The organism is Kitasatospora atroaurantiaca (assembly GCF_007828955.1).
Taxonomy (GTDB): domain Bacteria; phylum Actinomycetota; class Actinomycetes; order Streptomycetales; family Streptomycetaceae; genus Kitasatospora; species Kitasatospora atroaurantiaca.
The window spans coordinates 168992-225172 of sequence record NZ_VIVR01000001.1 but is presented as its reverse complement, the minus strand read 5'-3'; the positions used below and the strand labels follow the sequence as shown (position 1 = coordinate 225172).

The window sequence follows — 56181 nt, the reverse complement described above, 5'->3', positions numbered from 1 at the left end:
GTGGATCGACTTGCCGGAGCCGAGTGTCACCAGCACAGCGTCGGCGCCGCGCGCGGCGGCGGTGATGTCGTCGACGCGGGTGGCATCGCCCTGGACGACGGTGAGCCGCGGGTCGGCCGCAGGCATCCTGGCCGGATTCCGGACCAGCGCGGTCACCTCGTGTCCGGCGGCCAGCGCCTGGCCGACGAGCAGGCGGCCGGTCGGGCCGGTCGCGCCGAGGACGAGCAGTCGCATGGGAGCTCTCCGGGGATGCCGTGATCAGGGTAACGTCGTCGCATTCCTCGTAGACAGTACGCCCGGGCGACCACGCCTGCGCGCGCCGTCCGGGCCCTACTGCGCGCCGATGCGGACCAGGGCGAGCGTGATGTTGTCGGGGCCTCCGGCCTCGATCGCCGCCTTCCAGAGCTCGAAGGCGGCTCGGCCGTCCGTGTGCTCGGACAGGACGTCCTCCAGAGCCTCGTCCGGTACCGGGTCGGTGAGCCCGTCGCTGCAGACGAGGTAGCGGGCTCCCGTGGCCGGGGCAGAGCCCGTGACGTGAGCCTCGATGGTGGTGGGGTGCACCGAGCCGCCGAGCGTCTGCGTGACGATGGACGTGGTGCGGTGCCCCGGAGCGGGCGGTGGGCTGTCGTCGACGCTCAGCCGGCGAAGACCGTCCCCGGAGGCGTCGTAGACGCGGCTGTCACCCACGTTGAAGACGAGCACCGTCTCCGGCATCAGGACGACGCCCGCCACCGTGGTGCCCATGGCGGTCAGCTCGGGATCACCTGCGGCGACCGCGTACACCGCCCGGTTGCAGGCGTCCAGGGCGTCCCGGACGGCCGCCTCACTGTCCAGCCCGGGCCCGACCAGCGCGAGCCGGCGGGCGACCAGCGCGCTCGCGATCTCGCCACCGGGGTGCCCGCCGAGCCCGTCGGCCACCGCCACCACACAGGGCGTGCCGAACGGGAACAGCAGCGTCTGGGGATTCTCGGTCACCGTGCCGCACAGCGTCCACGGCCCGACGACCAGGCTGTCCTCATTGTGCTCGCGCACCAAGCCCTCGTGGCTCAACGCGCTCACGGAGATGTAGGGCATCGTGCCCACGTCCTCCCGGAGCCGGACGGATCCCTGCCTCCATTGTGGCCCGCGTACTTCCCCCTCGGCCCGAGCGGAGGACTGCACGCCCAAGTCGTCCGGCAGAAAGGACATTTCGGCCTGAGCGCAGCCCGTCGGCCGGTCGGCCGACGGGCTGCCGCAGGTCACAGTCCGCCGTTGACGAGCGCGCTCGTGACCGCTCCGGAGGGGACGTTCCACTTGGCGAGGATCTTGTCGTACTCGCCGTTGCGGATCAGCTGGTCCAGCGCCTTGGAGAGGACGTAGCGAAGGGCCGTGCTCTCCTTGTTCAGCGTGAGCGCGTACGGCCCGGTCTGGAACTGGCCGCCGGTCACCTGGAACCGGTCACCCCGGCGCGCGGGCGAGGTGTTGTACTCGGCCACCGGGTAGTCGTTCAGGTCGGCGACCGCGACACCGAGGGCGACCTCGGCCAGGGCCTGGTCGTCGGTGTCGAGCCGGTGGATCTGCAGCGGCTTGGACACCTTCCCGCAGGCGGCGATCTGCCGGGTGGCGATCTCGTCCTGGATGGTGCCCCGCTGCAGGGCGATGGTGTGCCCGCAGAGGCTGTCCAGCGAGGAGATGCCCACGGGGTTGCCGTTCCGCACCAGGATCGACGTACCGGTGATGAAGTAGTCGATGAAGTCGACCCCGGGGTTGACCTGCCTGCCGTTGAGGTCGGTGCCTTCCTGGCGCTGGCGGGTGTCGATGATCGCCGACATCGCCAGGTCGACCTGCTTCGCCTGGACGGCCGGGATCAGCTTCTCGAAGGGCATGTCGACGAACTCGATACGCAGGCCGAGGTAGGCCCCGAGCGCGGCGGCGAGGTTGGGGTCGAGACCGTCCGGTACGCCTTCGGTGCCCTTGAAGTCGACGGGCGCGTAGTTGAGATCCGAGCCGATCTTGAGGACTCCGGCGTTGCGGATCGGCTGCGGGAGCTTGCCCCGCAGGTCGGCGGCGGTGCGGGCCGCCGCCGAGGTGCCGCTGCCGCAGCCCGTCAGCAGCAGAGCACCCGCGCTGAGGGCCACGAGGGTGCGTGTGGACATGAGGGTGACGTGCATGGTGCTTCTTCCTGAGGGAGGGAAGGAGAAGAGGGAGCCCGCCACCGGGGCTTGCTGGGGTGCGCAGGGCCTGCGGACCTCGTCCTGTTGCCCTGGAGGCCGTCGCGGGATGGGCGTGCGGCCGAACGGCTGAGGTCCGCCACCGGGGGGCGGAAAGGGAATCCTCCCATCCCCCTCTCCCCGGCCGTGGGCCGGGTCGGGGGAAGAGCCGCTGGTCAGCCCGTACGGCGCTTCTTGCGCAGCCCCGCCACCACGGCGACACCGGCGACGACGAGCAGCAGGGTGACGGCTTTGCCGGGCTTGGTGCTCTCCGGGCTCTTCGCCGCACTGCCGCCGGCACCCGCCTCGGGAGCTCTGCTACTCGTGGGTACGGGAGTTGCGGTCTCCTGCGCGTTGTCGGGGAGCTGCTCGCCGCGCAGCGGCACCCGCCACACGCTGCTGCTCTTCCCCTCGCTCCCGAACAGCAGCGAGCGCCCGTCCGAGGAGAACGTCACCGACTCGCCCTGCCGCTGGAGCGGCGGGTTCGACGGGCCGAGCAGCTGGGGGAGTCCGTCCTTCCAGCGGTAGACGTTGGCCCAGAAGTAGCCGCGCAGGACCAAGCGACTGCCGTCGGGCGAGAACGCCCCGTCGGTGACCCAGGGAACCTCGGCGATCTTGCGGAAGGTGTTGGTGCCGGACTCCGACAGCGTCTCGGGGCCTTGGTAGAGGCCGCCGCCCTTCTCGCGCTTGCTGGCGATGTAGACCCGGCCGGTCACCGGATGGACCATCACGGCCTCCGCGTTGCGCGGCCCGTCCTCGTAGCGGACCCGGTACCGCACGGCGTCCACGGTCTGGTCGCGCAGCTGCTCCGGCTCGTCGAACCGGTAGATCCAGACCTCCGGCCACGCCCCGTCGAAGTTGTCGCCGATGTCCGCGAGGTAGAGCTGCCTGTCCGGACCGAGCGCTATCGCCTCGACATCACGCGGCTTGACCCCCCGCAGGGTGACGGTCGCGACCGTACGGCCCTGCGAGTCCACCGCGTAGACGTACGGGCCGTCGTCGCTGTCGTTGTGCGTCCAGTACACCCCGGGGTGCGCGCTGCTCGCGGCCAGGCCGCTGGACTCGGTGATCCGCGGGTCGCTCATGGTGAACTCCACGCGCGAGCCGTCGGCCGCGGCAGCCGGAAGCGCGGTCGGACCGAGGACGAGCAGGAGGGCCACCAGGAGGCGCGAGCACAGACGCATGCACCCAGCCTGCCATCACCCCCCGGACCCTCGCCCACCGCATGGCGCTGTCGGGTCGCGGTGGGGCGGGTGCCGTCTGATAGTCGGTCATGAGTCTGCCGAAGAGGCAGGTCAGGGTCCCCTTTGTCGGTTGGAGGAAGTGTGCGAGGTCTTCTCAGGGTTGCTGTGGTCGCCATGACGGCCGGGGTGGGCAGCCTGGTGGCGGTTCCCGTGGCGTCGGCGGTGACGGTGGTGGACATCGGCTCGGCGGTCATCGACGCCAAGTTCCCGGGCCGGGTACGGGTGGACGTCAGCTACACCTGCGACGTGATGGACGGTGCCCGCTCGATGAACGTCTCGGTCGAGCAGACCGACCCGGGGGACACGTCGTCCGTCGCGTTCGGCTCCTCGCGGGTGGCGCCGACGGCCATCGTGTGCGACGGGACGGCGAAGATCCAGACGGTCGTCGTCCAGTCGAAGACGGTGAACTGGATCCCGGACGCCGATGCCGTGGTGGTGACGGCCCTGTCGGACATCGGTTCCGTGCCCCCGGCCAACGCCGACGCGAAGAAGCTCCTGCTCAAGGTCGCCGCGGCGCCCGCGACCTGACGGGTCCGCTGCCGGAGGATGCGAGGTCCGGGCCCGTCTCCGGGCCCGGCACGCGTATCAGGCGGCCCAGCCGCGCAGGACGGCGGCGACCGAGGCGGCGGTGGATCCGCGGCGGGTCAGCTCGGTCGCCAGCGCGGTGACGCGGTCCGCGTCGAGCTTGACCGGGACGCCGGAGGCGAGGAGGTAACCGTGCGCCACGGCGACCGCGACCTGGAGGTTCGAGCGCTCCAGCCAGCGGAGCCGGCCGAGCGTGTGGGCGAGGGCCGCCGCCCGGTCGTACGCCTCGCCGTAGACGTCCTCGCCGGCCAGGACGGCGCGGTGGCGCTCGACGGCGGCGATGGGCACGCCGTAGTCCTCGGGTGACGGGTCGTCGTGGCCCGCCCGCAGGGCGACGTCGAGGATCCAGGAGAGGTCGACGTGCAGGATCACGCGGCGTCCTCGATCGAGTCGATCAGACCGCCGTACGTGTCCAGCACCTCCTGCGCCCCTGTCAGGAAGACCTTGCGCACCTGGTCGTTGTCGGCCCGGATGAGCTGCGCGACGTACTCGTTGACGGGCATGTGCCGCGTCTCGGCCGCGTGCCTGGCCATCTCGGCGATGGCCTCGTCCATCCGCAGGTTCACCTGAGTCTTCGCCATATCCCGAAGCTAGCAGGTGATAGCTGCCCGGGTGAAGAGCTGCCGGGCAGGTCCGCCGGGAGGTGAGGCGGCGGGCGCGCCCCTCGGGTAGCCGATCCTGATCGGTTGCCCCGCGCCCCTCACGGCCGGCAGCCCTGCAGCTCCCCGGTGTCGCCCGCGGGGCGTCCGCAGATCCGTTCGATCCGGACGCTGCCGTCGGCCGCCCTGCCCACCCGGATGATGTTGATGCCGTGCCCGGGCTGGGTGTCGGTCGCCAGCGGCCGGGTGTCCCGGAAGTCGATCGTTCCGGTGGCCCGGTTCTTCATGTCGACCGCCCGCAGACCGGCCATCACTGCAGCGAGCCCGCCGTCCTGCGAGGCCCCGGCCTTGGCCGCGCCCGCGTGCAGCGCGGCGGTCGCGTCGTAGGCCAGGGCGACCGCACCGTCCGAGAAGACGTCGTCCTCGTACGGGTTCCCGCCGGCCGGCTGGGGGCTGATCCGCAGCTCCGCGGCGGCCGCGTCCGCCAGGTCCGAGGAACGGGCGGTGACCGCGGGGTCCGTCAACGCCGTGTAGTACAGCGTCGCCTGAGGAGCTATCCAGGTGGCGCCGGTGCGGAACTGGGCCTTCGTCAGGTCGTCACCGGTCAGCACCGTCAGCGGGTGGTTGCAGCCCGCGTCGGCGGCCAGACGCCGCATCAGCTGGTTCACGTCGTCCGCGCGGCCGGCCAGGTAGACCACGGCGAGCCGGTGCCCGGACTGGCAGCTCGCCCGCAGCGCCTCCTCGTAGTCGGGATCGCCGTTGCTGGTCAGGCCGTACTCGAGCGGCCTGCCCCCGGCCAGCTGGAAGCCCGCGTCGAGGAGCATCTGGGTACCGTACTTCGCCTGCTCCACGCTGTACTGGTCGTCGCGACTGGGCCGCCGGGTGAGCACGGCGGCCCAGCGGTCGGAGGCGGGCAGCCCGAGTCCGTCGACGATCCTGCGGAGCGCGGCGGCCTCCTCCTGGTCGGTCGCGGCCAGCCCGAAGTAGTTGACGTGCCGTTTGGCCAGGTCCGTGCCGGAGTTGGTGGTGTCGACGACGGCCAGCCCGGCGCGCTGGAGCAGGCCGATCGCCGTGTCGCTGTCGGTGGTGTCGCGGCCGAGGCCGACCACCCCGGCGATCGAGTGGTCCCGGCTCGCCACACCGACGATCCGCTCGACCATCTCGGTCTGGAAGTACATGTCCTGGCCGCCGTTGGCCACCAGGACCTTGATCTTCAACGGGTCGCCCGCGTTGTTGCGCAGCTGGGCGAGGTGCACCCCGGCGAGCTCCTTGAGGCTGTTGAGCGCCCGTGTCTCCTGCCCGGCGGCGGTGGTGAGCGCCCCCGCGTAGACGACGGTGATGTACTGGACGTCGGGCAGCGCCGAGACGCGGTCGTTCTCCCGGGCGATGGCCTCCTCCAGCGTGCCGAGCGTGATGCCCGCCCCGGCCCGGTGCCCGTCCGTGTCCTGTCCGGGCAGCGTCCCGCTCAGGTGGACGTCGTGGTCCGTACTGAAGGAGACACCGCCGGTCGCCACGCCGACACACTCCCGGGTGCCACCCGGGTCCTGCCGCCGGACCGCGTCGTGGTTCGAGCCCAACAGCCGCCCCTCGCAGTACTGATGGGAGAGCTGCTGGGTGCGCAGCAGCCCGGCGGCGGCCGCGAGGACCAGCACGAGCAGGACCGTCCAGCGAGACCACAGGAACCACAGCGTGCGCCGCACGGGAACGGCGACGAGACCGGTGGTGTTCCCGGCACTCAACTGCAGCCTGCTGAGCCGCACCGGGAGCGTCCAGGCCAGCGCGCGGCCACGACTCGGCGCCTGCCGCACCCGCAGATTGCTCACCCAGGTCTCGTACGGGCTGTTGCGGCGCGGCCCGCCCGAGTGGACGGGCGCCGGCCCCGGACTCTCCGCCTCCAGCCAGGCCGCGACGTCGGCCTGGGCGACGCCGGCCAGCACCAGCAGCGGGTCCTGCTCGCTGCGGCGGCTGCGGACGTCACTGATGGCGCTGAGCACCTTGAGGCCGCCGTTGTCCGCGCCCGCCCTGGGCATGAAGACGACGGGCGGGACCCTGCGCTTTCGGCCCCGCAGGTCCGGCGCCCAGGCGCGGTGCGCGGACCGCAGGTCCTCCAGCAGGGCAAGCGTGCGCAGTTGGAGGTGGAACTGCTGGGCCCGGTCCTTCTCATCCGCCGGTGTGGTGTCCAGCCGAGCCTTGATGATCTCGCCGGCCACCTCCCGGGCGCGCGCCTGGGTGACGTCCCAGGACATCCGGGGCCGCCAGATGGACCAGGCGGCGGCCTGGCGGCCGGAGGCGGCGAGGAAGGTGGTGGTGGCGAACCAGCGGCTGGCCTGCCCCAGCCAGGACAGCGGCGCGGTGTTGCGGCGGACCCAGCCGGTCACCGTCAGCAGCAGGAACGAGGCCATCACCACGCCGAGCACGACCTCCCAGTGCGCCTGGGTCAGCAGCGTGGTCAGGCCGGCCAGCACGAACGCGCCGATCAGCGTGGTCGAGTTGAGCAGCGGCGACAGCGTCTGCTGGAGCTCGCCGCGGGTGGCACGCGGCTCCGACCGCCAGTGCAGGTCCCGCAGGCGGGCCAGGGCGGCTTCCACCAGGTCGTCCAGCGGCTGAGCGGCTGCGTCTCCCGCAGTCCCCACCACGTGCTGGGCGGCGGCCTCGACGGCCGCCACCAGACGTGAGCGGGGGAAGGCGTAGCTGCGGTACCAGGAAGGTCCCCGCCTGGCCCACGGGCCGCGGGCGAGCCCGTCGAGGATGCCGATGGCGTTGTGGTGCGGGTCGCCCCCCTCGGGGGCTGCGACCACGCGATGGGGTAAGTTGCCGCTCTCCTGGGCCTCCTGAACGGCGTTCACCACGTCCTCGACCTCCCGGTCGAGCCCGGCGTCGGCCTCCTCGGCGTACAGCACGACGACCGGCATCGGCAGCCGGGCGCCGCTGAACTGGTCGATCAGGTCCTTGAAGAGCGTGTCGACCTCGTACTTGGCGGTCGTCGGCATACCGCCGAGCCGTGAATCCCCGCGCACCGACCCCTGCACCACACCAGCCCCCCGGAGCAGTCCCCCCGCGCACCGGTGGCCTCACCGGCACCGGTCTGACCATGCGTCAGGCCGCGAGTGTAATCCCCGAGCCACGCCGGTGAACACGGTTCGGCCACAGGTGTGCCCTCGCGTCCGCTGCGGTCGCCGGCGGGGCTTTCGTGGTGCGCCACGCCTGCCGGTCCGGAGCCGGGTCAGTGGGGTGTCAGCGTCCGGTCAGGGTGGAGGTGAATAGTCATGGGTGTGCAGGGGGCCGCGAGAACCAGGCCTCACAGCACAGGAGTTGGCTCGCGGTGTGCTGGGCCGGCTCTGCTGGGAGAGGTGCCCGGAGTGGTTTATCGGGGACCAGGGCTCCGGCCCTGGTCGGGTGCAAGCCCGCGCAGGTTCGAATCCTGCCTTCTCCGCCGTTGCTGCCCACCGAATCGGCCATGGCGCCGCCGGCTGACATCGCAGCGTCGAACACCTGCTCCGGCGGCGCACCGTCAAGGCGACGATCTGAAATCGGGCCACGACCACCCTACGCGGCTGAACGGCCCTTACCCGGCCCGGCCTTGCGGCGGCCCCGTCACCTGCCCGTAGCTCCTTGACCCGAACGGGACGTGCAACTGACCCGCAGGGTGGAGAACTTCTCGTTCCTCGGCTGCATCCGTAGGCCTATGGGAGACCCCCAGGGTGGACGGTGCCGCGGTACGCTGCGCGCCGCCGTTTCGCGAGGAGGTTGTCCGTCCACAGCGGACGATGAAGGGAAAAGGGGAGTACCCACGCCTTTCCACTCTCAACATATAGCGCACCGGGGGGCTTGCGGCAAGACCCGGGTCGTGCCGCAGAATCACCGACCTGAGCAAGAACCTACGGAAACGAGAGTCACGAAATGCGTGTGCTGTTGTCGGGGTATGACTCGCGCGGGGGCATCGAACCGCTGGTGGGACTTGCGGTGCGGTTGCTGGAACTCGGCGCGGAGGTGCGGGTGTGCGCGCCGCCGGACGAGGAGTTCGCGAAGCGGCTGGCCGGGGTCGGCGTGGAGATGGTGCCGACCGGCCAGTCGGTGCGCGAGTTGGTGACCGGGAAGACGCCGCCGTCGGCGGCAGGCGTGCCCCGGCGCGCGGCCGAGTTGGTCGCCGCGTTCTATGACAACGTCACCGAGGCAGCCGAGGGGTGTGATGTGCTGGTGGCGACCGGCCTCGTGCCGGCCGTGGCCGGCGTGAAGTCGGTCGCCGAGAAGCTGGGCATCCGCTACGTGTACGCGAGTTACCAGCCGGTCAGCCTGCCGTCGCCGCACCACCCGCCGATCCCGCGGCCGGGCCGGCCGCTCCCTTCGGATGTGACCGACAATCGGGTGCTGTGGGACCGGGACGCCCAGGACGCGCAGGCGGTGTTCGGCGAGGCGATCAACACCCACCGGGCGTCGATCGGCCTGCCGCCGGTGGACAACGTCCGCGACCACGTCTTCACCGACCACCCGTGGCTGGCCGCGGACCCGGTCCTGGCCCCGTGGCAGCAGCCGGCGGGCCTCGACGTGGTGCAGACCGGCGCGTGGGTCCTGCCGGACGAACGCCCGCTCCCCGCCGAGCTGGTGGCGTTCCTGGACGCCGGCACACCACCGGTGTACGTGGGCTTCGGCAGCATCCCCATGCGCGATCCGGAGGACGTCGCCCGGGTGGCCATCGAGGCGATCCGCGCGCAGGGCCGCCGCGTTCTCGTCTCCCGGGGCTGGGCCGAGCTGGCCCTGATCGACGACCAGGACGACTGCTTCGTCGTCGGCGAGGTCAACCATCAGGCACTGTTCCGCCGGGCGGCGGCCGTCGTGCACCACGGCGGGGCGGGCACCACGACGACGGCCACCTGGGCCGGCGCGCCTCAGGTGGTGGTACCCCAGGGGGCGGACCAGCCGTATTTCGCCGGCCGGGTGGCCGACTTGGGCATCGGCGCGGCACACGACGGTCCGACCCCGACCGTCGAGTCCCTGTCGGCCGCGCTCAGGACGGCCCTGACCCCCGAGACCCGCGCACGAGCGAGGGCCGTGGCCGACACGTTCCGCACCGACGGGGCGACGGTGGCCGCGAAACTGCTGCTCGACGCCGTCAGCTGAGAAAGGCCGTCAGTGTCCGCGTGAACTGAGCTCTACGCACAGGTGAACGGGGTGAAGGGGGGTTTCCAAGGCTGTGCGTCACCGGCGGCGCCGGTGGTGGGGGTGTAGTGCAGTGGTTCGTAGTGGAGGCGGGCGGCCGTCTGGTTGAGGGTGCCGGTCCAGAGGTCGATGCCTTGCCAGGGTTGCCCGTCGAGGTGGGAGATGGTGCGGGGTTGTCCGCCGCAGCTGGTGGCGGAGAGGTCGCGTCGGCCGGTGGGCGGGGGGTTGATGCCGAGGTTGGTGGGGGCGGTCCAGGGGCCGAGGAGGCCGGGCGCGGTGGCGTAACCGGTGCCCGTGCCGGTGCAGTAGCCGCAGTTGGGGTCGCTGTAGGTGGTGATCCAGGTGTCGGTGGCGGCGTCCTGGTAGATGCCGGGGGATTCGACGTGGGTGAGGTTGGCGAGGTTGGTGGTGCCGGTGTTGGTGCCGTCGGAGCCCCAGGCGGTGAGGCGTTCGATCGCGAGGGACATGGTGGGGCCTGCGAGGGTGCAGAGGACGGCGGCTCCTGTCTGGTCGTTGGCGAGCGTGAAGTCGCCGTCGGCTCCGGCGCATTGGTGGAGGGTGGGGCGGTGAGTTGAGCCGTAGGGCGGGCCGGCGGTTGTTCCGCAGGGTCCGGTGGGGCTGTTGCAGCCCATGACGTAATAGGCGGATGTGGCGCCGTCGGCAATGGCCTTGGGGGCGTTGAACCAGAGGATGTAGGCGCCGTCGTCGGCGCCCCAGCCGGTGCGTTGGATCATGCGGGGGTTGAAGCAGCCCTGTCCGGTGGATCCGCACAGCCATCGGTAGTCGTGCCCGGTGTAGGGGTCGATGTCGGTCGGGCTGAACAGCGGGGTGGGAGGGGAGTACGGGCCTTCTCTGCTGTCGGCGCGGGCGGCGCCGAAGCCGCACCAGGGTGTGCCGGAGCGTGACCAGGTGAAGCCGCAGCCGTATGCGGTGCCGTAGAGGTAATAGGCGGAGCCGAATTGGGCGATCATGCCGTCGTGGAGGTCGGCGGTGATGGTGAAGGCGTCCGGGGTGTCGGGGGCGGCTGTGGCGGGGGGTGCAGCGGTTCCGAGGAGGGCGGCCAGGGCGGCGAGTACGACGAGGAGGTGGTGGGCGAGCGTCGTGGTGCGTCCTGACCTGCGCCGGGCCGGATGCGTGGTGCGGGATCCGGTGGGTGGCAGGTGCGGCCGGGCGCCGGGGGCCGCGGCCTCGGAAGGCACCGGGCGGACCTGGGGGGCTCGGGCCTGGTGGGCCGGCGTGGAGGTGCTGCCGGTGGCGGGCATGCGGTGGGGCATCGCTGCCTCCCTGGGAACGCGGGTGGGGACACCGTGATCCGATCAGGGAGTGGGCTCTGTCAGCCGTGATTGAGCCGCTGGAGGGCGCGCCTGAGGCTGGTGTACTCGCCGGGGTCAGGCCTCCTCACGTGCGCGGGCTTCCGGCCGGACATGATCGCGCTCAGAAAGGCGGCGAGGCCGCCGTCGAAGTGAAACCAGTGGTGGTCACGAGCCTGGCTCACCACGATGGTCCACTCGTTCGGGTGGGTGTCCGGGCTGCGGAGCCAGAAGACGTCGTGGCCGTTGTCGGTGCCGCACACCGCGATCAGCATGTCCACCGGTCCTGACAGCGCGCGGGCACGTTCCGTCGACCGGAGATTGATCGGCGAGCGTTCGATTTCTGGCGGGTGGGCGGACTCGGTCACCTCAGACGTGACCGAAGTGCAGCCGTTCACCCCCACGACAAGCATCCGCCTGCCGGCCTCGCCGAACTTGTCCTGGAGGGCGACGGTCAGGTCACATGACGACCGGTCATATAAGGCCGGTGCTCTGGCCTGTGCTCCGATCAGCACGAACGCCACCATCACTCATCAGGGCCGCCACTTCTGATGTCGGCAGCTGCACCGGATCCAACGTCTACCTCACCGGACGCACCAGCACCCCCGGCGGCCGGGTCGAGACCCACTTCAAGTACCCGGGCGGCGGCACCGGCTGCCTCACCTTCATCACCACCGCGATCCTGCTGCTCCTCCTCAGCGCCTCGTGCCACCGCTGACCACCCACATCCGACCCACCGTGCCCAAGGCGGCTTCGGGGCGCCAAAGAGCACCGGCAGGAACACCACGACAAGGAGCAAGGCGTGACAGAGCACTACTGGAAGACAGACCCTGCGGCACCGGCACCCCCCAGCCGGCCGCAGACCCCAGGGGCGGGGCCGCTGCAGCAGGCACTGACTCCGCAGCCCTCGCGTTCACAAGGTCCGAGTACGCGCCGGCTCGCTCGAGCACTGCGTCACTGGCGGCTGCTCCTGGCTGCGGTCGTTCCCTGCCTCGTACTGGCCGGCGTCGGGTGGTGGGCCTGGCCGCAGCAGCCGACAGGCCTTCCGCCGCACATCGCCGCGGGTACGGTCGACGCGGACCTCCTCAGCCCTGACAGCGTCAGCCGACTGGCCGGGACGACGCTGGTCGCCGGCTCCCGGTCGAACCGGCCCCACGCCCCGCTGACGGTGTCGCCGTCGGACTGCGCCGTGGCGGTGGGGCCGACGACCCAGTCGGTCTACGGGCAGGCGTGGACCGCGTTCCTGTCGGCGACCTACCAGGACGCCGGGGACACGGGCGCCTACACCGTGAACCAGGTCATCGGCGTGTTCCCGGACGGCGAGAAGGCCGGTACGGCCTTCCAGACCCTCACCGCCGGTCTCACCAAGTGCCCGTCCTCGACACGCACCGACCAGGCAGGTCGCACCTCGAAGTGGGCCTACACGGCACAGCCTCCCACCCCGGTCGCCGTGGCGTGGACGGCGTCACAGGGCGGCAGCGCGAAGTGGGCCTGCTACCACCAGGCACGTGTGAAGGGCACGAGTCTCGTACAGGTCGCCGTCTGCCAGGCGGGCGACGGCCAGCCGACCACCGCGAAGCTCGCCGACGCGCTCACCGGGAAGGTGAGCGGATGACCGCGCACCCGCACAAGCCGGCCGCTCGCTTCCGGCGAACCGTGCGGCGTTTCGTCCTCCTGGTGCTGGTGGCGGTCCTGGTACCGATCGTCGGCGCGGGGGCGCGGGCGAGCGCGACCACCGGTGCCATGGCTGTCCTGGCACAGTCGGGCACCGTCGCCCCCCTGGTTCCGTTCGGGGGCATCGAGGCCGCCTCAGCGGCCCTCGCTCAGGAGGTCGAGGACTTCAACCGACAGGAAGCCGAGATAGCGCAACAGGCGAAGGACGTGGTCGCCGAGGCGGAGGAGATCACCAAGAATGCCGCCGCCTTGCGCAATGACACCGCGGCGTTCAACACCAAGACCGCTGCCGTGGACCAGAAGACCGGCAGCTTCAACACGCGCGCGGCGGCCCTGTCCGCCAGGATCGACGCCCACAACAGCAAGCCGAACACCTTCCAACTGCCCGCGCAGGCCGCTGCGGCCAACGCCTACGAGGCCGAGGCGAGCGAACTGAGGGCCGAGCAGGCCCAGCTCCAGGCAGAGAAGAGCAGCCTCCAGAACGAGCAGTCCCAACTCGACGCAGAGCGGTCCAAGCTCAGCTCCAGGCAGTCCCAGCTCACCGCCGCCTCCAAGGCACAGGACGCGAAGGCCGGCGCGCTCCGGAGCAAGGAGCAGCAGCTGGAGTCCCGGGGCCAGCAGCTGCTCCAGCAGATAGCCCAGGCCATCCAGAGCCTCGCCGACAATCCGCCGGACCCGGCGGCGACGATGAACCAGGGCGGTGACGCGGCCGGCCCGCCGCAGCAGACCGACCAGTCCGCGAGCCAGGGTGCCGACACTGCCGACAGCCCGTCCAGGCAGCCGCAGGCCTCCGCCCTGAAGGCGTACGCGAAGCAGACCGGCAGCACGGTCGACATGAGGCCGGGCACGGCGTATCTGACGCCTGAAGCCGTCCGGCAGCTCCCCGCCGCACAGGCGGCGCAGCTCGGCAGCCCTTCCACCACCTACGACGGCCTGGTCCGCAAGCCCAACGGGCACTACACGGCACTGCAGGTGCAGGCGCCGGAGGCCACTGCAGCCCCGGGACCGGAGGTCTTCAAGACCGCCCTGTCGCGCCGCGGTCAGGTCGTCGCGTACAAGCCCGGCGTGAAGCTCATCATCGATGAATTCAAGCCTGTCCCGGCGGCGCCGAACTCCTCGGATCCCGGCCCCGGGACCCCGCCGCCCCCTCCTGCAGGCAAAGCCGCCTGCCTGGCCAACAAGCCGTCCCCGAGGAGGGACAGCGGCGGCGGATGGATCGTCAACACCAGCCAGAACGTGGCCCGCCGCAACAAGATCGCGGACCCGACGGGCCCCTCCGGCGCCCGGGCCGCTACGGCGGAGGCCTGTCTGACGAAGAACCTGGGCAAGGGGACCGATGCCCGCGGCGACATCACCGGCTGGCGGGACGCGCAGACGCAGGCTCCCAACGGTGGCCTCGCACGCTGCCACCTGATCGCCAACCTTTTCGGAGGATGGGGCGGGACCCAGGACTGGGCGAACCTCGTTCCGTGCTGGCAACTGGGGATGAACACCAAGGACGTCAGCATGAGGCAGTACGAAATCATGGTCAAGAAGGCGGTGGACGCACTGCCCGAGGGGGAGGCTGCTGCCGTGTACTACGTGGTGACGCCCGTCTACCGGGACGCCAGCAGCACGATCCCGCTGGGTGTCAACATGAGCGCCACGGTTCAGCTGCCCAATGGTGCGTCATGGCCCGTCTTCTACACGACAAGTCTCCTGAACGTCCCCTACAACAACGGACCCAATCTCGGGAACTGAGACCGGTGCCGCATGGAGGTCGGCATGACCCGCACAACCCCACCGAGGCCGGCCGACATCGCGGTGGTCCTCCCGCGGCTGGCCCCGCTGGCCCGGACGGCGACCCGGCTGCACCCGCGCCCGGGATCGCCGTCCCCACAGGAAAGTTCGGTCGGCGGGCCGCTGCTGTGGCCCTCCGCCGAACCCTGGCCGCACTGCGAGGGCACGCACCGGGCGCCGGCCCTGCTGCCGGCGACCTCCCCGGCGGATGTCAGGCTGCTGCGGGAGATCCGGGCGGCTGCCCGGAACCGACCGCAGGGCTCTCGCTCCTACAGTCCGCAGGAACATGCTGTGGTGGATCGGATCAACGCCGGCCGCCCCTGCCCTGAGGGGCCCGTCGCACTGCTGGCCGTGGCCCAGCTGTACGTCCACGAGGTGCCCGACCTGCGCCCGCCCGAAGGTGCGGACCTGCTCCAGGTGCTGTGGTGCGCCTTCGATCACCCGGGGGAGAACATGCCCAGGACCGAGCTGTTCTGGCGGTCCGCCGCCGCGGTCGGCGATGTCCTCACCGCACCTCCGCAGCCGCCCGCGATCCAGTACGACGACTACCTGCCGGAGCCGTGCCTGGTCTTCCCAGAGCAGATCACCGAGTACCCCCGGGCTGTGGAGCTGGACCCGGACCTGCGCGCACAGGTCCAGGCGTGGAGCGCCCGGCAGAAGACCGGCGCGAAGCCGGGCAGCGCCGATTATGGGGCGGAGGACACGTACTACGACCGCGAGTTGTCCGTCGCTCCTGGTTGGAAGGCCGGCGGCTGGGCGCCCTGGAGCTTCACCGATCCCGCACCCCAGGACTGCCGCGTCTGCGGCAGCCGGATGGAGCCGATGCTGACGATTGCCACGAAAGAGCGGCACGTGGACATGCACAGCTGGACCCCGTACGAGGATCAGGCCGCCGTTTCCATGGACACCGACTACCCCGACCCGGCGAGACCGACCATGATCACCATCGGCGACGGCTACAACCAGCAGATCTACGCCTGCCCGGGGGCGCCGAACCACCCGCACACCGCACTGATGCAGTAGTCGGCCGGAGGTCCCGTGCAGGTCAGAACGCCGGACCGGAGGGCCCCGCCACGGATGGCCGGGCCTTGGCCCGGTCCGGCGATCAGCCGTAGATTTTTCCAGGGCACCAGCCAGCCCCGCGGCGCTGGTAAAGACCGTACTGGGCCCGCACCGTGAGCCGCACCTCCACCCGCGACATGTCCTTCAGCAAACGGGGCGGCCAGCGCTCCCACTCCGGTGCCGACGGCCCCACCTACGATCAGCTCTACGAGGAGGCCTGCCGCCGCAACATCCGCGGCCGCTCGTCGATGAACAAGGCGGAACTCAAGCACAAGCTCGAGTGCTGACACCGACGAGCCAAACCCCCGGCCTCACTCGAAGGGCCGAGCGGCTCGGCGCCCGGACGCACGTGGTCAGAGGGGCTGGAGCCGGGTGCGCAGGAGGCAGAATTTGTTGCCTTCCGGGTCGGCCAGGACGTGCCAGCTCTCGGTGCCGGTCTGGCCGACGTCGACGGGCCTGGCGCCGAGAGCGAGCAGCCGCTCCAACTCGGCGTCCTGGTCGCGGTCGGTGGCGTTGACGTCGATGTGCAGTGGGAGCTTCCCGGTCCGCGGGTCGCTGCTGGGGCTGAGGACGAGGGTGGGCTGCGGGCCGCCGAAGCCGGCGTCGGGCAGCCCGATCGCGATGCTTCCGTCGTCCTCCCGGCCGAGTTCGACGTAGCCGAGGACCTTGCTCCAGAAAGCGGCGAGCCGCTCGGGGTCGGCGCAGTCGAGGATCAGCTCACTGATGCGGCATGCCATGGCCGTCAGTGTACGTAGACAAGACGACGGGGCCATAGCCCAAGAGCTGAGGCCTCATCACGGAAAAAAGCCGTTGCAGTACTAAGCCTGGGTTTGCCGGTCGCCGGGGAGATCGCCGCGGTGATCGAGCATGCCGGCGGCGAGCCGGTCGACCTGGTTGGCTTCTCGCTCGGCTCGGTCGTAGCCGCCGGGGTCGCGGCGACGCGCCCCGAGCTGGTGCGCAGCCTGGTCCTGGTCGCGCCGTGGCCGCACCGGGACGAGTACATGCGCAACCTGTTCACCGTCTGGCGCCGTCTGGGGGACTTCGGCAACGCCGAGGCCTTCGGTCGGTTCGCTGCGGTCACCGGCTTCAGCGGGCCTTTCCTGGATGCTCTCGGTACAGGGGGCGTCGACCAGCTGGCCGCCAACATGAGCCTGACCCAGGGCATCCTGCGCCACCTGGAGCCGGACCTGCGGGTGGACATCCGCGAGTTGGCCCCGCAGATCCGGGCCCGGATGGTTGGTCGTCGGCGGTACTCAGGAGACCTGTCGTGCGTTCAGGTTCTCCGGCCGCGGACCGGGTCACTGCGCGGTGTCAGGGGAGGCGTTGAGTGAGGCGTCGAGGAGGTCGAAGGCGTGGGCCGCCTCAGGGGCGAGGGTGGCGGCGATCCGGTCGTTGGGGTGCCCTGCGAGTGTGAGTTCCTGGATGCGCCGGAACAGTAGGCGGTGGGCGGCGGCGAGGAGAGCCGCAGCGGCTCGGGGGGCGATGGCGGGGGTCGCGGCGGGGGAGGCGGCGGCCAGTGCGGCGGCGAGGGCTTCTTCCCGTTGGTCGTGGAGGTCGCGCAGGCGGGCGGTGAGGGTGGGACTGTCGGCGATCATGCGGGCGAAGTCGGGGCCGGCGAAGCCCGCGACGGGGTCGCGTTCGTCGAGCGCAGCGTTGAACTCGCGCCGCAGCGCGGCGACCGCCGACTCGCCGTCGGCCCGGTCGGTGACGGCGCGGGCGAGGCTCGCGGTGAACTCCTCGTGGTGGTCGAGGGCCAGGTCCTCTTTGCGTGGGAAGTAGTTGGTGACCGTCTTCTTGGCCACCCGGGCCGCGGTGGCGATCTCGGCGATGGTGGTCTCTTCGAAGCCGTGCTCGAGGAAGAGCCGGGTGGCGTGGTCGGAGATCAGCTGCCTGGTCTCCTGCTTCTTGGACTCGCGGAGTCCCGGTGTCTCGATACTCATGGGGCAATCTTACATCCGTCGCAAAATTATCCTTGACCTATTCGGTTCGCCGCCCCTAACATTACGTTCGTCGTAAAGTTCGCCTGAGGGAAAGGGATCGTGCATGCGAAAGCTCGACACCGCCGAGCTCGCCGCCGCGCAAGGCACCGGCCCGACCCTCGCCGCCCACCGCCTGCTCCGCGACCTGCCCCGCACGGGCCGCCGCAGGGCAGTCATCCGTACCCGGTGGCACGCGCCGCGCCGCAACTGCTGACAGTCGACCAGCCCGCTTCACACCCGTCGCACGACCACACACCTGCCGAGGGGCCGCCGTGAACGTCTCTGTCTCCACCCTTTCCCTGACCGTCGCCGACGTGGACGCCTCCCGCGACTTCCTCACCACCCACCTCGGTTACCGGGTGGCCATGGCCGACGACGGCTTCGCCTCCCTGACCCGTGACGACGCCGCCGTGGACATCGTGCTGCTCCGCCGGGGCATCGAGGTTCTCCCTGCCGAGCAGCGCGACCAGCAAGCGGCCGGCCTGATCCTGGCGCTGACGGTCACCGGCATCGAGGCGGAAGAAGTACGTCTGCGAGGCGAAGGCGCCCCCATCACCATGCCGCTGCGCGAAGAGCCTTGGGGCGAGCGACTGTTCCAGATGACCGACCCGAACGGAGTCGTCATCCAGCTGGTCGAATGGGCCACACTCAGCCGCCCCGCGGAAGACGAGGAGCCCGCCGTGCACGTGATCACCCCATCGGCGGAGAACGTCACCGTCTCCCCGAACGCGACCATGACCGGCCTTGCCGCCCCCAGCCGGGGAAGCGCCGAACTCAGCACCTGGACGGTCGAGATGGAGGCCGGTGCCACCGGCCCCGAACACACCATCAGTCGCGAACAGGTCTGGACGGTCACCGCGGGCACCCTGGAGATCACCTGCGAGGGCCGTACCGAGAAGATCTCGGCCGGCCAGACCGTGGTCCTCCCGCCGGATGTGGTCCGCCAGGTTCATGCCCCCCAGGCGGCCGAGGCGTACGTCGCCATGCGCTCCGACGGCCTCGCCTCGGTGCCGGGCACCGAGGGCACCCGCGTCCTGCCCTGGGCCCGGTAACGGCAGGCACCCGACGGTGCGCCGCACGACCCCGGTTCATGAGACACGTCAACGACTCGCTGGGCTACCTGCCGACACACACGCCTTCGAGTACCGGCTCAACCTGTAGGCGCCCGGCCGCCCCTACCGGGGGCCTCCTCCGTCCGGTACGCGCCAACACCGACCCCACCTCCGTGCCGTCCGACTGTCCAACGAGAAGAGCACCCACATGCGCAAGCTGACCTACTACATCGCCGCCACCCTTGACGGCTACATCGCCGGTCCCGACGGCCAGTTCGACTTCTTCCCCTTCGAGGGCGAGGACGCCGCGGCGATCCTGGCCGACTTCCCCGAGACCATGCCCACGCCCGCACGCGGACCCCTGGGCGTGGCCGACCGGGCCGCCGAGCGTTTCGATACCGTGATCATGGGGCGCGGGACCTACGAGCCGGGCCTGCGGGTGGGACTCACCAGCCCGTACGCCCACTTGAAGCAGTACGTCGTGTCCCGCACACTGACCAGCCCCGATCCGGAGGTGACGGTCGCCGCCGACGACCCCGCCGCGCTGGTGCGCCAGCTCAAGAAGCAGGACGGCATGGGGATATGGCTGGCCGGAGGCGGCAAACTGGCCGCCGCCCTCAGCGAGGAGATCGACGAACTGATCATCAAGCGGCACCCGATGGTCATCGGCTCCGGCATCCCCCTGTTCGACGGCCCCTTCACCCCGGCGACATTCGCCCCGACGGTCACGCGATCCTTCGACTCCGGCCTCACCATCACCACTTACACCCGATAGGGGTGCAGGACCGCGAACGCCGTCGGTCATAGCCCCCGGCACCCGGCATCACACGGCGCGGCAGACAGGGCCGGGGCCGAACCGGAGCGCTGTGCGTGTCCCACGACGGGTACGTGAGCGCGGATCTCCCCGCGACGACTGCACCGCGGCCCGTACGTTCTCAACGGCCGTCCGGGCCATCGGTGAGCCGACCCGGGCGGGTCAAGCGCCCGGGTCGGACAGGCCCACCGCCTCAGGCGGCGAAGCCGCCGTCCACCGCGATGGCGGCGCCGGTGATGTACCGGCCGTCCGCTCCCACGAGGTGCGCCACCGTCGCCGCGATGTCGGAGGGTTGCCCGAAGGCGCCGAGCGCCGTCAGCTCCGCCTGCGCGGAGCCGGCGGGGCCGTCGGCGGGGTTCATCTCGGTGTCGGTCGGGCCCGGGTTGACCAGGTTGGCGGTGATGCCCCGCGGGCCCAGTTCACGGGCGAGCGCCTTGGTCAGGCCGAACAGCGCCGCCTTGCTGGTCGCGTAGAGGCTGCCGCCCGGGAACGCCACCCGCTCGGCCATACAGCTGCCGATGGTGACGATCCGTCCGCCACGGCCCATGTGCCCGGCGGCCGCCTGCGCCGCCAGGAACGATCCCCGCACGTTGACGCCCAGGACCAGGTCGACGTCCGCCAGCGACAGCGCGCCGATCGGCCCCAGCACTCCGGCACCCGCGTTGTTGACCAGGATGTCGAGCCTGCCGAAATGGGCAACCACTCCGTCAACGGCGGCCCGCACCTGCGCCGGATCGCCGCCGTCGGCCCGGACGGCCCAGGCACGGCGGCCCATTGCCTCGATCTTCCCCGCTACGGCCTCCGCGCGCTCCGCGTCCTGTCGGTAGGTGAGGGCGACATCGGCACCGTCCTCGGCCAGCCGCAGGGCCACAGCCTCGCCGATGCCCCGGCTGCCACCCGTCACCAGCGCCACCCTGCCGTCGAGCTTCTCCGTCATGCTGCTCCAACTCCTCTTCAGATCCTGGGACATGACACGATCATCGACCGGCACGAACGAGGAGTCCGGCGGGTTTGCGACCTCGCGTTCCGGCGGCCACGCGGTTTGCGGCAGCGACCCGGTGGCGCCTGACGCACACCCATGGGCGTTGGACGGGAACCGGATCAGGACGGCTTCCGGGGCACTGCAGCTACGTGACGGCAGCACGGCTGCCCGAACGGCTTCGGGCCGCGAGGGCGAGGACGATCGCGATCTCGGCACCGAAGATCGCGGAGATCCGGCCGTGTGCGCCCTTCGGCGTGCTGGCGGCGACCACGGCGGCGATCCCGGCGTAGGCGAAGAGCGCAGCGGGCATCCGTACGCCCAGGGGCGGGGGCCGCCCTGGTCGGGTGGTGGGTGGGTGGGTGTGTCTGTGGTGGCGGCGCGATCTGGATGAGTAGGTTGGTGGTTGCCGGGTCCCTGGCAGGCGCGGTGCGCGGGGGGTCCGGCTTCGTTTGTGGCGGGTCCGGTCGTTGCGCGCCTGAGGTGAGTGTCGTGAACGGGTCCGGTCTTTCCCCCGGCCTTTGCTGATCGCCTGAGGCGTTGTCAGTGGTCGATGAGATGGTCATCCAGGCGGCGCGAGCAATGTGCCGCACCACCGTGGGCGAAGAAGAGGAGCGTGTCCCGTGCGCATCGTTATCAGTGAGTTCATGAGTTTGGACGGGGTTGTGCAGGCGCCGGGCGGACCTGAGGAGGACACCGATGGTGGCTTCGCCCATGGCGGTTGGTCGCATCCGTTCTTCGATCCGGAGGTGGTGGGCGGTGCCTTCGACGATGCGATGACCGGGGCCGGGGCGCTGCTGTTCGGGCGTCGGACGTGGCAGACGATGGCCGCGGCGTGGCCCGAGCGGGCCGGCGATCCTTTCGCCGACCGGATGAACGCCATCCCTAAGTACGTCGTGTCGCAGACGCTGGATGACGACGAGCTGACCTGGGAAAACACCACGCGCATCCCCGGTGACGAGGCCGTCGCCCGAATCCGGGAGCTGCACGGGAGCGACGGTGGCGACCTGTTGGTCATGGGGAGCCCCACGCTCGCACGCGCCCTCCTGAGCGAGGGTCTGGTCGACGAGCTCCGGCTCGTGATCATGCCGGTGCTCCTCGGCGGCGGTAAGACGATCTTCCCCGACGACGGTGCGCTGCGCACGCTCGAACTGGTCTCCACGGTCACCAGCGGCACGGGCGTGAACGTGTGCGTCTACCGGCCGGTCGCCAAGGGGTAGGCCGGGGCGCGGTGGCCGTACGCCAGGGTCCGACCGCGGCGGCGGTACGCCGGGCGCCAAACCCTGACCTGGTGTGACGCCGGCGTACCAATGCTGCCCTCAACGAGCCCGGCACCACCACGTTCCGGGCGGCGACCACCACGGCTACACCGACTACCCCAACCATCAACGACCCAAGCCCCCACCGCGCGCGTGCGGAGCGCCACGCCGCCGAGAGCAGGGTTCGCACCGCGATGCGTCGAGCCGCGGCTTCGCCGGCCTCGCGCTCGAGATCACAATCCACCTCCACCGCGACGGGGAGTGGAGGCCGAGCCGGTGTGTTCGGGCGGGGCGGATGCCTTGGCGTCGGGGTGTCAGACGAGGCGCTTGAGGTAGCCGTTGGTGACCAGCCAGCCGACATTGATTCGTTCTGGAGCGCCGGGGACCAGAGTGGCGTCGAGTTGGAACTGCCATCCATGGCCGGGTTGGTTGAACCAGGGAGCGATCGGGCCGGCGTGGACGGTGAAGGGCTTGACGACCTGGTAGTCGTGGTAGTTGCAGCCGGCGGGGGCAGAGGTGCTGTCCAGGCTCTGCGGCGGGATGGAGCGGTTGGCGTAGGGCAGGCCCTCGGGTGCCAGGAAAGAGCCGTACTCGCTGCCGTAGCGGTCGATGTCCTGGCCGGGTAGCAGCGTCTGGTTCAGCTTGACGGGCTGCCCGTCGGGGCCGGTCAGATAGCCGTCGGCCGGGGGATAGCGCCAGGAGCCGGCCTGGCTGTCGTAGTACTGGGAGAGGAAGGTCTGCTCGTCCTGGCCGCCCGTGCGGTTGTAGCCGATCAGCTCCAGCCCCACGCGGCCCAGGATCGGGAGCCGCTCCGGGCCGAGCCGTGGGTCACCATGGTGGTCCTCGGCGGAGCACTGGTCCAGCGCCGCGGGAACGGCGGCGTGCGCGGGCGTGGCGCCGACCAACAGTCCGGCCCCGGCTACCAACGCGAGAAACATCCGACCGACCTTCACACATCCTCCAGGCAGGGTGAGCTGACCTACTGTCAGAACGATAGATCCTGATCTCCCTGAAGCGGCTGATTTCGCCCGAGAACGGGGCATGCGGCGAGGGAACCGGCGCGATACTCGGCCACAATCGGCGATACGTCCAGCCGGGGCGCCCGGCCGCCGGGCGGCACGGTTCAGGCGTGGGGGGAGGGGCTGCGTTCGGGTTCGGGCCCAGCGGCGCCTCTGTCGGATTCGCGGCGGCGTCGCCGGCTTGTTCGGCAGCTGGCATCCAATGGAGTGTCGAAGGCAGCCGGGCGGTCAGTGCCACGTCAGTGCGATGTCAGGGCGGTGAGGAATAGTCATGGGTGTGCAGAGGAGCCAGGCAGGAGGGGTCCAACGCACGAGGATCAGTTCCGTAGTGCGCGGACTGGTCTGCTTGGAGAGGTGCCCGGAGTGGTTTATCGGGGACCGGGACTTCGGTCCCGATCGGGTGAATGCCCGCGCAGGTTCGAATCCTGCCTTCTCCGCTCGGTAGCATCAGCATTGGGCCCGAGCCGTGTTCTGCCGGTGTCGAGGGCTCGGTGACACTTCATCAAAATGCCTTCCCCGCTGACTGATCGTTTAGGGCCGGCGTCTGGCCACGTCTGCACGCCGCCCTGCTGAGCGAGTTGCGCGGCGCCGACCTTCTGGACCTGAACGACTGTGCTGTGGACGGGTCGCACGTCCGGGCGCACAAAAGGGGCGAGCATGGCGGTGAGCTTGCTCCGCTTTGACGGACACCATTGTTGTGGTGGTCAGGCCGCGAGAACGGTCTCGTACTCGGCGGGACTGCGGTAGCCGAGGCTGCTGTGCAGCCTGCGTATGTTGTACCAGCTCTCGATCCACTCGAAGATCGCGGTGCGGGCCACCGCCCGGCTCGGCCACGGCCGGTCGCCGAGCAACTCCCGCTTCAGCGTGGCGAAGAACGACTCGGCGAGCGCATTGTCCCAGCACTGACCGGTGCGGCCGACCGACAATCTGACATCGAAATCCCTTGCCAGGATGGAGAATTCGCGACTCGTATATTGACAGCCGCGATCCGAATGGAACACCACCGGACCGGATGGGCGGCGGGTCCGGCAGGCAGCCCGAAGCGCATCGGCGACCAGTTCGGTCCGCAGGTGGTCTGCGGTGGCCCAACCGACGACGCGGCGCGAGGCGATGTCGATGACGGTGGCCAGGTAGAGCCAGCCCTCCTGGGTCGGTATGTAGGTGATGTCGCCGCACCAACGCGTGTCGACCGCCGCCGGGTCGGGCTGGAAGTCTCGCAGGACCAGGTCCGGACGAGTGCCGGCATGCGGATCGGGGATCGTGGTGCGCTGTCGTCGCCGGCGGTGGCGGCCCTGCAGGCCGGATCGGCGCATCAACCGGGCGATCCGGCGGCGGCCGCACCGCTCGCCCTCGCGCTGGAGCACGGCATGGACGCGCGGGGATCCGTAGCTGCCTCGCGAGGTCTGGTGGACCTCGGTGATCTTCTCGGTCAGCTCCGCGTCGCGCACCGCGCGGGGACCGGGCATGGCGGTGCGGCGGGCGTAGAAGGCGGCACGGGAGACCTTCAGCAGCTCACACGCCCGTTTGACGTTGTGGCCGCTCTGCTTCTCCGCCTCGATGAACGGGTGCACCGTCACCGGGTCTCCTTGATGCTCCTATGTCAAGCAGCCAACTCGACTGACCCTTCGGCAGGTTGGTCGTGTCGACTTCGTGCGGTCTCGTCGGCGAGCAGGGCCCGGAAGACCCTGTCCGAGATACGGCGTTTGAGCAGGCGGAGAGCCTCTTTGACGGTCTTCCCGGCCGCAATCTGCTTGGCGTAGTAGGCGGCTCCCTCGCCGCTGCCGCGAACCTGTGTGACCGCGACCATGTGGAGGGCGTTGTTGATCGTCCGGTTGCCGCCGCGGTTGAGCCGAACTCTGACCTTGTTCGAGGACCAGACCGGGATCGGTGCGGTGCCGTTGAAGTGCGCGAACGCGTCCTTCGACTTGAACCGGGCGGCACCTGCGGTCTCGCCGAGGATCGCGGCGGCGCCGATCACCCCACAGCCTGGCACCTCCAGCAGAGCGGGCGCGAGCTCGCGCACCAGACGTCGCAGCCGGCTTTCCAGGGCATTGATCCGCAAGGTGAGCCGTCGACACTCGGCGATCATGTCGAGGGCGATCTCGACGACAACTCCCGGACGTCCAGTGAGAGTTGCCTCTAGCGTGTCGAAGACGCACAAGCGGCGAAGGCCTCGTGAGGGGACGGGCAGTTCGGGGTCGATCTCGTGGAGGAACCAGCGGAGCTTGTTGGCTGCGGCTGTCCGCTGGCGAACCAGGAGGCGGCGGTGGTCGACGATCAGCTTCGTGTCGCGGGACGGGCCGTCCAGGCAGGCCTTCGGTAGGTCGGGTTCGCGCAGGGCGACCCGGGCCACCGCCTCGGCGTCGATCGGGTCGGATTTGCCGCGCTCGCGGGCGGAGCGGCGGGCGCCGGCCATCAGCCTCGTGTGCACGCGGACGACGGAGTGGCGGGCGTTCAGCAGGTCGACCTCGAAGCGTCGGGTCAGATGTCGGCAGTCCTCCACGGCGACCAGGACCTGGCCGAACTTCCCTATCCACTCGCATGCTTGTTGGTGGCCTGTGGGTGTCGCGGCGATCGTGAGCTGGTCCAGTCGCCGTCCGAGCGGGTCGACAGCGACCAGGGTGTGGGTCTTCTTGTGCGCGTCGACGCCGACCACGATCATGAAGGTGCCTCCAGCAGGGAGCGCGGGGATCCGGTGCCGGGTCCGCCGCGGGGGCACGCCTCAATCGGGCCGAGAGCACGCTCCTATCAAGCCACTCCACGGGGACGCCAGGGCCGGCGGGGCGGCACATCAAGGACAAGCCACCGTGAACGGGGCAGCGAAAAAGAGAGCCAACCCCGCCGGTCCTGCCACTCTGCCACCACCCGGGCGCCGGTGTCCCCTACTTTGGCATTGACGCGAAGAAAGCTGTCGCCCGGCGGAGGATGTCCACGTCCTCGCGCAGGCGGCGGTTCTCCCGCCGCAGCCTGGCCAGTTCCTCGCGCTCGTTGCTGGTCAAGCCGTCGCGTTCGCCTGCGTCGACCTCGGCCTGCTTGATCCAGTCACGTACTGCGGTCTCGGTCAGGTCGAAGTCCTTGGCCACCTGGCCGACCGAGCGGTCTCCGCGTCGGCACAGCTCGACGATCTCGGCCTTGAACTCCGGTGTGAACGAGCGGCGAGGGCGCGGCTTCTTCTTCCCCATGCTCTCCATGATGGACATCATCCTTCCGGGGTCGAAGCCCCTGATCAGGAGTGTCCGTCAAAGCGGATCAAGCCCAGCGGTAACTCACCCGTCGACCGCGCCCGCCCCAGCTCCAGGCAGCACATGCGGCCAGGCCGGCAGAGGCAGAGGCAGAGGCAGAGGCAGAGGCAGAGGTGAACCGGCCTACGGCTCGGCGAGCACGGCCAGGGCGTCGACCTCGACCCGGAACCTGGGTGCCAGCACGCTGCCCTGGACCAGTGAGCTGGCCTGGCCGGAGATCGCGATCAGCGGCCAGGACGCGACGACGACGTGGCTGTAGCCGTTGGCCGGAGGCATGCCCTCGGGGGGACGAGGTGGCGCATCGTCACGTCCTACTCCTCCGGCTCCCAGGCGCGGAGCAGGTCGAGCAGACCTGCGTCTCCGTCGATCTTCAGGGAGTCCGCCGGGATACGGTCGTACATGAAGAGGACCAGCTCACTGGCCGTGCCGCGGACGGAGGCGCCGGCCGCTTCCGGGCCCTCGTCGGCAGCGGTGGCGGGCGTGGGGAGACGGGTGGAGCGTGCGCCGTCGCCGTCGACCGTGAGGCGCCAGGAGTGGCCCTCGGTGGCGTGGAAGTCGAAGGCAGTGGGCTCGTGCGGCCAGGCGCTCGGCGTTGCGCAGCAGGTGGACAGGAACTCGTCGACACCGTCGAGTGCCACCTCGTCCGGCAGCGGCTGCGGGGCGCCCACGGTGACCTGGGCGTCGTAGGTGTGCACTGCGGTCTCCTGGACCCGGTGCCGGGCGACCCCACCGGAGTTCTGCGGTGACTGCGACGCGGGCCACCACGTCCAGCAACCGCTCTCCGGCCCTGCCTCGCGCAGGGCGCTCAGCAGCAGCTGCGTTGACGCGGCCAGCCAGGCCAGCAGGGCCTCACGCCCCCGCGGCACTTCCAGGGCGGCGCGCGCAGCGGTGGCCTCGGCCAGGGGAGCGTCGGCAGGCCCGGCACTGACGATGGCGGCCCAGAAACGGTCTCCCCCACCCAGGTGCTCCACCAGATCGAACAGCGTCCAGTCGGGGCAGGTCGGCACCTGCACGTCGAGGCTGGGCGCGGAGGCGACCGCGGCACGGAAAGCGGTCGACCGTTCGTCGATCAGGCGAAGCAGAACGGGGAACTCCGGAGTCTCTTGCACGCCTGACTGTCTATCACCGTGTTCCGGCATCCGGACAGCGATTTTCACAGCCGACACGGGGAGCGCGAGGCACGGGCCGCGTGCCTCGGACGACGCGGTGTCCTCATTCTCTGAAACGATCAGTAAACGGGGCTGGCGAGGTGGCTGTGTCGGTCGGCCGACGCCGTTACTCAGGTTGAATGAACCGTTCCGGGTTCGGTAGAGACCTCAGATGTTGGTTGTGACCTGGGGTTTCGTGGTGCTGAGGTAGTGGTTGGCTTCGTATTCGGCGGGCGGGATGTGCCCTATCTCACCGTGGAGCCGGGTGTGGTTGTACCAGTCGGTCCATTCGGCGGTGGCCAGCTCGACCTGGGCGAGGGATCGCCAGGGTCGCTGCGGTTTGATCACCTCGGTTTTGAACAGGCCGATCGTGGACTCCATCAGCGCGTTGTCGTACGCGTCGCCGACCGATCCGATCGATGCGGCGATGCCGGCCTTCTCCAAGTGCTCGGCCAGCGTGAAGGACGTATATTGCGAACCCGCGTCCGAGTGATGAACCAACTCGCCTGGCAGGGGCGGGTGTTGGTCTCGGTCGCGTTGCCACAGTCCCATGTCCAGGGCGTCCAGGACGAGCCGGGTCTGCTTCGTGGTCGAGGCGGACCAGCCGACGATGCGGCGGGAGAAGGTGTCCACGACGAAGGCGACGTAGACGACGCCGCAGAACGTGGCGACGTGGGTGAAGTCGGCGACCCAGCAGCGGTTCGGTGCGGACGCAACGAAGTCGCGGTCGACCAGGTCCGGCGCCCTGGGCTCGGAGGGATCCGGGATCGTGGTGATCACCTTCTTTCCTCGGACGGCGCCGGTGATGCCGAGCTCGCGCATCAGCCGTTCGACGGTGCAGCGGGCCACGGCATGGCCCTGGCGGTTCAGGTGCCGCCAGATCTTCCTCGCGCCGTAGACGCGGTAGTTGGCGTCGTATGCCTCCTGGATCAGGGTCTTCAGCTCGGTGTCGCGAACGGTGCGGGTCGAGGGTGCCTGCCGGCGCTTGTGGTGGGCGTAGTAGGTGGACGGGGCGATCTTGCAGTCGTGCTCGGTGAGGACACGGCAGATCGGCTCGACTCCGCCGAAGCGGTCCCGGTGCTCGTCGATGAACGCTACGAGCGTGTGTGTGGCCGGTCGAGCTCGGCCGCGAAGAAACTCGCCGCCGCCTTCAGGATCTCGTTCGCCCGCTTCAGTTCGGCGATCTCCTTCTTCATCGCCTTGACCTGCGCGGACTCCTCCGTCGTCGTCCCCGGCCGGGTGCCGGCATCGATCTCGTCCTGGCGGACCCACTTGCGCAGCGTCTCGGTCGTGCCGATGCCGAGCTTCGCGGCGACCGCCTTCATCGCGGCCCACTCGGTGTCGTAGTCGGGCCGCACCTCGGCGACCATCCGCACTGCACGACGGCGCAGCTCAAGCGGGTACTGGGAAGGACGTGCCATGACTCGATCCTCTCAAATGATCGAGTCCCTACCGAACCCGGAACGGTTCAGAACTCGCGTTGTCGGCGGACGAGGGATGGCTGCGCCATGCTCGTCTGCGTGATCGATGTCCCGAATGATGGCTGGTCGTTCACAACGGCGCGCGAGCCGGCCCGATTCGGTCGCTGTGTGGCATGTCGGCGCGACACATCACCCGCTCTCTGCACCTGTTCGTGCCCACGCTCTGCAGTCGTGTCGGCGGCCTGGGCAACGGACTGCCGTGTACTGGTGACGTCGGGCCCATGAACGCCCCGCGAGGGCCGTGCGCGTCCCCCGCAGCCGGGCACCGGGCCCGGTCGCTCGATCAGGGTCGGGTCGGCCCCTTCGGCCGGTGCCGGTGGGGAATCGTCTCCCGGGCGACCAGCCACCGCGATCGCATCTGGCCGACCAAGTCGTCCCATTGGCGGCGGATCTCGTCGTCCGGCGGGCGCTCACCCCGAGCGATGCGGTTCAGCTCGTCGCGCACCTCCCGTCCGGCTGCCGCCGACCCGACGATGACGACCATCGCGCAGAAGAGTGCGGTGAGGGTCGCGAAGACCGCGCCCACCACGCCGTAGCGGGTGGCGTAGGAGCTGAAGAGGTGGGGCAGCAGAACGGTCAGGCCGATCGAGTACACCGTCATCAGGACGGCCGCGATGACACCGAACGGCACGAGGTCCCGCCAGGCGATCCGCTTCGCGGAGAGGATCCAGCCGCCCCAGACGAGGAACGCTCCGGTGAGCGGCGCCGTGAGCAGGGACGCCGCCAGCTCGAGGCGGCCCCGGCCGACGACGGCATGGATCAGGATCGTGACCGCCAGGTACGCCACGAGGACGAGAGCCCACCGCAGGCCGTTCGGCGTGTTCCGCACGCTGAGCGGCTTGAGCTCCCAGGTCTGCTCGAACAGTCGCTGCACTGCCCTGGTGAAGCTCAGCATCGAGATCACCAGGAACAGCACGCCGAAGACTCCCAGGCCCGCCTCGGAGGGCTGGGAGAGGACCAGCATGACCGACTCCGCCCCGCCCCCGGTGAGGTCGTAGCGGTCGATGATGTGGTCCGCGACGTCCTTGGCCCCGATGGACGACAGCACGAGGCCGCACAGAATGGCCGCCGGGATCATCGCCGTCAGCGCGCTTGAGGACAGCGCCATCGAGCGGTCGAAACCCACGATGCGCTGGAAGCGGTTGGCGACGCGCAGTGCGAAAGCCGGGCGCAGCCAGAACGTCAGCGTTCTGAGGTAGCGCTCACGGTTGATCCGTGCCGTCCTGCCCTCCCTCGGTCCCGAGCCGCAATGACAACGCGAGCGTAGCCCGGCGGGCACGCACGGACCGGCTCCGACATGGGGTCGGCGGTTTCCGGCGGACGGCTCGGGCTCCGGCGGGCGGGTCAGTGGCCGGGTGAGGCGTGCGGCCTGGCTCGCATGATCTCTGTTCGCCCGCCCACGCCGGCCCACATACTCAGCCTGAACTCACCTTGTTGTGGGTGCCGACGAGCCTTGATCCTGCGTCACGACGTCGGGGTGCGAGACGTGCGAGGGAGCGGGTTGCGCCCAGGATCAACCACTACAAGAGGGGCTCGACCGGAGGCAGGGATGTGCGGGGCCGGTCATACGGGGGACCGGCCCAGCCCATCACGGGCTCCCGGTCTTTTCTACTGGTTCTCGTACAGTGCGCAGATGGTTGCCCGGCCGAGCGCGAAGAAACCCAGTGTGCCGCCGATCGCGGCAGCCGAGGCGTCGTCGTTCAGGCCCAGCTTCTCGACGCTGAGGGCGTGCACGGTGAAGACATAACGGTGCAGGCCGTGGCCGGGCGGCGGGGCGGCGCCCCCGAAGTCCTTGGTCCCGTAGTCGTTGCGGCCGTGGATCGCGCCGGGAGGCAAGCCCGGGAAGGTGCCGCTCCCGGCGCCCGCCGGAAGCCCGGTGACCTCAGCCGGGAGATCGAAGAGCACCCAGTGCCACCAACCGCTCCCTGTTGGAGCGTCAGGGTCGAAGCAGGTCACCGCGAAGCTCTTGGTCTCGGTGGGAAAGCCCGACCAACTCAGCTGCGGGGAGAGGTTGCCGCCTTCAAGAGTGTGGAGCGGGCGGAGCATGCCGCCTTCTGTCACAGAGTCGCTGGTGGCGGCGAATGCCGGGACAGGGCGCTGGAAGTCGTGCGGCAGAGGTGGCCTGGTCATGGTGGGGTCGTCTCCCGGGTTGCGGTCGATACCGGGCGGAGATTAGTGCAGCCTGCGCTGGACATGCCCGCATCTGCCGAATACCCATCTCGCGCACGGCCGGCCGATAAGATTTAAAGCCGGACATACAACAGGGCTCCGCCTTCTCAGCCGGTGCTGTAGGGGCTTGAGGTCGTGACAGGGACCTGAGCCGCATACTTCGGGCCCACGCTCGAACCGCTCGGCGGCATCCAGCCGCACCCGCTGCCGACGCTGCTGCTCCTGGGCAGTCAACCCGGCCCCCTGCGCGCACCGCACATCGATGTCATACCGCAGGGATCAACGACCATCGGCGCCTACGACAAGACGAGTTCAATCTGAGTAGTCCGAGCGCAATGCAAGAGGAATCGGTGGCTCGTTTCTATGACCAGATCCGGCAGTCCCGTCCGGTGTCGACCGCTCCGCAACTCGCCGACGCCCAACGGCCGAACCGTCACCTTTCAGCTGTGGGACTGGCATGACGACGGCGAACGCTACGACCTGGAGCACTTCCAGCTGATCCCGGACGGTGAGGAATGGCGCGTCAGGGTACGGCGTACTACGTGCTGGGCCCTTGCCCGGCAGCAACTGACCGGCTTGGCCACTGAGGCGGGGTTCATCGAGCCCGCGTGGGAGTCGCCCGAGACCAGCGGCTTCTTCCAGCCTGTCCTCACCGCACGGGTCCCTTGACCTCTCACGGCCTGGCCGGCGCAGCTCACTCGGTCTCACTCCTGTTGCCGCGTACGCGTCGCACGAGGTCGTCGGCGGCTTCCGGCCACTCGGAGTAGTCGAAGGTGAAGCCCGCTTCGAGTAGGCGGCCAGGGGTGACGCGGCGGCTCTTGAGCAGGAGTTCGGTGTCCGAGCGCAGTGCGAACGCGCCGAGCTCGGCCATCCACTTCGTCGCGGCCAGACCCACCGGGATGCCCCAGGCGGCGCGCAGGGTACGCATGAACGCTCGCTGCGGCAGAGCGGCAGGGGCGGAGAGGTTCACCGCCCCGGTGATGTCGTCCCGGTCGGCCAGGAACTCCACCGCGCGGACGAAGTCGCGGTCGTGGATCCAGGACACGTACTGCCGGCCCCCCGCGACCGGGCCGCCGAGGCCGAACCGCGCCAGCCGCAGCAGGACGTCGAAGGCGCCGCCGCGATCCGGGCTCATCACCATGGCGGAGCGCAGGGCGACCTTGCGGGTGTACGGGGTTTCAGCCCGCTCCTGCGCCTGCTCCCAGGCTTTGGCGATCTCGATGCTGTACGCCCAGTAACCCGGGATCTCTGGCTCGGTGCCGCCGAGCACGCCGGTCGCCTCGTCGTTGGGTACGTCGAAGCTGTGGGCATAGATGGTGGCGGTGCTCATCTGCAGCCAGACCCGGGGAGGCCGGGCGGCGGTTGCGATCGCCTTGCCCACGACCTGGGTCGAGTGCACACGCGAGTCCATCATGGCCCGCAGGTTGGCTGTGGTGTAGCGGCAGCTGACGCTGCGACCGGCCAGGTTGATCACGACGTCGCTGTTGTCGATCGTCTCGGCCCAGGGGCCCAGGGTCTCGCCGTCCCAGTGGACTTCGCGCTCGCGCACCGGCCGTCTGGTCAGGACCACGACCTCGTGGCCTGCGGCCGTCAGCGCGCGGTTCAGGATCGTGCCCACCTGCCCGGTTCCCCCGGGTATGACAATCCTCATCAGGCTCCCCCTCTGGTGCGTGAGATGAGACTAGCGCACAAGTTGAACGTGTTCAAAAGTTCCTGCGCTCGCATCGGGCGGATGGGGGCGGCCGCCCGGCGAGGTTTTGCGGTCAGTGCGGTGTCAGGGCGCGATCAGGGGGATGAGGGAGAGTCATGTCTGTGCACAGGGAGCCCGCAGGATGCGGGGTTCAGGGTGCGGGAAGCGGCTCGCGGCTGTTTCCGTTGGGAGAGGTGCCCGGAGTGGTTTATCGGGGATCAGGGCTCTGGCTCTGGTCGGGTGCAAGCCCGCGCAGGTTCGAATCCTGCCTTCTCCGCCCAACCGACTGAGTGGCTTGCGCTGTTCGCCAGAAGTGCCGATCCGGTGATCCAGCACTACCGGCAACTCGCCGCCGACCCGTCCGCCCCGTCGTCCGGCTCGGCGGAACCTACCGCCGGCGCTGCCCACTCCCGCAGTCGTCGAGAGAAATGGCGGGCGGGTGACCTCGCGTCAGCCCGCGGTGTCCCGGCGGCTCGTCGCCAGGTAGCCGACCAGGGCAAGGATCACGAGGGTCCAGGTCAGCGTGACCGGCCCGAGCCCGAGGTTCAGGCCCCCGCGGGCGTGCGGGACGGCCATCCAGTCGGCGAAGGAGGCGCCGAGCGGGCGGGTGAGCACGTACGCCCACCAGAAGGCCGCGATCGCGCCGAACCCGAACCGGGAGTGGGCGACGGCCGGGACGGCGATCAGTCCGGCGAATGCGAACCCGGAGGCGAGGTAGCCCAGGCCGAAGGTGGTGGCGGTCAGGTCGCCGACGGCGGTGCCGAGCGCGAAGGTGCCGAGCACGGTGGCCCAGTAGAACGCTTCGCGGCGCGGGGTGTTGATGCTGTGGACGGAGAGCGTGCGCTCCGTCGCGTACCAGGTGCCGAAGACCGTCGCGAGCGCGAGCAGGAAGAAGGGGGTCGCCACCAGGTACGGCACGTGGAGACCGACGTGCATCACGTCGGCTGCCATGGTGCCGAAGACACTGACCATGACGACGGTGGTCCAGTAGACCCACGCCACGTACCGGCGGACACTGAACTGCACCGCCAGGCAGGCCACGAAGCCCACTCCGCCGAGCGCCACCGCGATCATCGGGTCCATCACGTGGGCCAGGAAGTCAGAGGCGGTCTCACCCATCCCGGTGGTCAGCACCTTGATGATCCAGAACAGTGCCGTCACCTCCGGAACCTTGTTCATCGCCTGCCTGACGGGGGCTGACGGGGCGTTCTGTTGGAGTTGGGCTGTCGTCATGGACGGCAGGATGGCACAGCGTGTCAACGTCTACAAGCTTGTAGACAGACTCCGAAAATCGCACTACGGTGTACCGGAACCGACCGTGCCCACACGCGCTCGCGCTGAACGCCGTCACGCCTTCTGGGTCGCCTGCGTGCTGACGCGCCCGCTCGGGATGCGGTGTGATTGGCTACGCCGTATGGGTCTCACGCGAGTGTTCCCCGGGTGCACGTGCGTACAGCCGAGCTGTTTCGGTGGGGATGCCGGGCGGCATCCCGCCGTCCGATCGGGGGGTGGGTCATGAGTGTCCGCCGCGCGCCGTCCGAGTCCGGTCGTATCCCGACACCGAAGGCAGTGCCCCCCTTCGACCCCGAACTGAGCGTCGTGCTGGCGGCCTTGGGCAAGGAGTCAAGGGAGCCGGTCACCCCGGACAGTCTTGAGGCCCGGCAAGAGCGGGATGCCGCGACCCGGCCCAGGCCAACGGCCGAGGACCTTCGCGCCGATGGCCGTTTCGAGGTGGCGGAGTTCTGTGTACCGGGACCGCCGGACGGACCGGACGTCACGCTCGTGAGCGCGCGGCCGTCCGGGCTCGTCGGGCCGCTGCCTCTGCTGTACTACATGCACGGAGGCGCCATGGTCATGGGCAACGCGTGGTCCGTGCTTCCGCGGATTCTTCGCGAGTGGGCCCTCCCGCTGGAGCTGGCTGTCATCTCGGTCGAGTACCGGTTGGCGCCGCGGACGCAGTACCCGGGACCGCTGGAGGACTGCTACGCCGGACTCGTCTGGGCGGCCGGGCACGCGACCGAACTGGACATCGACGCGGACCGCATCATCATCGGAGGGAAGAGTGCCGGCGGCGGGCTCGCCGCGGCCCTCGCCCTGCTGGCCCGTGACCGCGGCGGTCCCGGGCCACTGGGGCAACTTCTGCTGTGCCCGATGCTCGACGACCGCGGCAACACCTTCTCCAGTCATCAGATGACGGGCCTCGGCGTGTGGGACCTCACCTCCAACGCGACCGCGTGGAAGGCAGTGCTGGGTGACCGCTACGGTGCTGCGGACCTGCCGCCCTACGCGGCCCCCTCCCGCGCCACGGACCTCTCCGGCCTCCCCCCGGCCTACATCGACGTCGGGTCGGCCGAGATGTTCCGGGACGAGGACGTGGCTTACGCGAACGCGATCTGGCAGGCCGGCGGCCAGGCTGAACTGCATGTATGGCCCGGTGCCTACCACGGCTTCGACGGCTTGGCACCGCAGGCGGCCCTCAGCCAGGACGCACGCAACGCCCGTACCCGCTGGCTCCAGCGGCTCCTCGCGCAGTCCGGCACGAGGAACCGACCTGCCGGATGAGCGGGTTCCGGGCGTACACGGGGCTCACCGCGTGCCCTGCGGCCGGTGCCACAAGTCCGGTTGCCGCCGGCAGTGCGCCCTCACCCGGCAGTTGACCCGGCACGCTGCGGCCCGCCGGCCCTCGTTCGTTCAGAAGGCGCTGCCCAGTGCCGTACCCACGGCCGTGTGCAACCGCTCATAGGTGGGGGCGAGTTGCCGCAGCTGCGCTGCTGCGGCCTGGTCGTCGCCGTGCACCAGCGGATACTGCAGACTGCCCAGGATCCGGGCCTGGCGCTGTGCGATGGAGGCCGCGCGCGACAGTCCCAGCTCTTCCAGGCACATCGCCGCGTCGTTCAGACGGCGTGCTCCCACGCGGACGCCGAACGCGGTGAGCAGCGTGCGGATGCCGGGGGGCGCGCCCTGGGCGACCATGTCGGCGAGCGTCTCGACGGCGGCCGCTCCACCCAGTGAGCCGGGCGGCATGGGCAGGTCGTCACGGCCGGCCAGCCACCGCTCGGCTCCCGGCAGCGACTGCCTCAACGCGTCGACAGGAGTGACCCTGCGCCGGCGCACGAATCCGGTCCGCAGCACGAACGGGGCGTCGATGTAGCTGATCGCCTTCGCCTCCCAGGCGGAGAGGAAAGCCTGCGTGGGCAGGGTCGCGTACGGGTGACCGTGGGGGTCGTGGAGTTCGATGCTGTCCTGGTCGGCAGCCAGCACCACGACGTAGTGGTCACCGCCGTCGGCGTTCGGTGTGCCGGGCTGATACAGCAGCAGGCCCATGTCCACCGGCCCGACCAGGACCGGCCCCCGCGAGCAGCCGGTCCGCAACCGTTGCAGCGCCTCGGCCGGCGTCCCGCCGTCGCTGCGCTCACAGCTCCAGCCCAACAGGGCGATTGCGGCGTCGAGGCCGACCTCGGGGTGCCAACCGTAGGGATCGAACAACGGCAGGGAACCGCCGATGAGCTGGGCGCCGAACGGTGAGCCCGTCAGCGTCTCGATGACTGCGGTAGAGGGAGACTCCCCACCCAGCATCATGGCCAGCGAGTTCGTGTAGCAGTAGGGGCCGGAGCCGACGTAGCCGAGCACAAGGAACCCTTCGTGGAGACAGAGGTGATCTTCGCCGGCGGATTGCCGGGCAGGTGGGAGCAGTCAACCCCCTCACACAGTGTCAGGGTCAACTCCCACCTCAGCCCTCACGCCGCCGGCCGGCCCGGCGCCCCGAGAGCAGGTGACGACCGGAAAGGCCGATCGGCTTCGCGACTGGCGATGACACCTCACCCGAACCTCCCCTCATCACAACCCGATTCACGCCCTAGTACCCGCTTCCGAGGCTGCCGTTGCTGTCGCCGCTCCCGCCGGAGTCGGCCGGCCAGTACGTGTTCTGCCCGCCCGAACTGTCGGTTGTCCGGGAGTGTTTCGCCGGAGGACGCCACAGGAGTTCTCCCGGGCCCGTGCAGCCGGGCAGGAAGAGATCAAGCGCCGGCCGGCCGTGCCGGGCCACTGCCTGGACGATGTCCTGCGGCGCGGCGCGGGAGGCCTCGAGGCCCTCTGGTGGCAGCGGGTGCCGGGCGCGGGTTTCGCGCAGGAGTTGGCGTCGGAGCCGCGCGTCGGGCTTTGTGCCGGCAAGCCGGGCCGAGCCTGCCAGCAGCCCCGCGACGGCGGCACAGGCGAGGACAACGGACAGGTCGGCGAGGGCGAATCCGGCGGCCGATGCCGCTGCCAGCAGGAGCGCGGAAGCGCCGGCGCGCCGGCCGGCACCTCGGACCAGTCCGCGTTCCAGGGCGGCGGAGCGGACGTGGCCCAGGGACGTGCGGACCTCTGCGCGCTGTGCCAGGTCCTCGAGGCGGACGGGCGTGGCGAAGGTGGGCAGGACGCTCGCCAGGATGGGATCGGCCGGGACGCCCTCGGAACCTGTACGGCGAATGCGGCCGTCCGGTCCCCTCTCGATCAGCCCGTCCAGGTACAGGGCCACCACCGCTGTGGTGGTGAACGCGCGGGCACCACCACGCAACCAGGCGAGCTGTAAGGCCGTCAGGTCATCGGCCTTGTCCGGTCGCGCCCGGGCCGGCCACCGCAGGAGCCCAGCGGCGGCAGCCGTCGCCGCACCGGTCAGGAAGAGCAGCACCCACCGCATCGCGTACCCCCCGTGTACAGGGAGCCGGTTACGGCCCCGGGGCGGCCACGGTAGTACGTCCGGTGGCGTGAGGGATATGACTGAACCGGACGCGGAGGAGGGCGGAGGAAAGGTCAGCCAGAACCGGCCGTGCGCGGTTCGAGCGTCATGCGGAGCGAGGAGGGCATCAGGGTGGTCCGCATGACGGGCCGGACGGGACGCCGGTCCGCAGGCCGCAGGTGCCAGCGGGCCGTGATCGTGGCCAGCGCAATGGTCGCCTCGATGAGACCGAAGGAGTCGCCGATGCACTTGCGCCGTCCGGCACCCAGCGAGAACAACCCCTTGCGCTGGACCGGGGTCACCCGCTCGGGCAGCCAGCGGTCCGGATCGAAGCGCCCGGGCTCCGCGAAGACCTGCGGATCGCGGTGGAGGGCGTACACGCAGAAGAGCACGTCGCTGCCGGCGGGGATCGGCGTCCCGGCCAGTTCCACATCGGTGGTGGTGGCCCGCGACAGCAGGGCGGCCGGCGGGTAGAGCCGCATGGTCTCGGTGAGCACGTACCTGCAGTAGGGCAGCCGTACCAGGTCCTGGTGGTCGGCGGTCCTTCCGCCCAGCACCGTCTTCACCTCCGTCTCCAGTCTCCGGCGGACCCCGGGATGCCGGGACACCAGGTGGAGTGCCCAGGAGAGCAGACTGGCGGTGGTCTCGATGCCCGCGAGGAGGACCGACATGATCTGGTCGCGGATCTCGACATCGCTCAGCCCCGACCCGTCCTCCTCGCTGCGGGCCTCCATGATCAGTGACAGCAGATCCCCGTGGCCCGCACCGCTGCGCCGGTACTGGGTGACCACCTGGTCCACGGCCTCGCGCAGCCGGGCCCGGGTCCGTTCGAAGCGCCGATTGCCGGGAGTCGGCACCTGGTGCACCCAGGGGACGGGAATGAACACGCGCCGGTGAAGCGCCGGAAGGAGCAGCGGCAGCCCGCGCTCCACCTCCGCCGCGGCCTGGGCACCCTCCTTCGACGTGACCAGGGTGCGGGTCGCCACCAGTGCGGTGATGCGCCGCATCTCCTGGTCGAGCGCCAGCGTGCTGCCCGCCTGCCACGCACCGCTGACCTCCTCCGCGCAGGCGCTCATCACCGCGGTGTAGCGAGGCAGCACCGACGGCTGGAACGCCGGTTGCATCAGCGGGCGTTGGCGGGCGTGGTCCCCGGCCGAGCACGTCGCCAGCCCGTTCCCCGCCAGGCTCCGGACCGCGTCGAAGAACAGCCCGCCCTTGTCGAAGTCCCGGTACCCGCCCACCAGCATGCTGCGGACCAGCTCCGGGTCGGTGACCAGGTACGCCGTGTGCGGACCGAGGCGGATGCCCACCACCGGGCCCACGCCCCGCTGCGCGGTGAAGAACTCCATCGGGTCGCGCAGCAGTCGCCCCGCATGGCCGACCAGCGGCAGCGCCCCGGGCGCGATGACAGGTGGTGAGAGCGGCAAGGTGTGCCTCCTGTGCGGTCAGCGACTGTCGGGCGGGCCGGTCGGAGTGGTCCTGGGCACGCGGCGGCCCCAGGGGGGCGGACGCTACAGCGGCCGGATCTGTCTCCCTGCGGCGCCGATGAGATGCGCCGGGGCGTCGCCGACGGGTGGCGTCCCCTGTGTGACACCCGGTTCTCATAGCAGCATGGCGACGGGGGAGCCCGGTACCGCGCCTCCGGGGCGTACGGAAGCATACGAACCGTCCACCCCCCGCCGCACGCCCGCCATGTACACCAAGGGCTGCCCGCTCCCGTGCCGGGCAGGTTTGGCTGATCGCCGAGCGGGACCGTCACCCGGCTCGGTGCTCACCATCTGGCGCAGGGCCAGGCGGTCCGGGCACGCCGTCAGGCCGAGGTCCACGGCGAGTGCGGGAAGGGTCGCGGAGGCCGACAACGCGTCGGGCCCCTGAGCGCTCGGTCGGAGAGAGCCCTGCGACAGGGTTCAGGCGGTGACCTGTCGTCGGGTGAGGACGCTCGGCCTGCGGTACCGGTGATCACGACCCCGACCGCCGCAGCCGAGGCCCCCAGGAGTCCTTCGGCGCACGGTCATCCCCGGAGCCGGCCCTCGACCCAGTCGTGGAAGGCCCGGATGTGGTGCTCGCTGGGCACCAGCACGCCGCCCGCGGCGTAGGCGCGGGAGTCCATCGCGGGCTGGCAGCGCTCGCACGCGTCGAAGTCCTGCATGTTGACCCGGTGGAACAGTTCGACCGAGCGGCTGAGGTCCTTTCCCGAGTCGACGACCTCCTTGAGGAAGAGCCAGTCGCACTCCAGCACCGTGTGGTCCGCGGCGAGCGGGTACATCCGAAGGACGATCACGTGGTCGGGCACCAGGTTGATGAACACCTGCGGCTTGACGGTGATCGCGTAGTACCTGCGGTCCTGGTCCTGCGAGACGCCGGGGATCCGCTCGACGCCCGGACTGCCGTCGACGGTGAATCCCTCTGCCTCGGCGGCGAACTCGGCACCGTGCCCGACGTAGTACTGCGCGGCATAGCCGTCCGCGAACTCCGGTAGGACCTCGGTGAGTTCGGGGTGGATGGTGGCGCAGTGGTAGCACTCCATGAAGTTCTCGACGATCAACTTCCAGTTGGCGCGCACCTCGTAGTGGAGGGTACGGCCCACGGCGAGCTCGTCCGCCTGGTAGTGCTCGATGGCCCGCGGGTCACCGAGCCGCTCCGTCGCGGCCCCGATCACGTCCTCCTCGAAGGACGGCGGATCGGCCGCCAGGCACACCCAGACGTAGCCGAGCCACTCCCGGACGTGCACCGGGATCAGTCCGTAGGCCGTCCGGTCGACGTCGGGCATGCTGGTCAGGTTGGGCGCGGCCACCAGCTTGCCGTCCAGGCCGTACGTCCAGGCGTGGTACGGGCATTGGAAGGCTCGCTTGACCTCGCCGGACTCCTCCGTGCACAGCCGCGCGCCGCGGTGGCGGCAGATGTTGAGGAATGCCCTGACGGAATGGTCGCGGGAGCGGGTCACCAGGACGCTCTCCCGCCCGACCTGGACGGTGCGAAAGTTGCCGGGCGCGGCCAGGTCGGATGCGCGGGCGGCGCAGAACCACATCTGCTCGAAGATCTTCTCCTGCTCCAGCGCGAAGACCTGCGGGTCCGTGTACGCGGAACCCGGCAGAGTGCGGATCAGGCTGGCCGGGAGCTCGGTGCTGGTCACCTGGGTCTGCCTTTCGTCGGGAGGGGTGCCGGTCAGCGGCGGATGCAGGCCATCTCGGGGTCGAAGAGCGGTTCGGCGGCGACGGTCGCAGGCAGCCGCTCGCCGAAGTACGCGATCTCAACCCTGGTGCCGGGTGCGGTACTTGCCTCGGGAAGCCATGCGTAGGCAATGGACCTGCCGACCGTGTACCCGTACGCCGCGCTGGTGACGTACCCGGCAGGTGACCCGGCGGCGTACACCGGCTCCTTGCCCATCACCACCGCGTGCGGGTCGTCCAGTACCAGGCAGGTGAGGCGGCGCGAGGGCTCGCTTGCGGAAGCGGCGAGCAGCGCGTCCCGTCCGGTGAAGGGGCCCTTGTCCAGTCGGACGGCGAAGCCGAGACCCGCCTCGTACGGGTTGTGCTCGGCGGTCAGGTCGGTGCCCCAGGAGCGGTAACCCTTCTCCAGGCGCAGGCTGTTGAAGGCACTGCGCCCGGCGGCGACCGCGCCGAGCATCCGGCCCTCCTCCCACAGCGTGTCCCACAGGCGCAGGCCGTTGTCGGCGCTGGTGTACAGCTCCCAGCCGAGCTCGCCGACGTAGCTGACCCGCAGCGCGGTGACCGGGACCTCGCCGAGGCAGGCCTGCTTCGCCTTGAAGTAGCCGAAGCCGCGGTGCGAGAAGTCGGCTGTGGTGAGCGGCTGGACGAGGTCGCGGGCGAGCGGGCCCCACACGCCGATGCAGCAGGTCCCGGCGGTGATGTCGCGGATCTGCACGGTGCCTCCCCCAGCTACCGCTGGGAGGTGCCCCCATGCAGGGAGCAGCCGGGTGAGCGACTCCAGGTCGAGCGGGCTGTTGGCCCCGACCTGGAATCGGTGCTCCGCCAGCCGTGCGACCGTCAGGTCGCTCAGCACACCGCCGGACCGGTCCAGCAGCAAGGTGTACGTCACCGAGCCGACGGGCTTGTCGAGCTGGTTGCTGGTGGCGGCCTGGAGCAGGGCGAGCGCGCCGGGGCCGGTGACCTCCAGGCGGCGGAGCGGGGTCATGTCGAAGAGGCCGACGCGTTCGCGGGTGGCCAGCGCCTCGGCCCCGGCGATCGGCGACCAGTAGCGGGAGGCCCAGGCGCCGCGCGGCGGGATGCGGGATACGGCGGGCAGGCCGGCGTTGGCCTGGTACCAGTGCGGGCGCTCCCAGCCGCCCGCCTCCAGGAAGACCGCGCCGAGCTCGCGCTGCCGCTGGTGGAAGGGGCTCACCCGCAACGGGCGCGGCTCCTCGGCGGGTTGCAGCGGGTGCAGGATGTCGTAGACCTCGACGAAGTTCTGGCAGCTGCGCCGGTGCACATAGGAGGGGGCGAGCTGGACCTCCTCGAAGCGGTTGACGTCGCACTCGTGGACGTCGGTGCCGGCCCGGCCGTCGACCAGCCACTCGGCCATGGCGGCGGCCACGCCCGCGGAGTGGGTGACCCAGACCGCCTCGGCGACCCAGAAACCGCGCAGCTCCGGCGCTTCGCCCATCAGCGGGAAGCCGTCCGGGGTGAAGGAGAAGATTCCGTTGAAGCCCTCCTCGACCTTGGTGCGGGAGAGCGCGGGGAGGAGTTCGCAGGCGTCCTGCCAGGAGGGTGCGAAGTCCTCCTCGGTGAACGGCAGCATCGACGGCATGACGCCGCCAGGCGTCATGCCGTCGAGGTCGACCGGCATCGGGCGGTGGGCGTAGGAGCCGATGCCGATGCGGTCGACGTGCTCGCGGAAGTACAGGTCGCGGTCCTGGTGACGGAGGATCGGGAGCAGCGCCTCGTCGGCCTCGGTGGCATGCGCCCGGGCGAGTGCGGGTACCGGGGTGGTCCTGGCGTACTGGTGAGCCATCGGCACCAGGGGCAGGGTCAGCCCGGCCATCCGGCTGATCCTCGGCCCCCAGAAGCCGGCGCAGGAGACCACGATGTCGGCGGCGAAGGTGCCCCGGTCGGTGACCACGGCGGTGACCCGGCAGCCCGAGGAGTCGAGGCCGGTGACGGTGTGGTGGGGGAGGAACCGGGCGCCGCGCGCCATCGCCCGCCGGGCCTGCGCCTCGGCGGCCCTGACGGCCTTGGCGAGGCCGTCGCCCGGGGTGTGGAAGCCGGCCAGGACCTGGTCGCGGTCGAGGAGCGGGTGCAGCTCGGCGCACTGCTCGGGATCGAGCAGGCGGCCTTCGACGCCCCATGCGGTGGCGTATCCGTGACGGCGCTTCAGCTCCTCGACGCGCTCCGGGGTGGTGGCCACCTCGAGGCCGCCGACCCGGCGGAAGCACCACTGTCCGTCCAGCTCAAGGCCGCTGTACTTGTTCACGGTGTAAGCCGCGAACTCGGTCATGGTCTTCGACGCGTTGGTCTGGAAGACCAGGCCGGGGGCGTGCGAGGTGGAGCCGCCGGTGGCGAACAGGGGGCCCTGCTCCAGCACCGTGACATCGGTCCAGCCGCGCGCGGTGAGCTCCTCGCTCAGTGCGCAGCCGACGATTCCGGCGCCGATCACTACGACTTTGGGGCGGGCTGTCATCCCTGGGTCCGTCCTCTCGGGAGGTAGGCCGCAGTTGCGCATTATGCAAAACAGTTCGCTATGGGGAACAGGTTCGAGGCCGGGATCGGGGCTGTCAAGACGGCGTCGTCAACTTGCGGGCGTTTACGACGGATTAACGCAGCTGTATTGACGTCGATGGGTCCGGCTCCCATGCTGGGGCGGCATCGAGTTGCGAATGAAGGCAGAAGTCTCGTATCACGCAACTCATGTCAGGAGGCGGTGGCGTGCGCCCAATCAGTAACCCGAACTCCATGCTGATCAGCGGCTCTTGGGCCACCGCCCGGGACGGCGGCGAGCGACGGGTCGTCAACCCGTACGACGCGAGCCTGCTGGCCACGGTCGCGGAGGCGTCGGCGACGGACGTCGAGTCGGCGGTACGCGCTGCCCGGGCCGCCTTCGACGAGGGCTCATGGGCCGCTGCCCCCACCGTCCGGCGCGCCGGCGTGCTCACCGCCACAGCCGACGCCCTGCAGCAGCACCGCGAGGAACTGGCCCTGCTGGAGACCCTCGACACCGGCAAGACCCTGGCCGAGAGCCGGATGGACGTCGACGACGCCACCGCCGTACTCCGCTACTACGCGGCGCTCGCCACCACCGACGCCGGGCGGACCGTGGACACCGGACGGCCGGACGCCGTCAGCCGGGTGGTGCACGAACCCGTCGGCGTCTGCGCGCTCATCACGCCGTGGAACTACCCGCTGCTGCAGATCTGTTGGAAGGTCGCACCGGCGTTGGCCGCCGGCAACGCGGTGGTCGCCAAGCCCAGCGAGCTCACCCCGCTGACCACCATCCGCCTCTTCGAACTGCTCCAGGAGCGGCTGGCCGAGGCCGGCGCGCCGGACGGAACGGCCAACCTGGTGCTGGGCCCCGGAGCCGTGGGTGCGGTGCTCGCCGAACACCCGATGGTGGACCTGGTCTCCTTCACCGGCGGCCTGGCCTCCGGCCGTTCGGTCATGCGCGCTGCGGCGGCGACCGTCAAGCGGGTGGCGCTGGAGCTCGGCGGCAAGAATCCCAACATCGTCTTCGCCGACGCGGACCTGGACACGGCCGTGGACTTCGCCCTCACCGCCGCCTTCCTGCACTCCGGACAGGTCTGTTCGGCGGGCTCGCGGCTGCTGCTCCACCGCAGCCTGCACGAGGAGTTCACTGCCGAACTGGCCCGCCGCGCGGACCTGATCCGGCTCGGCAGCGGCCTGGCCAAGGAGACCGAGACCGGCCCGCTGATCTCCGCCGAGCATCGCGTGAAGGTCGAGAGCCACCTTGCCGTCGCTCTCGCCGAGGGCGCGGTCCTCCGCGCCGGTGGCGGCCGCCCGACCGAACTCGGCCTCCAGGACGGCTACTTCCTGCGGCCGACGGTCCTCGACGGCTGCCGTGCCGAGATGGCAGTGGTACGCGAGGAGATCTTCGGGCCGGTCCTCACCGTCGAGACCTTCGAGGAGGAGGACGAGGCGGTGGCCCTCGCCAACGACACGCCCTACGGCCTGGCGGGCGCGGTCTGGACGCAGGACGCCGGCCGCGGTGAGCGCGTTGCCGCCCGGCTGCGGCTCGGCACGGTATGGATCAACGACTACCACCCGTACGTCCCGCAGGCCGAGTGGGGCGGGTTCAAGCAGTCCGGTACCGGTCGCGAACTCGGCCCCTCGGGCCTGCGCGAGTACCAGGAGACCAAGCACATCTGGCGCACCGTCAGCCCGGCACCGCAGCGCTGGTTCGCCGGCTGACGCAGCGCGCCGTTCTCCGAGCGCACCACCCGCAGCACCCCCGCAGCACCACCTGCAGCACCCCGCAGTACCTTCCCCCGCAGCCGTGCCCGCCCTTGGAGCGTCCCCATTGAGTGAGCGATCAGGCAACACCGGACTGACCGACGGACCCGCGCCCGCCTCCCCGCCCGGGTCGACCGGCGACGACAGCCGCGACCTCGCGCGCTTCGGCTACCGCCAGGAGTTGGAGCGATCGCTCGGTTCCTTCTCCAGTTTCGCCGCCGGCTTCAGTTACATCTCCATCATGACCGGCGTCTTCCAGCTCTTCGGCTTCGGCTTCGGCTCCGGCGGACCGGCCTTCATCTGGACCTGGCCGCTGGTCTTCTTCGGCCAACTCGCCGTCGCCCTCTGCTTCGCCGAGATGTCCGGGCAGTTCCCGCTGGCCGGCGGCGTGTACCAGTGGTCCAAGCAGATCGCCCGCCCCGCCACCTCCTGGATGTCGGGCTGGATCATGGCCATCGGGTCGATCGTCACGGCGGCCGCCGTCGCCGTCGCGTACCAGATCATCCTTCCGCAGGTCTCGTTGGCCTTCCAGATCGTCGGCGGCGCCGACGACGCCGGACTGACCACCACGCCGAACGGCGCCAAGAACGCGATCCTGCTCGCCCTCGGCCTGGTGGTGTTCACCACCGTGGTCAACCTCATCGGCGTCCGCCTGATGGCGAAGATCAACAACCTCGGCGTGGCCGTCGAGCTCATCGGCGTCACCCTGCTGATCGTCATGCTCGCCGTGCACATCCACCGCGGTCCGCAGGTCATCCTGCAGACCCAGGGCACCGGAGCCGGCCACTCCTGGGGCTATCTCGGGGCCTTCCTGGTCGCGTCCCTGATGAGCGCTTACGTCTTCTACGGCTTCGACACCGCCGGCTCGCTCGCCGAGGAGACCAGGGAGCCGCGCCGCCACGCCCCGCGCGCCATCGTCCGGGCGATCACCGCCGCCTTCATCGCGGGCGGACTGCTGATGCTGGTCGGCATGATGGCCGTGGGCGACGTCAACGCCAAGGAGCTGGGCACCCTGGGCATGCCCTACCTCATCAAGTCCACCCTCGGCACCGGCCTGGGCGACGCCTTCCTGGTCTGCTCGGCGATCGCCATCACGGTCTGCTGTCTGGCCGTGCAGACGGCGGCGATCCGGCTGCTGTTCGCCATGGCCCGGGACGGCCGACTCCCGTTCGGCCATGCCATCGCCAAGGTCTCCCCCCGGTCCAAGACGCCCATGGTGCCCGCCCTCCTCACCGGCGCGCTGACCATCGGCCTGCTCCTGGTCAACATCGGCAACCAGCGGGTCTTCTACATCCTCACCTCGGTCGCCATCATCCTCTTCTACATCCCCTACCTCATGGTCACCGCACCGATGCTGTTGCGCCGTCTGCGCGGTCAGTGGCCGCGCGCGGAGCACGGGACGCACTTCAACCTCGGGCGCTGGGGTACCGCCGTGAACCTGGTCGCCGTGCTCTACGGTGCGGCCATGACCGTCAACCTCGCCTGGCCGCGCGCCGCCGTCTACGGCAGCGACCACTGGTACTTCCAGTGGGGTGCCGTCGTCTTCGTCGCGGTCATCACGGCCGTGGGTGCGGGCGTCTACCTCGCCCGGCGGGGGAGTGGCCGAGTGGCCGAACCGCTGCCCGACGACGGCCTGGTCGGCGAGGTCTGAGGTGATGACGGGGCGTCAGAACTGCCTGGCGCCCCGCTTCAGCGGACGTACCCGAGCCGTGCCGAGATCTCCTGGGCGGCCCGCTGCACCGCCGCGGCCACCTCCAGAATGCGGGGCTCGGACAGCCGGTAGGAAGGCCCCGAGGCGCTGACCGCGGCCACCACCTGCCCGTGGTAGGCGAAGAGCGGGGCGGCGACGGCGTTGAGGCCGGTCTCCAACTCCTCGATGGTGCAGGCGAATCCCTCGGTGCGGACGTTCTCCAGCTGCCTGCGAAGCTTCCGGGGGTCGGTGATCGTCCGCGCGGTGTACGAGGTCAAGGGCTCGGCGAGGCGGCGCTCGAGTGCGGCCTCCGACAGATGGGCCAGCAGGACCTTGCCACTCGACGTGGCGTGCAGCGCCGTGCGCTGGCCCACCCAGTTGTGCGTGGTGACGGCCGAAGGACCCAGTACCTGGTCGATGTTGACGGCCGCGTCGTCGTCGAGGATCGCGATGTTGATGGTCTCGGCGACCTCTGCCGCCAAGCGTTCGCAGATCGGCCGGCTCTGCTGCGACAGGTCCAGCCGGGCCGTCGCCGCGCCCGCGAGCCGGACCAGCCCGAGGCCCAGCCGGTACTTTCCCCGCTCGCCCGGCTGTTCGACGAGCCCCCTCATCTCCAGCGCGGCGACCAGGCGGAACGCGGTGGACTTGTGAACCCCGAGCTCGGCGGCGATCTCGGTGACGCCTGCTTCGCCCCGGCGGGCCAGGAGTTCGAGGATCGTCACAGCCCTGTCGACGGACTGCACAGGGGACTCGGTCTCTCTCGACGTACCGGGCAGTCTCACGCTGTTGCTCATGGCGCAACATTATGCATCGATTCCGGCCGCGTGAAGGGGCTTTGACGGCCCTCTTGACACTGGCTCAGGGTGCCGAAACCATGGTGAAGAGTTGCGCATGTCGCATCGAGTTGATTATTACGCAACTCTGAGGGGAGGTTCCCAATGATCACGGTGTGCCGACTCGAGGACCTGCCGCCCGGCGAGGTGATCCGGGTGACCGACGGCGTCCCGGCCCCGGTCGCGGTCTTCAACGCGGACGGCGAGCTCTACGCCGTCGACGACACCTGCACCCACCAGGACGCCTCGCTGGCCGACGGCTGGCTGGAAGGCTGCCTCATCGAATGCCCCCTGCACGCAGCGTCGTTCGACCTGCGTACGGGCAGGCCGACCTGCCCGCCGGCCAAGCAGGCGCTGCGCACCCACCGCGTGAGCGTCGCCGACGGCTACGTGCGGCTGCACGTCACGGTCGGCGAACCGGCATGACCGGGCCGCGCACGATCGCGGTCGTCGGCGCCTCGCTCGCGGGCCTGAGCACGGTCCGCGCGCTGCGCGCGGAGGGCTACGACGGCTCGATCACCGTGGTGGGGGAGGAGCATCACCGGCCGTACGACCGACCGCCGTTGTCGAAGGGCTTTCTCAAGGGCGACATGGCCGCCGACGCGCTCGCGCTCGGCGACCCCGACGAGTACGGCGAGTTGGCGGCCGACTGGCTGCTGGGGGAGCGGGCGGTCCGGCTCGACACCGCGGCCCGGTCCGTCACCCTCGCCGGTGGCCGGGAGTTGCGCGCCGACGCGGTGGTCATCGCCACCGGGGCCTCTCCGCGTTCGCTCCCGGGCGCGGTGAGCCTGCGCGGTGTGCACACCCTGCGCACCCTGGACGACGCCGAGGCGTTGCGGGCGGAGCTCACCCGCGGCCGTCCGCGTGTGGTGGTCATCGGTGCCGGGTTCATCGGCGCGGAGGTGGCTTCCACCGCCCGCGCGCTGGGCCTGGACGTCACCGTCGTCGAGGCGGCCGCGGTCCCGCTGGAGCGGGTACTGGGCCGCGAGATGGCGCTGGTCTGCTCCTCGCTCCACGCCGACCACGGGGTCGAACTGCTCTGCGGCGTCTCCGTCGCAGGGTTCACCGGCGAGGACCGGGTGACCGGGGTCAGGCTCGCGGACGGCCGCCTGCTGCCCGCCGACGTCGTCCTGCTCGGCGTGGGCGTACGACCCGCGACCGACTGGCTGGCCGGTTCCGGCGTACGCGTGGACGACGGCGTGGTGTGCGACGTCGGCTGCGCGACCAGCGTCCCGGGCGTGGTGGCGGTGGGCGACGTGGCCCGCTGCCCGAACCCCTTCACCGGCCGCCACACCCGCATCGAGCACTGGACCAACGCGATGGAGCAGCCGAGGACGGCCGCCCGGACCCTGCTCTCCGGCGCCTCGGCCGGGGCTCCGTGCACCGCGCCCTACTTCTGGTCCGATCAGTACCGGGCACGGATCCAGCTCGCCGGGCACGTGGGCCCCCGGGACGAGCCGGCGGTGGTCGAGGGTGACCTCGACGGCCGCTCCTTCACCGCCGTCTACCGGCGCGACGGCCACCCGGTCGCGGTGCTGGCGGTGAACCGGCCCAAATCCTTCAACCGGCTCCGCCGCACCCTCGTACCTCACAGCCGAGGAGGCTGACGATGCGTCACCCAGGTGTTCTGAACCAGTCCCTGCACGCGCTCGACCCGGAGATCGCCGCCGCGGTCGACGCCGAGCTGCACCGCCAGCAGACCACCCTCGAGATGATCGCCTCCGAGAACTTCGCCCCCGTGGCGGTCATGGAGGCCCAGGGCTCGGTCCTGACCAACAAGTACGCCGAGGGCTACCCCGGCAAGCGCTACTACGGCGGCTGCGAGTTCGTCGACGTGGCCGAGCAGATCGCCATCGACCGGGTGAAGGCGCTGTTCGGCGCCGAGCACGCCAACGTCCAGCCGCACTCCGGCGCGCAGGCCAACGCCGCCGCCATGTTCGCGCTGATCCAGCCGGGCGACACCATCCTGGGCCTGAGCCTGGCCCACGGCGGCCACCTGACCCACGGCATGAAGATCAACTTCTCCGGCAAGCTCTACAACGTCGCCGCCTACCACGTCGACGAGAAGACCAACCTGGTCGACATGGCCGAGGTCGAGCGCCTCGCCAAGGAGCACCAGCCCAAGCTGATCATCGCCGGCTGGTCCGCCTACCCCCGCCAGCTCGACTTCGCCGAGTTCCGCCGCATCGCGGACGAGGTCGGCGCCCTCCTCATGGTCGACATGGCCCACTTCGCCGGCCTGGTCGCCGCCGGCCTGCACCCCTCCCCCGTCCCCTACGCGGACGTGGTCACCACCACCACCCACAAGACCCTGGGCGGCCCGCGCGGCGGCGTCATCCTCTGCAAGGAGCAGTGGGCCAAGAAGATCAACTCCGCGGTCTTCCCCGGCCAGCAGGGCGGCCCGCTCGAGCACGTGATCGCCGCCAAGGCCGTCGCCTTCAAGGTCGCCGCCTCCGAGGAGTTCAAGGAGCGCCAGCAGCGCACCCTCGAGGGCGCCAAGATCCTCGCCGAGCGCCTGCTCCAGGCCGACCTCACCGAGGCCGGCGTCTCCGTCCTCTCCGGCGGCACCGACGTCCACCTCGTCCTGGTCGACCTGCGCAACAGCGAGCTCGACGGCCAGCAGGCCGAGGACCGCCTCCACGAGGTCGGCATCACCGTCAACCGCAACGCCATCCCGAACGACCCCCGCCCCCCGATGGTCACCTCCGGCCTGCGCATCGGCACCCCGGCCCTCGCCACCCGCGGCTTCCAGGCCGAGGACTTCCGCGAGGTCGCCGACATCATCGCCGAGGCCCTCCTCCCCGCCTTCGACGAGGCCAAGGCCGAGGCCCTCAAGACCCGCGTCACCGCCCTGGCCGTGAAGTACCCGCTCTACCCGGACGCCTGACCTGGTCGCGGGCCGTCGCGGACACGGGCTGACGGGTCGTCATTCAGCATGCTAGGAGCGCAGGCATCTGACACCTTCTCGATCCTCTCCGATAGACAACCGGTCATCCGCACGCGACTTGACCATGCGGTTCCAGGGGCGTGGGTTCAGGCGATTCCGCGGGGCGCTGTTGACCTCCGACCGCCCGGTCGACCTGTATCCGGTCCACCCATCCCAGAAGGAGTGGTCGTCCTGTGACCGAACCCGACCCCGACGCCGAGCGGCCGAAGGCACACCGCGAAAGGCAGACCGATCACCGCCGGGACGCGAGCTAAGGGACGTCGCTACCCCGCCGAATGGCTGCCGACAGAGCCTCGGTCGATTCCACCTGAAGCGGCTTCCCGTTCAGAATGACAGCCGAGAGCGATACCGGCCCGGACCACTCCATGATCAGCCGGTCACGACCGCGGACATAGAAGTTCCGGCCCCACGCCGTGCCGAGCCCCGCGACCTCCGGAAACGCGGCACGGCTCGGCGACATCACACGCGACCACCCTTCCCGCTCGATCTCCCGATCCCAGAATCCCGGTCCAGCGAGCATCAGTCCGTCCCCTCCTGGAGGCGCGCCCGGTCTTCTTCGCAACGGTCTTGCTCGCTGCGGTGGCGCTCCGTCGCGGCATACACACTGACGGGGAATCTCACCCACGAAATGGTGATCATCTTCCTGGCGATGGCACTCGGCATCAGGCCTCCCGCCGATCAACAGCCCCTCCACCATCCCATCCCCCGCCAGCACCAACCGCCACCCGACTGAGCTCGGTCACTCCCGACCTACCGTGGGCAGTATGAGCGGGTCCAACCTCACCGCAGGCGCCCAAGGGCTCTCCGGCGCCTACGCACGCACTGTCATCCTCCTTGGTCGCTGCGGTGACGCCACTCACGCAGCTGACCGGGCACCTTCGGCCGAACACGTCGGCTGGACCAGGCCGGCCTCGTAGGCCGTGATGACCACCTGCGTTCGGTTGTTCACGTTCAGTTCGGCGAGCACGTTTCCGACATGGGTTTTTACGGTCGCCAGACTCAACCTCAGCTGGGAGGCGACGTCCTGGTTGGACAGCCCTTCTGCCATCCCTTGATCGAGGGCGCGACTTCATCGCGCACGAAGACCTCAAGATCCGCAACATGAGCAAGGGTGCCACGTCGAAGCCCGACCCCGACCACCCGGGAACCTTCCTGCCCAACGGAGCAGCCGCGAAGGCCGGACTCAACCGCTCGATCATGGATGCCGGTTGGGGGGTGTTCCTCGCGATCCTGAACGCCAAGACACCTCACGGAGCTAAGTCGTCAAGCAGCTTCGAGAAGTTGTGTGGGGAAGGCGAGGTTCTCGTCGAACAGGATGTGCTTCTGGAGACAGCAGTAGAGCTGGCCGATCATCTTGTTGAAGAGGTTTCTCTGAGCCGCGGCGTGCCAGTCCCCGGCCTCGCGCCGTCGGTCGTAATGGGCTTTGGCCCCGGGCGAGGCGGTCAGTGAGGCGAAGGCCCAGAGGTAGCCGACGTGGTTGAGCCGATCGTTCTTCACCCAGCGTCTGGTGATGCTGGACTTCTTGCCGGACGCCCTGGTGATGGGGGACGCGCCGGCGTAGGCCTTCATCCCGCGGGCGGTGGTGAAGCGGGCGTGGTCGTCCCCGATCTCAGCGAGGATCCGGGCGCCGAGCTGGGTGCCGAGCCCGGGGAAGCTCAAGATCACCTCGGCGTCCGGATGCTGAGGGAAAGCCTCTTCCACCGCCTCGGCGAGCTGGTCAGCGGCCGTGCAGGCGGCGTCCAGCTGCCGCAACAGGGCGAGCATCTGCTTGCCGAGCGCGTCCTCGACCAACGGAGGCTGGTGCGCGTAGTCGGCCCGTAGGACCTCGCGGATGCGCTCGGCGTCGGCGTCGATCCGGCGTTGGCGGCCGGCGCGCTTGAGCGCTGACCGCAGCTGCGCGAGCGACAGCCGGGCCGCGCGCGAGGGCGTGGGAGCAAGCTCCAGCAGGACGCGGGTCTCGGGGCGGCAAAGACCGTTCTGCCAGTGCAGGAAGGCGTCGATGGCGGCGGGGAAGTACTCGCGCAGGAGCGAGCGGAGCTGGTTGGCGAGCTGCTGCCGGTTCCAGACGGCGTCCTGCTGGGCGCGGGCGAGGACGGCGATGGCGCGGGCGAGATCGCTGTCCTGCGGCAGCGGCCGGTGGGCGTGCCGGTCGGTGCGGAGGATGTTCGCCAGGACGAGGGCGTCGCCGGGGTCGGACTTCTTCCGGGTCACGGAGTGGCGGTCGCGGTAGCGGGCGGCGGCCATCGGGTTGATGGCGTAGACCTGGCGCTTCCCGGTCCGAAGGACCGCGACGAGCAGGCCGCGGGAGGTCTCGATGGCGACCGGGATCGGGATGTCCTCGGTGTCGCCGTGCTCGGCGAGCAGGTCCAGCAGGATCTTGTAGCCGGCTGCGTCGTCGGTGATGTGGCGCTTGGCCAGGAGCTTGCCGTCGTCGTCGACCAGGGCGACGTCGTGCGTCCTCTCGGCCCAGTCGATGCCGCAGTAGATCAACTTTCCCTCCCCGAGTGTGGCTGTTTGCGCTGGTCACGAGCGCATGCGGGGCCACGCAGCGACCTAATTCCAGGCCTCGATCAAGGACCGGGCCGACACCTCACAAGCCGTTCGTGGCACCAGCTCACCGCACGGGCCCCGGTCTGTTCCCAGAGCTCGGACGGCTCGGGGTAAGCGAGAGATCACCGTGCGACGGGCTCGCACCACCAACTCCAACGAGTGATCAAGCAAACGGTGTTGACGCCGCTGGCGGCAGTGAAGGCGCCGGATGCCGCCGATCTTGGCGGAGACGTCGTGGCCGGGCTGAAAGAAGGCGTGCGTCCGGCGCCCACACAACTGCCAGCAGTGTCAGCGCTGGTGGGTGGCGGCCGTGATAGCACCAGATGGCACCGCTCTGTGGGAAGGCATCTCGGCCATGACGTTGAGAGGTATCCACCGGAGCTCAAGAACCACCACCCACCAGCTGGGTTGCGCAGCCGTGCTCGTCACAGACCTCCTTGAGGGCCGAGTGGAGTGCAGGTATCACAACCCGTTCGAACCACCCCGCCGAGCCGCGAAAGCCCGCGGAGTGCTTACGAAGGAATTAGGCTGAGAGTGCCGGGCGGGAGGTGATGGCCGTGGACCCCCGCAACACCTCCAGGCGGTGCCCCGAATGCGGGCACACCGCGAAGGGGAACCGGCCCACTCGGGAGAAGTTCCACTGCGTCGGCTGCGGCCACAAGGCGCACGCGGACACGGTGGGAGCCATCAACGTTCTACGGGCCGGGCTGGTCCGTCGCGACGCCCAACCGGCTCAGCAGAAGCCCCGTCCTTCAGGGCGGGGAGGAGTCACGTGACGCAGGATCTCCGTCTCGCGGCCGGTGAGAGCGGCCACTCTGTCGCCGGCGGCGTCCCGTTGCACGGGCCTCGCGGTCGCGAGCCGTCGGACGGCGTCGCGGAAACAGTACCGAGTCTCCGCTTGCCACCAGCCGGATGGCGTGGGCGATCTGCTGCGACGGAGGATGAACCCGCTGGCGCCCGCTCGCAGGGCATCGTAGACGTGCTCGTCGTTACACGGTTTTCCGGTGGCGGTAGAACTCGGTGTGGTCCGGTTCGAGGGGTGTGTTGCCGAGGAGGAGGTCGGCGGCCTTCTCGGCGAGCATCATCACGGGGGCGTAGATGTTGCCGTTGGTGACGTACGGCATCGCGCTCGCGTCCACGACGTGGAGGCCCTCGACCCCGTGCACCTGCATGCTGGCCGGGTCCACCACCGACATCTCGTCGGTGCCCATCCGGCAGGTACAGGAGGGATGCAGGGCGGTCTCGCCGTCGCGGCGGACCCAGTCCAGGATCTGCTCGTCGGTCTCCACGGCCGGGCCGGGGGAGATCTCGCCGTCGCTGAACTCCGCGAAGGCGGGTTGACCGAGGATGTCGCGGGTGACCCGGATCGCCTCCACCCACTCGCGCCGATCCTGCTCGGTGGAGAGGTAGTTGAAGCGCAGGGCGGGGTGGACGCGCGGGTCGCGCGACCTGATCTTCACGGAGCCGCGCGCGTCCGAGTACATCGGGCCGATGTGCACCTGGTACCCGTGTCCGCCGGCCGGTGCGGAGCCGTCGTAGCGGACGGCGACGGGCAGGAAGTGGAACATCAGGTTGGGGTAGTCGACGTCCTCGTTGCTTCGGATGAAGCCACCGCCCTCGAAGTGGTTGCTCGCTCCCGGCCCGCTCCGCAGGAAGAGCCACCGGGCACCGATGAACGGCCGCCGCCACAGCTTGAGTTGGGGCTGCAGCGAGACCGGCTGCTTGCACCCGTGCTGTACGTAGACCTCCAGGTGGTCCTGGAGGTTCTCGCCGACGCCCGGCAGGTGGTGCACCGGCTCCACCCCCAGCGCCGACAACTCGTCCGCGTTGCCGACGCCCGAGAGCTGCAGCAGCTGCGGTGAGTTGATCGCACCACCGCAGAGGATCACCCTCCCGCCGTGCACCCGCTCCAGCTCGCCGCCGCGGCCCCGGGCGTACTCGACGCCCGTGGCCCGCCTGCCCTCGAACAGCACCCGGGTGACGAACGCCCGGGTCCGCACCTCGAGGTTGGGCCGCTCGAGCACGGGGTGGAGGTAGGCCCGCGCGGCGCTGAGCCGACGGCCGCGCCGCAGGTTGCGGTCGAAGGCGGCGAAGCCCTCCTGGCGGTGGCCGTTCACGTCGTCGGTGAGCGGGTACCCCGCCTGCTGGACGGCCTCGAAGAACGCGCCGAACAGGGGGTTGGTGACCGGCCCGCGTTCGAGCTCGAGCGGGCCGTCGTGTCCGCGGAAGTGACGATCAGCGGCTCCGCCGCGGGGACGATCAGCGGCTCCGCCGCGGGCATCGTCCCGGTCGGCGAGGCAGTTCTCCATCTTCTTGAAGTACGGCAGGCAGTGGGCGTAGTCCCAGGTCTTCATGCCCGGGTCCGCGCCCCACCGTTCGTAGTCCAGAGGGTTGCCGCGCTGGAAGATCATGCCGTTGATGCTGCTGGAGCCGCCGAGCACCTTGCCCCGGGCGTGGTAGATGCGGCGCCCGTTCATGAAGGGCTCGGGCTCGGACTCGTACTTCCAGTCGTAGAGGCGGTTGCCGATCGGCATGGTGAGGGCCGCCGGCATGTGGATGAGGACGTCCCACAGGTAGTCGGGCCGCCCGGCCTCGAGGACCAGCACCCGGTTGGCCGGGTCGGCGCTGAGCCGTGCCGCGAGCGCGCAGCCGGCCGAGCCTCCGCCGACGATGATGAAGTCGTACTGCTGAAAGCTCATGGAGTTCCTGCCCTGGCTCTCGGTCGGCACCTGGCGGGTGCGCTGGTGAACGGGGCTTCGATCCTGCGAGGTCGGGTCAACGGACTGAAAATCCGGACGTGTCGAGCAGCTGAGTCGACGACAAGTTTCTTCATCTGAAACTGACTTCTGATGGCGCAACAGTGTTCCGGCGGCGCCGGGCGGCGTCAAGACGCACGCGGGCCCTCTTGACGACTGTTCTTCCTGACGCAACAGTGTGCGTAGTCCGAGACACCGTCGAGGGGCTTGGTGCGATGTCCCACGAACTTCCCGAACACCCCGACTGGTTGTGGCGCACTCCCGACCCGAAGCCGGCCTACGACGTCGTCATCGTCGGCGCCGGCGGCCACGGACTCGCCACCGCCTACTACCTCGCCCGCAACCACGGCATCACCAACGTGGCCGTCCTCGAACGCGGTTGGCTGGCCGGCGGGAACATGGCCCGCAACACCACGATCATCCGCTCCAACTACCTGTGCGACGCGAGCGCCGCGATCTACGAGCACGCGCTCAAGCTGTGGGAGACACTGCCGGACGAGCTCGAGTACGACTTCCTGTTCAGCCAGCGCGGCGTCCTCAACCTGGCGCACACCCTGCAGGACGTCCGCGAGGGCACCCGGCGGGTCAACGCCAACCGCCTCGGCGGCGTCGATGCCGAGTGGCTCGACCCGGACGAGGTCCGCGCCTTCTGCCCGATCGTCAACACCTCACCGGACGTACGCCACCCGGTCCTGGGCGCGACCCTGCAGCCCCGTGCCGGCATCGCCAAGCACGACCACGTCGCGTGGGCGCTCGCCCGCAAGGCCGACGCGTACGGCGTCGACCTGATCCAGAACTGCGAGGTGACCGGCTTCGTCCGCGACGGCGACCGGGTC

The 56181-nt window shown here is 70.2% G+C and carries 50 protein-coding genes, 3 tRNA genes and 5 pseudogenes (2 of these 58 only partly in view); 25 read left to right on the top strand and 33 right to left on the bottom strand.

Translation table 11 applies throughout. The annotated features are described in order from the left end of the window. From FB465_RS01040 to FB465_RS01025, 4 genes are all read right to left on the bottom strand, one after another. Positions 1-234: the beginning of an NAD(P)-dependent oxidoreductase gene (locus FB465_RS01040; RefSeq protein ID WP_145786715.1), read on the bottom strand. The gene continues 390 nt to the left of window position 1, outside the view; 234 of the gene's 624 nt are visible here — the first part of the coding sequence; the start codon lies at positions 232-234; its stop codon lies beyond the left edge, outside the window. Positions 235-330: 96 nt separating this feature from the next. After that, positions 331-1074, bottom strand: coding sequence for a PP2C family protein-serine/threonine phosphatase (locus FB465_RS01035; RefSeq protein ID WP_145786713.1), 744 nt, complete (start codon positions 1072-1074; stop codon positions 331-333). 164 nt (positions 1075-1238) lie between these two features. After that, positions 1239-2135, bottom strand: a complete 897-nt coding sequence (locus FB465_RS01030) for an ABC transporter substrate-binding protein (RefSeq protein ID WP_170290452.1) — start codon at positions 2133-2135, stop codon at positions 1239-1241. Between the two features lie 230 nt (positions 2136-2365). Beyond that, positions 2366-3373, bottom strand: a complete 1008-nt coding sequence (locus FB465_RS01025; protein ID WP_145786709.1) for an esterase-like activity of phytase family protein — start codon at positions 3371-3373, stop codon at positions 2366-2368. 174 nt (positions 3374-3547) lie between these two features. Here FB465_RS01025 and FB465_RS01020 point away from each other — a divergent pair, with 174 nt between their 5' ends. Beyond that, the gene (locus FB465_RS01020; protein WP_145786707.1) at positions 3548-3961 is read left to right on the top strand and encodes a hypothetical protein; all 414 of its coding nucleotides are present in this window, start codon (positions 3548-3550) and stop codon (positions 3959-3961) included. Positions 3962-4018: 57 nt separating this feature from the next. Here FB465_RS01020 and FB465_RS01015 read toward each other — a convergent pair whose 3' ends face one another. The 3 genes from FB465_RS01015 to FB465_RS01005 all read right to left on the bottom strand — a co-directional run bounded on the left by FB465_RS01015 (position 4019) and on the right by FB465_RS01005 (position 7607). Then, positions 4019-4390, bottom strand: coding sequence for a fic family toxin-antitoxin system, toxin component (locus FB465_RS01015; RefSeq protein WP_145786705.1), 372 nt, complete (start codon positions 4388-4390; stop codon positions 4019-4021). Beyond that, positions 4387-4599 (bottom strand): hypothetical protein, encoded by a 213-nt coding sequence (locus FB465_RS01010; protein ID WP_145786703.1) that lies wholly within the window; start codon positions 4597-4599, stop codon positions 4387-4389. Before FB465_RS01010 ends, FB465_RS01015 begins: the two co-directional genes overlap by 4 nt. A 119-nt stretch (positions 4600-4718) precedes the next feature. Next, a complete protein-coding gene (locus FB465_RS01005) occupies positions 4719-7607 on the bottom strand; it encodes a hypothetical protein (RefSeq protein WP_145786701.1) in 2889 nt (962 codons plus the stop codon). 354 nt (positions 7608-7961) lie between these two features. Here FB465_RS01005 and FB465_RS35485 point away from each other — a divergent pair. After that, positions 7962-8050, top strand: a tRNA-Arg gene (locus FB465_RS35485). 467 nt (positions 8051-8517) lie between these two features. Then, on the top strand, positions 8518-9735 hold the full coding sequence (locus tag FB465_RS01000) for a glycosyltransferase (RefSeq protein ID WP_145786700.1): 1218 nt from the start codon (positions 8518-8520) through the stop codon (positions 9733-9735). A 32-nt stretch (positions 9736-9767) separates the two neighbouring features. Here FB465_RS01000 and FB465_RS00995 read toward each other — a convergent pair whose 3' ends face one another. Together FB465_RS00995 and FB465_RS00990 are read right to left on the bottom strand one after the other, a co-directional pair. Then, the gene (locus FB465_RS00995) at positions 9768-11048 is read right to left on the bottom strand and encodes a glycoside hydrolase family protein (RefSeq protein WP_145786698.1); all 1281 of its coding nucleotides are present in this window, start codon (positions 11046-11048) and stop codon (positions 9768-9770) included. Positions 11049-11107: 59 nt separating this feature from the next. Then, a complete protein-coding gene (locus FB465_RS00990) occupies positions 11108-11599 on the bottom strand; it encodes a hypothetical protein (protein ID WP_145786696.1) in 492 nt (163 codons plus the stop codon). Here FB465_RS00990 and FB465_RS00985 point away from each other — a divergent pair. The 5 genes and pseudogenes from FB465_RS00985 to FB465_RS00965 form a co-directional block, all read left to right on the top strand. Beyond that, complete coding sequence (locus tag FB465_RS00985; RefSeq protein ID WP_145786694.1) at positions 11584-11802, top strand: hypothetical protein; 219 nt, start codon at positions 11584-11586, stop codon at positions 11800-11802. The genes FB465_RS00990 and FB465_RS00985 overlap by 16 nt on opposite strands. An 84-nt stretch (positions 11803-11886) precedes the next feature. Then, on the top strand, positions 11887-12699 hold the full coding sequence (locus FB465_RS00980) for a sensor domain-containing protein (protein ID WP_145786692.1): 813 nt from the start codon (positions 11887-11889) through the stop codon (positions 12697-12699). Beyond that, positions 12696-14498: a DNA/RNA non-specific endonuclease gene (locus FB465_RS00975; RefSeq protein ID WP_145786690.1), complete on the top strand. Its 1803-nt coding sequence runs from the start codon at positions 12696-12698 to the stop codon at positions 14496-14498. Before FB465_RS00980 ends, FB465_RS00975 begins: the two co-directional genes overlap by 4 nt. Before the next feature lie 24 nt (positions 14499-14522). Beyond that, positions 14523-15560: a hypothetical protein gene (locus tag FB465_RS00970; protein ID WP_145786688.1), complete on the top strand. Its 1038-nt coding sequence runs from the start codon at positions 14523-14525 to the stop codon at positions 15558-15560. A gap of 143 nt (positions 15561-15703) precedes the next feature. Next, positions 15704-15886, top strand: a pseudogene (locus tag FB465_RS00965) (plasmid stabilization protein); the annotation flags it as partial. Positions 15887-15952: 66 nt separating this feature from the next. Here FB465_RS00965 and FB465_RS00960 read toward each other — a convergent pair. Next, positions 15953-16336: a VOC family protein gene (locus FB465_RS00960; protein ID WP_145786686.1), complete on the bottom strand. Its 384-nt coding sequence runs from the start codon at positions 16334-16336 to the stop codon at positions 15953-15955. A 39-nt stretch (positions 16337-16375) separates the two neighbouring features. Between FB465_RS00960 and FB465_RS00955 the strand changes: the two are divergent. Beyond that, positions 16376-16930, top strand: a pseudogene (locus tag FB465_RS00955) (alpha/beta fold hydrolase); the annotation flags it as partial. On the opposite strand, the gene FB465_RS00950 reads toward FB465_RS00955, so the two are convergent. Then, positions 16898-17539 (bottom strand): TetR/AcrR family transcriptional regulator, encoded by a 642-nt coding sequence (locus FB465_RS00950; RefSeq protein WP_145786683.1) that lies wholly within the window; start codon positions 17537-17539, stop codon positions 16898-16900. The pseudogene FB465_RS00955 and the gene FB465_RS00950 overlap by 33 nt on opposite strands. A gap of 103 nt (positions 17540-17642) precedes the next feature. Between FB465_RS00950 and FB465_RS35480 the strand changes: the two genes are divergently transcribed. The 3 genes from FB465_RS35480 to FB465_RS00940 all read left to right on the top strand — a co-directional run bounded on the left by FB465_RS35480 (position 17643) and on the right by FB465_RS00940 (position 19405). Then, complete coding sequence (locus FB465_RS35480) at positions 17643-17792, top strand: hypothetical protein (protein WP_170290450.1); 150 nt, start codon at positions 17643-17645, stop codon at positions 17790-17792. A 58-nt stretch (positions 17793-17850) separates the two neighbouring features. Continuing rightward, complete coding sequence (locus tag FB465_RS00945; protein WP_145786681.1) at positions 17851-18630, top strand: VOC family protein; 780 nt, start codon at positions 17851-17853, stop codon at positions 18628-18630. 208 nt (positions 18631-18838) lie between these two features. After that, positions 18839-19405, top strand: a complete 567-nt coding sequence (locus FB465_RS00940) for a dihydrofolate reductase family protein (RefSeq protein WP_145786679.1) — start codon at positions 18839-18841, stop codon at positions 19403-19405. 232 nt (positions 19406-19637) lie between these two features. On the opposite strand, the gene FB465_RS00935 is transcribed toward FB465_RS00940, so the two are convergent. Continuing rightward, positions 19638-20381 carry an SDR family NAD(P)-dependent oxidoreductase gene (locus FB465_RS00935; RefSeq protein ID WP_145786677.1) on the bottom strand — a complete coding sequence of 248 codons (744 nt, stop codon included), beginning with the start codon at positions 20379-20381 and terminating at the stop codon, positions 19638-19640. A 190-nt stretch (positions 20382-20571) separates the two neighbouring features. After that, positions 20572-20736 carry a hypothetical protein gene (locus FB465_RS35475; RefSeq protein WP_170290429.1) on the bottom strand — a complete coding sequence of 55 codons (165 nt, stop codon included), beginning with the start codon at positions 20734-20736 and terminating at the stop codon, positions 20572-20574. A gap of 310 nt (positions 20737-21046) precedes the next feature. Between FB465_RS35475 and FB465_RS00930 the strand changes: the two genes are divergently transcribed. Next, a complete protein-coding gene (locus tag FB465_RS00930) occupies positions 21047-21643 on the top strand; it encodes a dihydrofolate reductase family protein (protein WP_145786674.1) in 597 nt (198 codons plus the stop codon). A gap of 353 nt (positions 21644-21996) precedes the next feature. On the opposite strand, the gene FB465_RS00925 is transcribed toward FB465_RS00930, so the two are convergent. Then, the gene (locus tag FB465_RS00925) at positions 21997-22620 is read right to left on the bottom strand and encodes a TNT domain-containing protein (RefSeq protein ID WP_145786673.1); all 624 of its coding nucleotides are present in this window, start codon (positions 22618-22620) and stop codon (positions 21997-21999) included. A 429-nt stretch (positions 22621-23049) separates the two neighbouring features. Between FB465_RS00925 and FB465_RS35470 the strand changes: the two genes are divergently transcribed. After that, a tRNA-OTHER gene (locus FB465_RS35470) sits at positions 23050-23138 on the top strand. Positions 23139-23237: 99 nt separating this feature from the next. Continuing rightward, positions 23238-23366 (top strand): annotated as a pseudogene (locus FB465_RS36495) (IS5/IS1182 family transposase); the annotation flags it as partial. Positions 23367-23405: 39 nt separating this feature from the next. Here the strand turns inward: FB465_RS36495 and FB465_RS00920 are convergent. From FB465_RS00920 to FB465_RS00885, 9 genes are all read right to left on the bottom strand, one after another. Continuing rightward, positions 23406-24278 (bottom strand): IS3 family transposase, encoded by an 873-nt coding sequence (locus tag FB465_RS00920; protein WP_145786671.1) that lies wholly within the window; start codon positions 24276-24278, stop codon positions 23406-23408. Positions 24279-24301: 23 nt separating this feature from the next. After that, the gene (locus FB465_RS00915) at positions 24302-25363 is read right to left on the bottom strand and encodes an IS110 family RNA-guided transposase (RefSeq protein WP_145786668.1); all 1062 of its coding nucleotides are present in this window, start codon (positions 25361-25363) and stop codon (positions 24302-24304) included. A gap of 220 nt (positions 25364-25583) precedes the next feature. Next, positions 25584-25892 carry a transposase gene (locus FB465_RS00910; RefSeq protein ID WP_145786666.1) on the bottom strand — a complete coding sequence of 103 codons (309 nt, stop codon included), beginning with the start codon at positions 25890-25892 and terminating at the stop codon, positions 25584-25586. Positions 25893-26066: 174 nt separating this feature from the next. Next, positions 26067-26219, bottom strand: a complete 153-nt coding sequence (locus FB465_RS35465) for a hypothetical protein (RefSeq protein ID WP_170290449.1) — start codon at positions 26217-26219, stop codon at positions 26067-26069. A gap of 35 nt (positions 26220-26254) precedes the next feature. Beyond that, complete coding sequence (locus tag FB465_RS00905; protein ID WP_145786664.1) at positions 26255-27052, bottom strand: maleylpyruvate isomerase family mycothiol-dependent enzyme; 798 nt, start codon at positions 27050-27052, stop codon at positions 26255-26257. Positions 27053-27259: 207 nt separating this feature from the next. Continuing rightward, positions 27260-28512 (bottom strand): IS3 family transposase gene (locus FB465_RS00900; protein ID WP_145786662.1). Its coding sequence is split into 2 segments (ribosomal slippage): positions 27260-28230 and positions 28230-28512, totalling 1254 coding nucleotides; the frame shifts between segments, so codons are not numbered across the junction. Between the two features lie 343 nt (positions 28513-28855). Beyond that, positions 28856-29851: a YihY/virulence factor BrkB family protein gene (locus FB465_RS00895; protein ID WP_246192431.1), complete on the bottom strand. Its 996-nt coding sequence runs from the start codon at positions 29849-29851 to the stop codon at positions 28856-28858. Between the two features lie 329 nt (positions 29852-30180). Next, on the bottom strand, positions 30181-30702 hold the full coding sequence (locus FB465_RS00890; protein ID WP_145786660.1) for a YbhB/YbcL family Raf kinase inhibitor-like protein: 522 nt from the start codon (positions 30700-30702) through the stop codon (positions 30181-30183). A 733-nt stretch (positions 30703-31435) separates the two neighbouring features. Further along, positions 31436-32392 carry a TIGR01777 family oxidoreductase gene (locus FB465_RS00885; RefSeq protein ID WP_145786658.1) on the bottom strand — a complete coding sequence of 319 codons (957 nt, stop codon included), beginning with the start codon at positions 32390-32392 and terminating at the stop codon, positions 31436-31438. Between the two features lie 227 nt (positions 32393-32619). Between FB465_RS00885 and FB465_RS35460 the strand changes: the two genes are divergently transcribed. After that, positions 32620-32708, top strand: a tRNA-Gln gene (locus FB465_RS35460). A gap of 173 nt (positions 32709-32881) precedes the next feature. On the opposite strand, the gene FB465_RS00880 is transcribed toward FB465_RS35460, so the two are convergent. Beyond that, entirely contained in the window at positions 32882-33664 is a 783-nt protein-coding gene (locus tag FB465_RS00880) for a COG4705 family protein (protein ID WP_145786656.1), read from the bottom strand. A 282-nt stretch (positions 33665-33946) separates the two neighbouring features. On the opposite strand from FB465_RS00880, the gene FB465_RS00875 reads away from it, so the two are divergent. Then, entirely contained in the window at positions 33947-34993 is a 1047-nt protein-coding gene (locus FB465_RS00875) for an alpha/beta hydrolase (RefSeq protein ID WP_170290448.1), read from the top strand. A 129-nt stretch (positions 34994-35122) separates the two neighbouring features. Here the strand turns inward: FB465_RS00875 and FB465_RS00870 are convergent, their stop codons facing one another. The 5 genes from FB465_RS00870 to FB465_RS00850 all read right to left on the bottom strand — a co-directional run bounded on the left by FB465_RS00870 (position 35123) and on the right by FB465_RS00850 (position 42785). Then, on the bottom strand, positions 35123-36061 hold the full coding sequence (locus FB465_RS00870; protein WP_145786652.1) for a hypothetical protein: 939 nt from the start codon (positions 36059-36061) through the stop codon (positions 35123-35125). A gap of 226 nt (positions 36062-36287) precedes the next feature. After that, positions 36288-37109 (bottom strand): DUF2207 domain-containing protein, encoded by an 822-nt coding sequence (locus FB465_RS00865; RefSeq protein WP_145786650.1) that lies wholly within the window; start codon positions 37107-37109, stop codon positions 36288-36290. 113 nt (positions 37110-37222) lie between these two features. Further along, complete coding sequence (locus FB465_RS00860) at positions 37223-38575, bottom strand: cytochrome P450 (protein WP_145786648.1); 1353 nt, start codon at positions 38573-38575, stop codon at positions 37223-37225. A 584-nt stretch (positions 38576-39159) separates the two neighbouring features. Beyond that, positions 39160-40281 carry an aromatic ring-hydroxylating oxygenase subunit alpha gene (locus tag FB465_RS00855; RefSeq protein ID WP_145786646.1) on the bottom strand — a complete coding sequence of 374 codons (1122 nt, stop codon included), beginning with the start codon at positions 40279-40281 and terminating at the stop codon, positions 39160-39162. Between the two features lie 32 nt (positions 40282-40313). Beyond that, positions 40314-42785 (bottom strand): GcvT family protein, encoded by a 2472-nt coding sequence (locus tag FB465_RS00850; protein WP_145786645.1) that lies wholly within the window; start codon positions 42783-42785, stop codon positions 40314-40316. Positions 42786-43057: 272 nt separating this feature from the next. Here FB465_RS00850 and FB465_RS00845 point away from each other — a divergent pair, with 272 nt between their 5' ends. Continuing rightward, the gene (locus FB465_RS00845; protein WP_145797057.1) at positions 43058-44527 is read left to right on the top strand and encodes an aldehyde dehydrogenase family protein; all 1470 of its coding nucleotides are present in this window, start codon (positions 43058-43060) and stop codon (positions 44525-44527) included. Between the two features lie 109 nt (positions 44528-44636). Next, positions 44637-46220, top strand: coding sequence for an amino acid permease (locus tag FB465_RS00840; RefSeq protein ID WP_211785690.1), 1584 nt, complete (start codon positions 44637-44639; stop codon positions 46218-46220). Between the two features lie 38 nt (positions 46221-46258). Here FB465_RS00840 and FB465_RS00835 read toward each other — a convergent pair whose 3' ends face one another. Further along, entirely contained in the window at positions 46259-47053 is a 795-nt protein-coding gene (locus FB465_RS00835) for an IclR family transcriptional regulator (RefSeq protein WP_342791774.1), read from the bottom strand. A 144-nt stretch (positions 47054-47197) separates the two neighbouring features. Between FB465_RS00835 and FB465_RS00830 the strand changes: the two genes are divergently transcribed. From FB465_RS00830 to glyA, 3 genes are read left to right on the top strand one after another with little or no spacing between them, the layout of a single operon-like run. Next, on the top strand, positions 47198-47518 hold the full coding sequence (locus FB465_RS00830) for a bifunctional 3-phenylpropionate/cinnamic acid dioxygenase ferredoxin subunit (RefSeq protein ID WP_145786644.1): 321 nt from the start codon (positions 47198-47200) through the stop codon (positions 47516-47518). Then, the gene (locus FB465_RS00825) at positions 47515-48699 is read left to right on the top strand and encodes an NAD(P)/FAD-dependent oxidoreductase (protein ID WP_145786643.1); all 1185 of its coding nucleotides are present in this window, start codon (positions 47515-47517) and stop codon (positions 48697-48699) included. The genes FB465_RS00830 and FB465_RS00825 overlap by 4 nt, the downstream gene beginning before the upstream one ends. 2 nt (positions 48700-48701) lie before the next feature. After that, positions 48702-49979, top strand: coding sequence for a serine hydroxymethyltransferase (gene glyA, locus FB465_RS00820; protein ID WP_145786642.1), 1278 nt, complete (start codon positions 48702-48704; stop codon positions 49977-49979). A 916-nt stretch (positions 49980-50895) separates the two neighbouring features. On the opposite strand, the gene FB465_RS00815 is transcribed toward glyA, so the two are convergent. After that, positions 50896-51087 (bottom strand): response regulator transcription factor, encoded by a 192-nt coding sequence (locus tag FB465_RS00815; RefSeq protein WP_145786641.1) that lies wholly within the window; start codon positions 51085-51087, stop codon positions 50896-50898. Between FB465_RS00815 and FB465_RS36485 the strand changes: the two are divergent. Beyond that, a pseudogene (locus tag FB465_RS36485) lies at positions 51087-51281 on the top strand (RNA-guided endonuclease TnpB family protein); the annotation flags it as partial. The gene FB465_RS00815 and the pseudogene FB465_RS36485 sit on opposite strands and share 1 nt — an antisense overlap. Before the next feature lie 21 nt (positions 51282-51302). Here the strand turns inward: FB465_RS36485 and FB465_RS00805 are convergent. Beyond that, a complete protein-coding gene (locus tag FB465_RS00805; protein WP_145786640.1) occupies positions 51303-52529 on the bottom strand; it encodes an IS110 family RNA-guided transposase in 1227 nt (408 codons plus the stop codon). Between the two features lie 587 nt (positions 52530-53116). Here FB465_RS00805 and FB465_RS00800 point away from each other — a divergent pair. After that, positions 53117-53365, top strand: a pseudogene (locus FB465_RS00800) (zinc ribbon domain-containing protein); the annotation flags it as partial. 213 nt (positions 53366-53578) lie between these two features. Here FB465_RS00800 and betA read toward each other — a convergent pair. Further along, complete coding sequence (gene betA, locus FB465_RS00790) at positions 53579-55288, bottom strand: choline dehydrogenase (RefSeq protein WP_145786639.1); 1710 nt, start codon at positions 55286-55288, stop codon at positions 53579-53581. Between the two features lie 272 nt (positions 55289-55560). Here betA and FB465_RS00785 point away from each other — a divergent pair, with 272 nt between their 5' ends. Then, positions 55561-56181: the 5' portion of a sarcosine oxidase subunit beta family protein gene (locus tag FB465_RS00785; protein WP_145786638.1), read on the top strand. The gene runs 597 nt beyond the window's last position; the window shows 621 of its 1218 coding nt (coding positions 1-621); its start codon is at positions 55561-55563; its stop codon lies beyond the right edge, outside the window.

Bases quoted from the DNA above. Each gene is read 5' to 3' on its own strand.
- FB465_RS00865 (WP_145786650.1), bottom strand. From the start codon at position 37,109: ATGCGGTGGGTGCTGCTCTTCCTGACCGGTGCGGCGACGGCTGCCGCC.
- FB465_RS00835 (WP_342791774.1), bottom strand. From the start codon at position 47,053: ATGAGCAACAGCGTGAGACTGCCCGGTACGTCGAGAGAGACCGAGTCC.
- FB465_RS01020 (WP_145786707.1), top strand. From the start codon at position 3,548: ATGACGGCCGGGGTGGGCAGCCTGGTGGCGGTTCCCGTGGCGTCGGCG.
- FB465_RS00845 (WP_145797057.1), top strand. From the start codon at position 43,058: ATGCTGATCAGCGGCTCTTGGGCCACCGCCCGGGACGGCGGCGAGCGA.
- FB465_RS01030 (WP_170290452.1), bottom strand. From the start codon at position 2,135: ATGTCCACACGCACCCTCGTGGCCCTCAGCGCGGGTGCTCTGCTGCTG.
- FB465_RS01025 (WP_145786709.1), bottom strand. From the start codon at position 3,373: ATGCGTCTGTGCTCGCGCCTCCTGGTGGCCCTCCTGCTCGTCCTCGGT.
- FB465_RS00995 (WP_145786698.1), bottom strand. From the start codon at position 11,048: ATGCCCCACCGCATGCCCGCCACCGGCAGCACCTCCACGCCGGCCCAC.
- betA (WP_145786639.1), bottom strand. From the start codon at position 55,288: ATGAGCTTTCAGCAGTACGACTTCATCATCGTCGGCGGAGGCTCGGCC.
- FB465_RS00890 (WP_145786660.1), bottom strand. From the start codon at position 30,702: ATGACCAGGCCACCTCTGCCGCACGACTTCCAGCGCCCTGTCCCGGCA.
- FB465_RS00975 (WP_145786690.1), top strand. From the start codon at position 12,696: ATGACCGCGCACCCGCACAAGCCGGCCGCTCGCTTCCGGCGAACCGTG.
- FB465_RS35465 (WP_170290449.1), bottom strand. From the start codon at position 26,219: ATGCCTCCGGCCAACGGCTACAGCCACGTCGTCGTCGCGTCCTGGCCG.
- FB465_RS00960 (WP_145786686.1), bottom strand. From the start codon at position 16,336: ATGGCATGCCGCATCAGTGAGCTGATCCTCGACTGCGCCGACCCCGAG.
- FB465_RS00875 (WP_170290448.1), top strand. From the start codon at position 33,947: ATGAGTGTCCGCCGCGCGCCGTCCGAGTCCGGTCGTATCCCGACACCG.
- FB465_RS00935 (WP_145786677.1), bottom strand. From the start codon at position 20,381: ATGACGGAGAAGCTCGACGGCAGGGTGGCGCTGGTGACGGGTGGCAGC.
- FB465_RS00950 (WP_145786683.1), bottom strand. From the start codon at position 17,539: ATGAGTATCGAGACACCGGGACTCCGCGAGTCCAAGAAGCAGGAGACC.
- FB465_RS00850 (WP_145786645.1), bottom strand. From the start codon at position 42,785: ATGACAGCCCGCCCCAAAGTCGTAGTGATCGGCGCCGGAATCGTCGGC.
- FB465_RS00910 (WP_145786666.1), bottom strand. From the start codon at position 25,892: ATGGAGAGCATGGGGAAGAAGAAGCCGCGCCCTCGCCGCTCGTTCACA.
- FB465_RS01010 (WP_145786703.1), bottom strand. From the start codon at position 4,599: ATGGCGAAGACTCAGGTGAACCTGCGGATGGACGAGGCCATCGCCGAG.
- FB465_RS00970 (WP_145786688.1), top strand. From the start codon at position 14,523: ATGACCCGCACAACCCCACCGAGGCCGGCCGACATCGCGGTGGTCCTC.
- FB465_RS00925 (WP_145786673.1), bottom strand. From the start codon at position 22,620: ATGTTTCTCGCGTTGGTAGCCGGGGCCGGACTGTTGGTCGGCGCCACG.
- FB465_RS00880 (WP_145786656.1), bottom strand. From the start codon at position 33,664: ATGACGACAGCCCAACTCCAACAGAACGCCCCGTCAGCCCCCGTCAGG.
- FB465_RS01035 (WP_145786713.1), bottom strand. From the start codon at position 1,074: ATGCCCTACATCTCCGTGAGCGCGTTGAGCCACGAGGGCTTGGTGCGC.
- FB465_RS35475 (WP_170290429.1), bottom strand. From the start codon at position 20,736: ATGCCCGCTGCGCTCTTCGCCTACGCCGGGATCGCCGCCGTGGTCGCC.
- glyA (WP_145786642.1), top strand. From the start codon at position 48,702: ATGCGTCACCCAGGTGTTCTGAACCAGTCCCTGCACGCGCTCGACCCG.
- FB465_RS00885 (WP_145786658.1), bottom strand. From the start codon at position 32,392: ATGAGGATTGTCATACCCGGGGGAACCGGGCAGGTGGGCACGATCCTG.
- FB465_RS00825 (WP_145786643.1), top strand. From the start codon at position 47,515: ATGACCGGGCCGCGCACGATCGCGGTCGTCGGCGCCTCGCTCGCGGGC.
- FB465_RS00940 (WP_145786679.1), top strand. From the start codon at position 18,839: ATGCGCAAGCTGACCTACTACATCGCCGCCACCCTTGACGGCTACATC.
- FB465_RS00815 (WP_145786641.1), bottom strand. From the start codon at position 51,087: ATGGCAGAAGGGCTGTCCAACCAGGACGTCGCCTCCCAGCTGAGGTTG.
- FB465_RS35480 (WP_170290450.1), top strand. From the start codon at position 17,643: ATGCGAAAGCTCGACACCGCCGAGCTCGCCGCCGCGCAAGGCACCGGC.
- FB465_RS01005 (WP_145786701.1), bottom strand. From the start codon at position 7,607: ATGCCGACGACCGCCAAGTACGAGGTCGACACGCTCTTCAAGGACCTG.
- FB465_RS00830 (WP_145786644.1), top strand. From the start codon at position 47,198: ATGATCACGGTGTGCCGACTCGAGGACCTGCCGCCCGGCGAGGTGATC.
- FB465_RS01000 (WP_145786700.1), top strand. From the start codon at position 8,518: ATGCGTGTGCTGTTGTCGGGGTATGACTCGCGCGGGGGCATCGAACCG.
- FB465_RS00915 (WP_145786668.1), bottom strand. From the start codon at position 25,363: ATGATCGTGGTCGGCGTCGACGCGCACAAGAAGACCCACACCCTGGTC.